The organism is Lysinibacillus sp. ACHW1.5, from assembly GCF_022014815.1.
GTDB classification, from domain to species: Bacteria; Bacillota; Bacilli; order Bacillales_A; family Planococcaceae; genus Lysinibacillus; species Lysinibacillus capsici.
The window spans coordinates 4,208,798-4,265,633 of record NZ_CP091777.1; the positions used below are offsets into that span (position 1 = coordinate 4,208,798).

Here is a 56,836-nt window from a genome sequence, read left to right on the forward strand (position 1 = left end):
ATCTGATTAGGACGAGTATACCCGTGTTACCACCTATATTTACAAATAGCTCACACTATTTGCCTCTATCAGTACGTCTTCACTCAAAAAAGAGATACTGCTGCTGTTGTAACGAGTGCCCATCTCGTCGTAATCTACTGGCTAAAAAGCTTTCGGTACGAAGCTCAAAGGTCATTTTCAAAAGGGTTCATTTACCTCATTTCCACCAACAGAGGCTCTCTATAAAATGCTAATCCAATTTACTTTTCCTTCTCAATGCTTTTTCTATAGGATTGGCATTATTTTACGCCTTCTTGTGAAGAATTGCAATGACTGTTATAAAAGCGTCTTTTTTTTAATTCATTTTCTTGAGTTAATCGAATGTAACCTTTAGCAAATCAGTTAAATCATCAATTACTATATCTGCTTTTTCTAACTCCTTATCTTGTGCAAAGTCAAAGCGAACACCTATTGATAGTAATTGATTGTCATGTGCAGCTTGGATATCCGAAGAACGATCTCCTACCACTGCTCCATAATCAATTTTATTTTCATCTACAACTCTTTTTACCAGATCTGATTTATGCCCACTTGCAATTGCTTGAATGCTATAAATTCCTTTTATAAAACGCTCCAACTGATAGGTTTCGACGATTGCCTGTAAATAGTCAACCTGTCCATTACTCGCTATGTATAACGGATAATTCTCTGACAATGTTGCAAGGGTTTGTTCAGCGTTTGGATACAAAGCACCTTTATGTCCACGTATTTGCTCAATCAGCTTTACATGGAATAATACATTGCTCTCTTCTCGTATCTCTAAAGCATGCATAGGACATAATGTTTCCCACACAACAGGTAAAGGAACCCCCATTATTTCTCTATATTTTTCTATAGGTGTTTCTCCCTGCCACAAGCCGTTTGTCCGCAGCACATCAAATGTTGCATCGAGCGCAGGCTCTAAAATAAGATTGGTTTGAAATAATGTTCCGTCCATATCAAAAATAAACGCTTTATTCATAAAATCTCTCCTTCATTAGTTATCAAAAAACAACATATGCTGCTTTTCTTGCTTATAAAAACTCAAACGATCCTGCAAAGTTCCTGTATGAAATTCAAATTTATGACCATCAGGATCTGTAAAGTAAATCGATTTTTTATCCTTTTCATCTCTTTGCCGACCTGCTAAAATATTGACCTTTAGCTGCACCAATCTGTCATACATATTATCAAAGTCATCCTCAGCGATTGTGAAGGCAATGTGTGTATAGGAATGATGGATGTCATTACGGGGTATATCCTTTTCTACATTAAGAGCTAGCCACAGCCCATTTACATCAAAATAGGCTGTGCTGTTCCCCTTTACTAGCAACTTGGCATCAAATACTCTTTCATAAAAAGTGATGGATTCCTCTAAATTAGAAACTGAAAACAATAAATGATTGATGTTTTGAATTGTCATGGTTGTGCTCCTATTGATTATTTCTTCCCCTTTTTCATTCCCTTGGCTATTTGCTTCCACTTGCGCTGCTCCTCAAGTTTTGCTTGCGTATTTGTTTTGCGCTCCATATAAGCCAATTCTCTTTGCAGCTTAAAATAGCTTTGTAGACGATATTGGTCCAAGTCTCCATCTACTATAGCTTGCTGGACAGCACAATAAGGCTCTTTTTGATGTGTACAATCACGATAACGACAAGCTGTTGCTAGTTCCTCAATATCTTGAAAGCTAGAAGCTAAACTATCCCCTTGATCCCACAATTGAAGCTCACGCATTCCTGGCGTATCAATTAGACAGCCACCAGCAGGCAATACTACTAGCTCTCGATGGGTTGTTGTATGTCGTCCCTTGGCATCATCCTCACGTATACCCGCTACCTTCATTAGTATCTCACCACATAAAGCATTTGTTAATGTGGATTTCCCTGCTCCAGAAGACCCCAATAGTGCCCCCGTGACCCCCTCTGTGAATAACGTCTGAATTTCCTTTAGACCTTCTCCCGATAGAGCACTCGTTACAAAGATATCCACACCAAAGGCTACAGACTCCACTTCTTGTACTAAGCTCGAAACATCCTCGCATAAATCAGCTTTTGTCAGGACAATAATGGGCTTTGCCCCTGAATCCCAAGCAGCCACTAAATATCTCTCCAAACGTCGAATATTAAAATCTGCGTTCAAGCTCATAACAAGTAACACAATATCGACATTTGATGCGACAATCTGTTCTTGAATTTCCGTTCCTGCAACTTTACGTGAAAATACGGATTTTCGTTGGAATAGCTGATGAATAATTGCTCGTTCCTCTCCGGGCATTTTCTCCACTAGCACCCAATCACCAACTGCTGGATAGTCCTCCCTCGCTAAAGATGTATACGCATAATGACCAGCAATTGTCGCAAGCCATTCTCCCTCTTCAGCTAACACCCGATAAGAATGCTTATGCTCTAAAGTAACCCTTGCAGGCACACAATTTTTTAATTTAGCCTGTTTTTTCATTTCTATCATTTGCTCTTCAAAATATGTTGTAAAACCTAATGTTGTTAAATTCAATTTATTTTCCTCCTAAACGTATGATGCCTCAGCGAAAATAGTTGTCATCCGCAAGAGGCCCTATCGCAATTCACCTTTTGGAACTACAATAAAAAACCTTGTAGCTGCAATTCGGCAGTTACAAGGTTTCACAGGCACGTTTAAAAGATACACAAATACCCCAAGTTATGGCACGGCGTCACTTTGTATATTTTAGGCGTGTGAAATTGAACAAACCGGATTGCAGTTCGCTAATTACAGATCTATTCATCATGTCACATCACCTACTTTCCATTTAGTTGTTATCAATATAGCTAAATTTTCAGAAATTGTCAATTACAATATTATAAGCATTTATTCCAATCTTCCACGCATACAATGAACAAAACCATTAAATGCGAGGAGATGTTGGATTGCCTAAAATCATTTCAATTAGCACATATCAACCACCTTACACATTACAGCAAGATAACGCAGAGGAACTAACGAAAGAGCTTTTTTATGCAAAAATTCCAAAACTAGAGCGCTACTTAAAGGTTTTTGAAAATGGTGGCATCGACACACGCCATTTTTGTGTGCCAGCTGAATGGCATCGTACGAATCACTCCTTTGAAGAACGTAATAATTTATATATTGAGTTAGCTACACAATACAGTGTAAGTGTCATTCAAGCATGTTTAGCTAATTCAGCTTTTTTATCCTCATCTATTCCTACTGAGGACATCGATGCCATCATTTTTGTTAGCAGTACAGGAATTTCAACACCTAGCATTGACGCACGTGTTATGAACAAGCTTCCCTTTTCAGATCGACTTAAACGCATTCCTCTATGGGGTCTTGGTTGTGCAGGAGGAGCCGCTGGTATAAGCAGAGCCTATGATTTTTGTAAAGCCCATCCACATGCAAAGGTACTTGTCGTTTGTGTCGAGTTATGTAGCCTCACTTTTCAGCCAAATGATTTTTCTAAAAGTAATTTAATTGGTGCTTCCCTTTTTGCCGATGGTGCAGCATGCATACTTGTTTGTGGGGATGAAGTAGCTATCGCAACAAAAAGGCCAACCCCTAATATTCTAGCTACAGGTTCTAAATGGATGCCAGATTCGGAAAATGTAATGGGTTGGGATGTGAAAAACAACGGGCTTCATGTCGTTTTCCAAAAAAGTATTCCTTCTATTATTACCAATTGGCTCGGACCTTTCATTGAGCAATTTTTAATGGAACAAGGACTGTATAGCGAACAATTGACTCATTTTATTGCGCACCCTGGGGGAAAAAAGGTATTAAAAGCTTACGAAGATACACTTTATCTATCTCCCCAAAAAACCGACATTTCTCGGGAAATATTGAGACGACATGGTAATATGTCATCACCGACAGTGTTATACGTATTAGAGCAGTTTATGTTAAATGAAGGACAAGTGGAGGATACAGGCTTGCTCGTAGCTCTTGGCCCTGGTTTTTGTGCAGAAGCTGTATTATTAAACTGGAGGGAGTAACATGATCTTCTATTTTATTTTTATCCTTGTCGTTCTACAAAGATTGACAGAGGTTGTTATTGCCAAGCGCAATGAGAAGTGGATGCTTTCTCAAGGAGCCTATGAAGTAGGTGCTTCACACTACCCCTATATGGTAGCCATGCATATTAGCTTTTTTCTGTTTTTAATAGTGGAAATCGTCACAAACAACAATGGTATCTCGCCCTTATTTCCGTTATTTTTTATATTATTTTTAGCTGTGCAGGCTTTAAGAATCTGGTGTATTCGCTCTTTAGGCACTTTTTGGAATACAAAGATCCTCATTTTACCTGACGCACATGTTGTTCGTAAAGGGCCATATGAATATATGCGCCATCCCAATTATGCGGTAGTTTGTTTAGAAATCCTTTTGCTACCACTCATGTTTCAGGCATACTTTACAGCATTTTGTTTTACATTACTCAATATTACAATGCTTTCTGTCCGAATACCTATAGAAGAAAAAGCATTACGAGATGCTACTAATTATAATCGTGTATTTCAAAAGAAGATTTCGGAGTCTTAGCCGAAATCTTCTTTTCTTCTTTATTGCCATTCCCAGTTAAAGGGATCTTGTAGACGTTCCCAAGGGTTCTGAAACTCTTCATTTGTTAACAAACAGTTGTCCAACTGTTTAGTGATGTCTTCTCGATCTAGATCAATGCCAATAATCACAAGTTGTGTCATTCGATCTCCGAACTCTTCATCCCAATCTTCCAATACTTCAGGGCTTTGCTGGAATACATCCTGCTGCTGGGCTTGAGAGAGTGCCGCTACCCAATAAGAGACTGGTTCAATTTTTGCAGATGACCCCGCTTGCGATAATAATAGCGCAACTTCCTGATGTCTTGCACTCCAAATAATACCCTTTGCTCGTACTATTGAATCTGGCATGTGATCACACCACTCAACAAAGCGCATCGGATGAAACGGTCTTTTGCGTTTATAGGTAAAAGAAGAGATCCCGTACTCCTCAGTCTCTGGTGTATGGTTTTCATGACCAAGCTCCAACTCCTTTAACCAACCAGCCGATTCAGAGACACGTTCAAAGTCAAAGCGCCCCGTATTTAAAATTTCAACTGGATCAATAACACCATTTGTTGTACGTATAATTTTTGCCTCATGCTGGAATGCACGTAAAATACGTTCTAATCGCTCAAGCTCCTCTGCGGATACTAAATCGCACTTATTTAAAATAAGGACATCACAAAATTCAATTTGATCAATAAGAAGGTCTGCAACATCACGCTCATCTAATTCACCAACAGCTTCCTTCCGCTCCAATAAGCTTTCCCCAGACTGAAAATCATGCCAAAAACGATGGGCATCTACGACAGTAACCATTGTATCTAATCGACAAAACTTCGTTAAATCAATGCCAAGCTCCTCGTCTAAATAACTAAATGTTTGTGCAACTGGAATCGGCTCACTAATCCCTGTCGATTCAATCAAAATGTAATCAATATTGCCTAGCTTCGAAAGACGTTCCACCTCCTGCAATAGATCCTCTCGTAATGTACAGCAAATACAACCATTCGATAGCTCCACAAATTTCTCTTCTGTACGTGATATACCGCTACCATTTGCGATAAGCTCCGCATCAATATTAATTTCACTCATATCATTCACAATAACAGCGACACGTAAATCCTTTTTGTTTTGCAATACATGATTCATCATTGTTGTCTTACCAGAACCTAAATATCCACTCAATACTGTAACAGGAATTTTCTTTGTCATTCTTACAACTCCTCAAATCGTAATCATTACTATTTACATTTTGTAATTAAATCATATTATTTTGGAAAATGCAAAGCTTTTTATTACTAGTGAAATTAAACTTGACAATATCCAGTGAGAAATATATTGTTTAAATCGTAATAATTACTATTTAAAAGGAGGTCCTTCAATGCGTGTACAAGTAACATTAGCCTGTACTGAAACAGGTGATAAAAACTATATTACTACTAAAAATAAACGCAATAATCCCGAAAGATTGGAGCTTAAAAAGTACTCCCCTCGCCTGAAACGCGTAACCCTGCATAGAGAAACAAAGTAATATTGGAATAGGGGGTCAAGATGAGATGCTTTGGAGCACCCTCCTCTTCTTTGTGAGGGGTTGAACCTTCTTAAAAGCTTCTTATTCGAATCAAAAAAATGACTGTTTCAAGGGTACACTTTGAAACAGTCATGATGAAATTTTATAGCTAAAGCTGCTCACTATTGATTTCTAACGCTAATTCATTCAATTTCTCATCTAATTCATCGAGCATGCGTAATCTAAAATCTATTTGTTCATCAATATTAACTCCTTGTTTCATTGATGTGCTACCATCCTTAGATTGTTTCTTTAATGCAACTATTTCATTGGATAATCTCTCAATATCTAGATTTTTCGTCTCTAACTCACTTAGTAAATGTCGATGAAGGCTGTCCGATTCTACTTTCTCTCTATGGTATTTTTCTAGTGTCTCTAAAATATTCTCCATTTGTTTACTTGCTATGGTTGTATAGTCACTTAACTTTTTATCTATGCCTTCCACAATAGACCTTTCATTTGAATCGATCGAAGCCTCCTTCGATGCTTGAAATTTGTCCATCAATGACTTTTTTTCAGCCCCCAATTCTGCCAATTCCTTTAATAATGCCTCAATGGATGCAATTTGCTTTTTTCTTTGTGCTTCTCTCTTCTGAATTTCTTCATCGTAAGCTTGCAATTCTTTATCAAAGTCTCTTTTCAACTTTAGGAGCTCCATCGAAAGTTCTTTTTTATGCCTTGTTAATTGAACATTTTCTCGTTCAAGTCGAAGAACCAAAGCATAATAATCACTATCTCTAAGTCTTTTTACTTCATTTTTGTACTTGGCTAACTCGGCCCTTAAAAAAATAATCATTTGTTGGAGCTGTATTGGATCATTGTTTTTCACAATATCATTGTCCATCATCACACCCCCTAGCCTGAATATCTTTTTAGTAAATCGACCACCTCTTCAAGCTGCTCTCTACTTTCCTCTAGTAAATCATCCAGCTGCTTCATCCATTTTTCTTCTAACTTTGAATTCTCTATTTGTTCAACATGACTCTTTTCGCCTGAAACAAGATAAGCCATTAATAGCTGTAATGTACTTTTTTCAAGAAAGGCAAAGCTATTATCTTGTTCATTACGACGACTTAGCTGTTCCTTTACTAATTGTTGAATTACACTACCGAACTCTTGTTTTTCGTTGTCACCCATTGTCTTCCTCCTGTGTTTGGCCCATTCCATTTAGATTAATTGGATTTAAAACAACAACACCTTCTGTGAGCTGATCGCAATATGTAAAACCCATAATCGTGCCTGAATATGATAAATTATGGGACCATTTTATTTGAAAATTGGTAAATGAAATGGTTTCATTCGGTTCGATTGTTGATTTACCAACTGGTCTCAGCCAATACTCCTCTTTGCTTGATTTGTCATTAAAACGCTCCCACTGACTCTGCCCCTGAGTTTTAAAATTCGGAGTGAAATTTTCATGAACATATCTCCCTGAAAAGTAAAACGGTGACTCCTTGGGTATTGTTATACACAAAGATGGGTTCGTGACGGCTGCACTACCAATATTACGAATATGATAGGAGCCTAAACATAAACTCTCTTGCTCAGGATCATAAGAAATATTAAGTGCAGTTGTAAAATAACTAATGAGGTTAATCCTATTCGGAATTGCTAATTCCTCAACCAATCTTTTAATATCATGAACATAGGCATTTGTTTGTTCTTTTAGTGCCTGTATCTTGTCTTCAATACGATCTGCCACTTTAAACCTCCTTGTTATTTCCATTAAAAAAAGAGAGGATTACCCTCTCTTCATAGTATGACTTTCTTCTTTTTGTTATCACAATTAACCAACAGTTGGGAAAATAACTGGGCATTGTTGTGGACGAACCGCAGTTGGACATGAGAATGGTAAGTCTGCTCTTGGTTCGCAGAAAGTTGCTAAAAATTCCACAGTAACTGGGAATGTAGATTGAATACTTTGACAAACAGCAACAGTAATTGTCAACGCAGAGAACGTGATTGTACCTGCTGCAGCACCTGTTCCAACACTAAGTGTTCCAGTTGTACAAACGAAGCAATCTAAATCTGTGTATAAAATTTCAACGTCTGTTCCCTTAGGTGCACATAATGTCACTTGCTCACAGCGAGAAACTGGAATATTATTGCTTGTGAAAACAGTACCATTAGGTAAAGTAACGACAATTGTTAGAATGAAGTTCTTTTGAACATTTAGATGTTGCAGACAAACAGTTGATCCATCAATAGAGAATTGGCGATTCTCACGGTTCAGAATCACAATTGGATTTGTAGTTGCTGGAATTACTCGACAAGTAACAATAGCACCTGTTAAGTCAGTAGTTGCTGTAACACCTGGGAATGTAATTGGTCCAGTAGGTGAAATATCAAACGACATTTCTTTTACAATCCAGTCGTATACCTTATCAACATTTATACAGATTAGTTCCTGCGCCTGGGATGGCATATGCTCTTGCATCCTTTTGACACCTCCATAAAATTTTTATCTTTCGTTTGTAGCATATGTTTTTCAGCTATAAGTGCATGGGCTAACAAATAGTTACATTGGATATTTATTAAAATCAATCAAGATTTGTTTTCATACACTTCCCTCATTAACGATACGAATCAAAATGTTGAAAGAACCGTTATATTTGTAACAGAAAGTCAATATTTTTAATAAACTAATAATGGACTGAAAGGGGTGAACTACAATGGAAGAGTCAAAATTGTATACCACTCAAGAAATTGAAAATTTAAAGGAAAAAATTGAATCTTATAGAGAATCGTTAACCTCGTTAAAAATGGGGAAGTCAATTGAAGATTTCCTTTATATGAAGCAGGAGTTTGATGGACTAAAAACACAGATGGCCCATTTAGAAGGGATTACAGAGACATTGGATACTAAACAAAATTCATATATAAAAGGATACGACGATCAAATTAGGGTTCTTTCAACACAGCTTGAGTCTTTGAATCAAACCATTGAAGGAATGAACCAAGAGATTTTATCAATTTTAAATAAACTGTTGCCAGTTAAAGGAAATGATACAAAAACCATAATGCCCTCCATTGACATGCCTGCTCAAACCTATTCTAATCTTTTACCTAGACAACCTAGAATGACACAGACAGCAGATCAAACTACAATTACATCAGCACAACCTTCTTATAGACTACTACAAAGTGTGGCAGGTAAAGCCAAAAACCACCAACCAAATGTAAATATCGGGGGTCCCTCTCCTCAGAATGGTCTACCGGAAACTAAACCTGAAGAACGGCATTTTAATCAGCAATATTTCCAATCAATCAATACGCACCCCAGCCAAATATACAATGGTTTATACAGAAACACGACAGTTGAATCCACCTTCCATTTTAAAAATGCCATGGATGCAAAGGAAGTTCCAGTAAGTGTATATGATCCATCTGCCGTACAGCCTGCTTCAAGAGAAGAAAACATCGAGAATGATACTTTACAATCTTCTATAGTTAATGAATCAGATAGCACTAAAACTGAAACATTAAATAATCCTATGGAGGTTGTGAAAATTGAGAATGAACATAACAATCTTGAGAATCCCATTGTAACGAATGAATCGATAGAACAAGTTATCTTTGAGCAACTTAGCGAACCTGTTAGTCAAGACATTGAAGCAATAGCTAGTGAGCCTCTCAACCAAATCATTGCAGAAACAGTAGCAGAACCTGCAGCTATAGATCATTCTCCTTCATTAGAAACAGAAGAATATGTTGAAGTGTATCATGCTGATGCAACCTATGAGGTTCATCCGTCCTTTGAAGAAGAGATCATGCAACTTGAATCTGTAAACAAGCCGATTGAGGAAGAACATAAAAAGGGAAAAAACTCATTTTTCGATTTCTTTAAAAGATGGAGTTAACATTATCTTAAACATCCACTATGTCAAAACATACATAGTGGATGTCTTTATGTGTTAAATAAAAGCAGTCATAAAGAAATCATTGAATTTATAGGTGAAATAGATAATTGCCCTTAACCCCTAATCTGAAATGAATAGAATAATGAAGAAAGGGGGTGTAAAAATGTGTTTGAATAACTCAATGTGTGGCTGTTCAGGTAACGGTCATGGTAACGGGGAGTGTACTGCACTGGGGCCTTTTATCGGCGTTGATGCTGCATGTATTACTCCACCAGTAGCTACAGGCTCGATCATCCCATTCTCTTCAGGACCAACTCCTGTTATCTTAGTATCAGGTCTTGGTGGCTTGATCGGTACAGTTAGTCTTGTAGGATTCGGTACAAATATTACAGGGATCAGTCTTACTGGTACAATTATAGATTTATCAGCTGTTACTGGCACGGAAGCCTTTTCAGTTCCACGTGCTGGTACTATTACATCTATTTCTGCAACCTTGAAGTCCACAGTTACTTTAGCTCTTACACAACCAGCAACAGTCAGAGCACAAATTTACCGCGCGGTTGCGGGAAGTAGTATTTTCAGTCCTACAACAGCATTTGTCGATTTAGCACCAGCTCTCACAACGTTAGCAGTAGGTACTCTTACATTTGGAACTGCAAACGTTACACCAGTGCCAGTGGCTGCTGGTGATCGTTTATTAATGGTGTTCTCCGCTACTACTTCATCACTTGTGGAAACTATTACTGGATCCGTAAGTGCAGGAATTAATATTATATAAAAATTTACATTCACAAGTTAGATTATAGCTACTTTACAGCATCCTTGTGTAAATTACTTGAAATCAAAAGTAATAAGTAAAGTAGGCGATTTCCTTCAAATTAGGAAATCGCCTGTTTTCACTCTGAAATCTTTATTTAACCAATGCATTTTGAATATGTGCCAAATGATGCTTACCATGCCATGCATAAAGGCCAATTGCATGCTCAAGAGTCGTTAGGCCTGAATCAGGATGATTAAAGGCTCTTTGTAATTGTTCATCCGATAAGCTTGACAGTAAATAAACCCAACGTTCATGTAAGCTTTCAATTAAATTAAAAGAAATTGCTACTGGCATTTCAGAATCTGGTAGCTGTGCCCATTCTGCCTCATTGTATGGCTTAATGGTTGGTACATCCTCTGTTAACGCTAGCTTAAAACGAATATAGCTATTCATATGACTATCAGCAATATGATGGACTAGCTGTGTCACAGTCCAGCCATTTTCACGGTAAGATTTTACTAAGTCTTGCTCGCTTGCACCACTTAATGCCTCTGCAAGTTGTTTTGGTAACAAACGAATTTCATTAATCCACTCTAGTACTTGCTGTGAATTCATTTCTTTGGGAAATTGGAATTGTCCAATGGGATAACGTAAATCTTTCATACTGCTGACCTCCATTTTATTTTTTATATTACCAATTTAATATTTTTCTTGCTACAACCATGCACTGTAATTATCTATGTTCAATAGCTTTTCGCATTTAAATTTCTGAATGGCGTCTTCAGCATCTTGTGCATTTCAGAAATATGAAAGCAATACACAATGCAAGCTTACATGCGCACACCATACACCTTCTTTCCCAATACATATTCTAACAATCAAAAACCCTTATTTTATAAGTATAAATAATTACAATATAAGGGTTTACTATTATTCCTGGATATCGTATATCAACGTATCAAAGTATTTTTCATTTGTATACAGTAGAATAGCCCATTCACCAGGCTTAGGAACTTTCACATGAGAAGGTGTATGAGCATCTGCTCCATTAACAGGTCCTCCGAGTCCTATGCTCCAACCATTCGCTAAAATCGGTTGTATGACTTTAGAGTCTCTATGGTATCCAATAACTGTTAATTCTGTATCTCGTACTTCATCTATTCCCCATAGATGCCACATCCATTTTTGTGTGCTTAGACTAGGCATATTCGCACCAATGACACCCGACTTATCAGCATTACCAATAATGCCTCTATCACCAAATTCCACTGCCTTTTGATTCCAATCAACTGATTCAATATCACTTTCTTTCACAAAATCAGGTAGATCCTCTGGCATTGTAACATTTGCTTTGTCTGTACAACCCACTAAAAATAATAGCAATATACATCCAAATACAACTCGTTTCATAAAATCCCCCTTTCTTATGAAACGTTTGTTTTAACCAGATTGTTACAGATAATTCTGTAAATTATGAAACTATCATTTATCGTACTCTTTACAATATCAACTAATGACTTTAATGGATGGAGAATTGTAATCGCCGTGTGATCTTCAAATCGTTGTGCTGCATCCACCATCGATAGCTGGGCAACTGATATGGATTTTTCTTCAGCTGACAAATTATGTAAAGCCCTTAAAATAGCATCATCATAGGCTTCCTTTTTCCCCTGCATAATGAGATTAAATGTATGCTCAATAATTTTTCCCTCTACATCTACTGATACTCCTTGATGCTTAGCATATTGGTGAAGTCTTGCCATCGTTCCTTCGACAGTTGCAGGATTTGTAAAAAGAATAAATTGAGGCTGTTGCTTACATATACTTTCAAAATAGGGCTCATCTATCTTGATGATAGGGATCGAGGGATCGAACAAAGTTTCATCCTCTAATAAAGCAATATAATTTGTACACGTTATTAAAATGGCATCCACATCACAGCTAATCATCCATTCAATTTGCTCCTTAACTTTACGTGCTAAACCATCACTACCTTTAGACACGTGCTGTATCACGCCAGGGTCTACAAAATGGAGTATCTCTATGTCTTCAGCGCTTTGAAAAGCCTGCTCAATGTATTGTATATTGGAATAATGAGCATGCAAGCAGGCGACCTTTTTTCTCAATTAAACTCCTCCTCATTGGAAAGTCTCTTTTCCATTGTTGCTATTACTAGAGAGTTACCATTACGATTCTTCACCATTTCCTCTTTCGTTACAACATAACCTAAAGAACGATATAACTCAATATTACGTGGAACACTCATACGTACTTTGCACTGACTAATTGTAATCCCCTTCGATAGTGTATATTGTTCAAGCCAAGAAATTAGTGTTTTAGCTAAACCTTGTCCCTGTCTTTCTGGGATAACTGAAAGTCTAAAAAAATAAATTCCCTTTGTACTGAGGGTAAACCTTACCATGGCAACTGGCTGTTTTTCGATATAGCCAATAAACGCTTGTTCACTTTGCTGCATTGCCTGCTCAATAGAATCCACCGTTTCACTTAGTGCACTGGATGGTGGAGTAGCTTTTTCATATTCTTGAAACGCCTGTACCATCACCTGATGTATAACTGGGGCATCCTTGCTCTGTGCTAAAACAATTTCCATCCTAAACCACCTCTTATCGTTTTTTATTCATAATAGTGCATATTAAAACAAAAAGAAACCGTATTATTTCGAATACGGCCTACTACTTAGTATGTTTGTCTTTCACTTTTGCTTCCTTTTCAATATGCTTTCTCGCTATTTTCAAACGTTGGATATCCTTTTTCTTAAGAGGAATAATCTCTTCCTTCATCATCTTAATATAAGAAATCATTAATAAAAGTAACACCACTGTAAAGGGTAATGCAGCAATTAACGAGGCCGTTTGTAATGCTTCAAGACCTCCTGTATACAATAAAACACCTGAAATAGCTGCCATCAAAACACCCCATACAAACTTTGATAAAATGGTGGGATTTAAAGATCCTTTTGTCGTCATACTTGCCATAATAAAGGTGGCGGAATCAGCAGAGGTAATTAAAAATATTATGATTAAAAGTATTCCAATTGTGGATGCAATCATTGAAAGTGGTAAGTGTTCAAAAAGCTGGAAAAGAGCAACCGTTACATCATTATGAACAGATTGAGCGATTTGTGCATCTTGATGTAAATCAAACCACATCGCAGTTCCTCCAAAGGTCGCGATCCAAAAGCAGGCAATGAGGGGCGGAATAATTAATACACCTATAATAAATTCTCGTATAGTCCTGCCTTTGGATACACGAGCTATAAAGGAGCCTACAAATGGTGACCAAGCAATCGCCCATGCCCAGTAAAAGATTGTCCAATCCTTCACCCAAGTTCCACCAACATATGGCTGCATCCTTAAACTATATTGAATAAAATTTGAAATATAATCACCAATAGCTAATGTAAAGGTTTCAAGTATAAAGATTGTTGGGCCTGTAATAAAAACAAATAAGAGTAAGACAATTGCTAAAGTCATATTGACATTACTCAGAATCTTCATCCCTTTTTGTAGACCTGTTGTGGCTGATAACATATAGCCAATAAACATGATAAGAATAATGGCCACTTGCAAGATAAATGTATCTGGCAAACCAAAAACAAATGTCAAACCTCCATTTGTTTGTAATACGCCTAGCCCTATAGACGTTGCTACTCCCATGACGGTAGCAATTACTGCGAGAATATCGATCGTTCCTTTAACGACTCGATTTGTTCCAGTGACAGGCTCTAAAGCAGTGGAGATGAGCATATTTCTTTTTTTATTGAATTGTACAAAGGCCATAACAAGGCCCAATATGGCATAAACAGACCACTGGCTTAATCCCCAATGAAAGAATGAATATCCCATCGCAAGTCGGGCTGCATCCGTTGATAGAGGCTTTGTGTCACTGAATGGAGGTGAAAAATAATGACTCATCGGCTCAGCTACACCCCAAAAGACCAGACCGACACCAAGTCCAGCTGAAAAGAGCATGGAAATCCATGTTAGAAAACTAAATTCAGGACGACCATCTTCTGACCCTAAACGAATAGTGCCATATTTGCTAATTGCCAGTCCGAATAAAAAAAGAACGATAATAAAGACTGACATTAAATAAAACCAGCCGAAATAATCCGTTGTCATATGAAATACGCTGTTTGCTACGTTCTTAAATTTTTCTGGTATCGTTGCTCCAATAATGACCAAAAGAAAAATTGCTCCACTTGAAATAAGAAATACTGGGTTTCTTAAAATTTTATTTTGCATACAGCGCCTCCATTTATCCCAGACAGATGACCAAATTTCCTTTATTATGCGTATCATTCGTTAATTTTATTAATAAATAAAAAAGAAACCGCATTATCAAAAGACAATGCGGTCTACTATTAATGTGATTTATGCATAAAACGTATGGCTCTACTCATAACAGTTGGTACGATCGAAGCATGATTTTCGTTTAAAGCCTCATAAAATTCAACATTCATTATTTTTTCTAATACTGTCGCCATTTGGCGCGCATCATCCACCATAAAGGTTTCAAGTTCACCAGCGCTCAAAAACAAAGTTTCGTTCATGTCTTGATGCTCGTTCAGAAATACTGAAGCACACTGCACTAATTCATGCTCATTCCACCAAATGGATGGGCTAATAGCTAGATAGCGCTGGAAGCTGGATTGGTGGTGAAATAGTTGCCACAGTGCAAAGTAACCTCCTAGAGAATGACCAAATAAAGCTTGCTGTGCTTGATTTACTGGATATTGTGCCTCAATCGTCGGCTTTAGCTCTTCTTCTATAAAGCGACTAAAATCCACTGCTCCTCCAAGCTTCTCATGACCTTTTCCTTTAAATCTTGCTGGATAAATATAAGACTCCGCAGGTGCTGTAAAATCATAAAATCTTCTTTCACGCATATCGTCGCCATGACCAATTCCAATAACAATAGCTGGAAGGATACCTGTTTTTGGTGCATTACGACTTTGTAGACGCACCGCTTCCTTTACAAGGTTAAAATAGGATGAGCCATCAAGTACATACAAAACTGGAAAGCCATCTTGTGGCGCTTCCTCCTCTGGCACATAGATATTAATCGTGTACAAATAATTTGTCAATTTTGAAGTCATTTGTTGTGTAATGTAGTCTACTTTAGTTGTATTCATTAGATATCCTCCTTCAAAATTTCATAGCCATAACATACAGGTGTATTGGTTACAGGATCTTCCATAATACGTGCATCAATATTAAATACTTTACGCATTACCTCAGCACTTAAAATTTCCTGTGGCGTGCCAGTTTGCATAATAATACCCTTACGCATTGCAATAAGATGATCTGAATATCTGGCCGCGTGGTTAATATCATGTAGAACCATCACTACTGTACAGCTGTGGTGCTCATTTAAACTTTTAACAATGTCCAATACCTCTAGCTGATGCGCCATATCTAAATAAGTAGTAGGTTCATCCAATAGCAAGATATTTGTTTCTTGTGCTAAGGCCATAGCTAGCCAAACACGCTGACGCTGACCTCCTGAAAGCTGGGCAAGCTCCCTATTTCGATATTCCATCGTATTAGTAACTGTTAAAGCCCATTCAATCATTTCCTCATCCTTATTCGTTAAACGATTGACATTGTTGCGATGTGGATAGCGACCATACGCAATTAACTCCTCCACTTTCAATTGACCAGGAGCTATCGGTGTTTGAGATAATATTGCTAGTTTCTTGGCAATATCTTTGGTCGATAAATTTTGCATATTTTGCTCCTGCAAATATACCGTACCTTGTTGTTTTTTTAAAATACGTCCTATCGTTTTAAGGAGTGTAGATTTACCACAACCATTTGGACCGATGATTGTAGTCACTTTGCCCTCTTCTATCGTTAAATTTAACCCTTCAAAGACACGTACCTGCTCATAACCTGAAGCCAAATTTTCCATTCTAAATGCAGTTTGCACGCCATTTCCTCCTATGCCTTAGATTTCACCAGTAAATACAAGAAATATGGAATCCCAATAATTGAAACGACAATACCTACAGCCAGTTCCGATGGTGCAAAAACGGTTTTACCAATAAAATCAGCGAGGATTAACAGACCTGCACCAATTAAAGCACTCACTGGCATAACATAACGGTGCTGAATACCAACAAGCTGCTTGGCAATGTGTGGGGCCATTAAACCTATGAAGCCAATACTCCCTGATACAGACACACAAGCACTGACAAGACCTACACTGGCTAGTAACAGCTTCATTTTCTCCTTTTCAACAGCTATTCCTAAACTTGTGATGCTATCCTCTTCAAGCTGAAAATAATCGAGTAAATATGATTTTCTATGCACATATATTCCTAAAATCAAAAGCCAAGGTAGCATCGTAAGCGCAAAGATCCAATTCGCATTATAAATTGAACCTGCCATCCAAATAGCCGCTGACTCAAAATCTTGTGCACTCATTTTTAAGGATAGGAACAAGGACAAAGCTCCAAATCCACTATTGATAGCTATACCAGTTAAGATTAATCGCTGCATATCGAGATGACCATTTTTTAAAGCAAATGAAAAAATCAGGATAGCTGCAATTGTTCCACCGATAAAACCGAATAGTGGCATCATTAAAATTGACATCCAGCTGTTCATATCTGCACTCACTAGCTTTACTTGAAAGAAGTACATGAATAGTACGACTGCTGCACCAGCTCCAGCATTAATCCCTAATATTCCTGGATCTGCTAGTCCATTGCGTGTAATCCCCTGTAATACAACTCCTGCCATACCTAAGCCAATACCGACAAGTCCAGCAATGACAATCCGAGGTAAACGGAACTCAAATATAACAAGATCAAACTTTGAATTTGACTCGATCCGTAGCAATGTTTTGATGACATCCATTACAGACATATCAAAAACACCATTTGTAATATGTAAATAGCTCGCAACTAAAATCATTAAAACAAGCATCAGCATGGTTAAAAAGAATACACTTGAGGTTTTTTTATGCACGTTTTTCACCTCCGTGCTTACGAACTAAATATAAGAAGAATGGTACACCGACCAATGCGGTTAAGACACCAATTGGCGTTTCAAATGGATAATTGACAACGCGGCTCAGGACATCACAAAGCGCTAAGAAAAAGGCTCCAATGACAGCTGCACAAGGAATAATATAGCGATAATCAACACCAACAAGGAAGCGTGTAATATGTGGTATGACTAACCCTACAAAGGCGATTTTCCCTACAAGTGCAACCGCTGTCCCTGTCAAACATACGACAGCTAGCATGCTAATAATACGTACTGCTTTTGTTTTCTGTCCTAGCCCCATGGCAATATCTTCACCTAATGAAGTAATGGTAATCGCTTTTGCCGATAATAAAGCCAAGATCAACCCAGTTAAACCAAATGGAATAGAAAGAATCAGCATATCCATATTTACCATATGTACCTTTGTGTTATACCAAGCACTTACTGTTTGTGATACTTGGAAATACATCGCAATAGCAGTAGCAATACTACTTAAAAATGTGCCAATGACCGTTCCAATTATGGCTAGCCTTACTGGAGATAAGCCATTGCGGATTAACGAGCCAAAACCAAAGACAATACCAGCTCCCAATGCAGAACCAAGCATCGATAATAAAATCATTTGATAGTTTGGTAGCCCTGGAAAAAAAACAATGGCTAATGTAATGACAAATGCAGAGCCATCATTGACACCCATTAATGAAGGCGAGGCTAAATAGTTTCGTGTAATCCCCTGCATAACTGCACCGGCAACTGCTAAAAATGCTCCAACTAGTAATACCGCGGCAACTCTTGGAATACGGCCTGTTCTTATAATTTGATGATCGACATCCGATGGATCAAATGCTGTCATCGACTGCCATACTGTAATGGCACTAATATCTTTTGTCCCATACATAACAGAAATAAGTGCCACAAGGGCAATAAGGAAAGGAGATATCGCTAATATTGAAAACGACACTATGTTTGTTTTTTTCAACTTTCACACCTTTTTCTTTATCCATTTTGCGGTACACAATATCAATCACTTAAGTGTATACCCGTAACAACTGCCTGCAATGAAAAATGCCACATCTTACAAAAGGCTGGTAATAGCCCGGTGATACCACCAAATCTACTACCAGCCTGTTTATACTATTTAAATAATTTTTCAGCTGCAGCATCTAAGAATTTCACCTTAGACCAAGCAGTACCACCTTGTGCTAATGGCTCAATTGTGTTGACGAAAACTTGATTATTTTGTGTTGCCTTTAAGCTAGTGAAAATTGGATTCTTTTGTAGCTCCTCTAAAGCTTTTGGCGTATCCTTATTCTCGGAATCCTCGAATTGCAGGAAAATCACATCTGGATTTACTTGTGCTAATGTTTCAAGTGATAGTTCCGCTTGCGCCTTAGCTGTTGTAACAACTTCTGGTACAGGTGCTCCTAAATCTTCATATAGAACAGGGTTTAAATAAACGCCTGCTGGATAGATGTACATCACTCCACCACGAACACGGATGATTAATACTTGCTTATCTGCTAATTGCTCCTTGGATTTTACTTGGGCATCAGCAACTTTGGCTTCATAGTCAGAGATGATTTTCTTTGCATCCTCTTCCTTCCCAGCTAATTGTGCAAGCAATGTTAAATTTTCTTTCCAATTTGTTGAAATATGTGAGTATGGAATCATTGTTTGAATTTTGTTGAGCTTTTCAGCCGTTTCTTCAGGGAATTTCGAAGTACCCACAATTACATCAGGATCCAGATTAAGAATGGCTTCTGCATTTGGCTCCATTTTATTTCCTACAAGTGTAGCTCCTTCAAAATCTGTTGCTAGATAGGCAGGAACTTTTCCACCTACTTCTAGAACACCTACTGGCTTAATACCAAGCATTGCCGCATCTTCCATTGATTCAAGACTGGCAGCGACAATGTTCTTTACTTCGGCTGGTAGCTCATATTGCTCGCCTAAGTACGTGATGGTCTGCGTTGATTTAGCTTGCTCTGTCTGTGATTCTGTTGCACTTGTTTCTGCTGTATTAGCTGTTGATGTTGATTCCTCTGCTTTGTCTGTTCCACATGCGGCCAGTGATAATGCTAATAGTGCTGGTGCACACATTTTAAAATATTTATTCATAGATATTCTCCCCTAACGAGCTCATATTGATAATGATAATCGTTTTCATATATAAGTCAATATATAATTGATACTCATTATCATTTACGGATACTATCCTAACAAAGTGAAAAAAGATTGTGAATGGACGATTTCGAAAATGACATGGATTTTTGCCGATTTAAGCAATAAAAAAACTGCTTCTTTTTTATAAGAAACAGTCAATTATACATATCTGGCTTCCTCTATTTTTAACTTGCGATAGGCTGAGGGAGATAAACCCGTACACTTTTTAAATACTCTGCTAAAATAAAAACAATCTACATATCCAACACATTCTGCAATTTCAGCTACAGGTATTCCACCATATTCTAGTAAGTCTTTCGCACGTCGTATACGGTATTCTGTTATATATGTACTTGGATTCATACCTGTATGCTGCTCAAATAAATAAGCAAAACGACGACGCTCAATGCCCAGTTCCATCGAGATATTTGATACTGAGATTTGCTGTGAAAAATTTTCATGTATATACTGTAATGCCTGTTCCATTAATTCGCTGGCACTATCTAAAACCTGCATTTTTGCCGCTACAAGGATATCTTCCAACAAATTCATAAATAATGTCTTAGACTTGAATACAGCCATATTACCAGGAAAGGAATAGCTTTCTACTAATTGCTGAACATGGCTAATAATTTGTGTGTTAAAGCCTGTATTGATTAGAAAATGTTGCTCGGCTAGCGGATATAGATTTATTTCTTCTGTAGGTAGGCTGTAATGAACAACTGCATACTCCCAACCTTTATGGCCAGTCGCTCTCACTTCTATCGGCATCTGGGGGCCAGCATGGGCAATCATTCCTGGCTCCATCATATAGGGGGTTCCATTAAAGCTAAAGATCGCACTCCCTGCAAGTGGCACTACTATACCACACTTTTCTGGAGCTGTTGTTCTACCAGTATCTACTTCACCTGGCTCCATTTTTTTAGTAAAAACATCTGTAAATTTTACAGAAGCATGTGCAAAGTAATCAATTAAATACTTGATATCCATATGCTAACTCCTATACATGTATAACATTCTGAATCTGTGAAAAATGATGTAAATCATGATTGATTAATCCTACAAAATAGTCGATTATAGTCATTTCTGACTGTCCAATTTTAAATGACTGTTGCCATTGCTCATCTGTCCATTGCTGAATGTCCTGCAATAATTGACGCCTTGTGGAAATAAAATCATTCAATGTTTCCTCCATTGTTTGTTCACGGCTTTTCTTAGCTGCCATCGTATTCAAATGTGCTACATCTGGCCCTTTCGGCAGACGCTCATCTGTAAAGAGAAAAGGAATTCGGTAATTTTGCACAAACTTGTCCCATGGAGGAAGATGCCCAATTACCTCTGCAACCGACCATTTCCCAGGTTCAATGGGCATACGCCATTGTGCCTCAGATAACCCTCGTAAATTATCTATCCAATCTAAAGATTTTATATAGTGTTTAATGACATAGGTTTTATCTTGTTGCAATTGTTCCCCCTCTTTCTTTTTTTATTGAAGATGAATTTTCAATTCTGGCCAACATAAATGCCATTGTTTTTGCTGAATTCTTTGACGATAAATCGCATAGGCATACTTATTTTCTAGGTAAAACGATGTTGGCTCTACTATGCCTGCTCCTAAAAGATGAATACCGTACGGTGCTGCAATCTCTAGTACCCCATCTGATAATTTTACTCCAATTGCCGTTGGGATTTCTGGGAAATGAGAGATTCCATCAACAGCAGATTGATATGGTTTACTACCATTTAGGACATGCATTCGTGCTTGATTTTTCACGGACCAAGGCTCGTTTGGAGATAACTTTCTCAGTTCTTGCTCATACTGCTTCTCTACTTCTTCTGCTAAATTTTCTTTATCAAAATATATCACATCAATATCAGCAATTGGTGTTCTTTCCTCCTTATTGTGAAGGTAATCCCATACCTTTGAGCGAATAATTCCTGCGCATATCCACCAATCTGGTAGTTGCAAGTTTTCTACTGTGGATAAAATGCTCATCATCCAGTCATCAGATGCAATTAAGTTCTTCAGCTCTTCCTCCGATTGAAGCAACCTCATTCTGTCAGCCTCCAATTAAACTTTACACGAAAAATTTAATCTTTCCGCCACTATTTCAGGGACATCTCGAAAGATATCGTGTCCTGCTCCTTCAATAGATTCAACATCTAAATGTTCTATTTTTACTTGTAATTTCTGAATACAATTTTTTCTTTTCGTTCCTAGCTCTGCAGGTACCGTTGCATGCAATAATAGTGTAGGACATTTTATCATACCCACTACTTGGTCAACTGGCTCCACATTCATACCTTTTATCATTGCTTGTGCCGTGAAGGGAGATAGAGTTAGTCTAATCTCGCCATTTTGTTCCTTTACTTGTGCTTTTGAAGCTACTTCTAACTCTTCTGACCATCGAGCAAGCTCTTCTTTCTCAGATTTAAAAAATTCTTCCCATGATGGGAAGCGGACATTTTCGCAAAAGCTTGCTACGTCCTTTAATTCCTTTTCTAAAGTGATACCTAAATCTTTCCCTGACATATATCCCCCATCTAGCAATACCATGCCTTTAAGTTGCTGCGGGTATTTAGATCCGAAATGGATAGCCAGATCTGCTCCAAAAGAATGCCCTATCAAATAAAAAGGCTTACTCTTTAAATTTGTACCTATTATTTCTTCTATTAGTTTAATTAAATTGGAAGGGAGATAACCCTCCTCTTCTTCTAACGCGGTTCTATAACCATGTCCAGGTAGGTCAAAGGAAATAACATGGTACTCCGATAAATACGCTGCTAGCTCCCCAAATGCTAAACCTGAGCTTCCAAGTCCATGTAAAAAAACTAAAGATGGATTATGAGGATTTCCCCATTGATATATTTGGTGATTCATTTAATCCCCCTATTTATATAAATTTATTTTATGAATTTTCAAAAATAATATATTAGATTTATACATTAACACCATTTACCCTAAAGCTAATAAAAGAAAGGGAGAAGCTTATGAATAAAATGATCATGCTGTTATTATTTGTACTACTTACCTTAGTTGGACTTTTCTATACAAACATTTCTTTAACACTCATATGTATCGGAATGGTGTCTGCTTTTATTGGTACACTTGCGGGAGGTGGTGGACTAATTACACTTCCTGCCATGATGCTTGTCGGTATCCCTATTCAAACAAGTATTGCCACAAACAAATTTTCGACAGGCATTTCGGCTTTAACCAGTATTTTCTATCTTCTCTACCAGAAGGAGCTACATCCCATATCTATCATCAAATATATAGCTCTTGCTATTGTTGGGGGAATTTGTGGCGCACTTCTAGCCGTTTCGCTGTCTGAGCAAACTATGAACTACTCTGCCTGTGTACTACTTCTTTTGGCTTTAGTCGTTACTTTGAAGAATAAGGCGTGGACTGAGATTCCTGATTCGCTAGAACATCAAGCACCTCGTTTTTGGCAACCATTTTTCATCGCCATGTATGATGGTGGTTTCGGCCCTGGCTCTTCGACATTTAGCATTTTGCATTATCTACGTTCTCACCACACTTACATAAAGGCTGTACAGCTCACTCGAGTACTCCTTTTTGGGAGCTGTACAGGAGCATTTGTTGTGTTTTATCACACTGGCTTTATTCAATGGCACTATGCGATTGCTATGGCACTTGGCTCCATTATAGGTTCCCAATTAGGTCTTATAGTGCTCCCCTACATTCCATTAAAAATAGCCAAAACACTACTAACATTGATTATTATATTGTTGCTTGTCCAGGTTACATTGAAAATAATTTAATGACCATTACTCAAATGCTCATGAATGATCTTCCATTCATCATTAACTAACGTAAAAATATTTGTCGCTCTACCGCTACCTGATACAAACTTTTCGTTATGATAGCCTTCATAGTGATATGTATAAAGACAGGTAGCCGTCTTTTCATCAACGGTTAACCATTTTACTTCAGTAGCTGAATAAACCTCTTCTTTAATGACATTCCATGCATGCTTGAAATAAGCCTCAATCTCATCTGTAGTTGTGCAAGTTTTATCGGAGAACCAATAAACCGCTTGTGGATGCAAAATAGCCTTAACTTCATTAAAATCATGTGTATTTGTAGCTTGTATATAACGTTCTAATGCTTGTTGATGTGTCATCTTCACTCCCCCTGTTTAACAATATTATCCTAAGATTGACTTCTTAGAAATAATAATTGTTGAATGACCTTCTGCTTGGACAGCTAATGAAGAACACCTATAATGAAGTCAAAACAATAAAGATGGAGGATGTCTATGTTAGCTACTATTGAAAAACAATCCAATCGTCATGTTGCAACATTCAAACGACCACTGACACATTCAGTAGATGCCGTTTGGGCAGTGCTTACTAACAATGAAAGCCTACAAAAGTGGATGAGTAATCTAGAAATCATTGATCTTCGTAAGAACGGGAAAATACATTTTAATATGAATGATGGAACAGGTACCTTTGAGGAAATAACCATCACAGATTATGCTGAGAAAGAAGTACTAGAATTTGATTGGGGAACAGATACGGTGAGATTTGAACTATCTTCTACTGACGATGGTTCATTATTGGTAGTAGTGGAGACACTTCAAGAGCTGACAGAGCATACACCGAAGGATTTAGCAGGGTGGCATATATGCCTAAACCAACTAACAGACTTTTTAAGCGGAACTATACATGAAGAGTTTCCGATGAAAGAATGGCAAAAATGTTTTACAAACTATAAGCAACTTGTGATTAAGACTGAAAAAATCTAAATCTATAATGTATAAAACTCCTTTAGCAAAATGCTTCAGGAGTTATATTTTTAATCAAAATCTTATCATATAGGTATCTCTCATGATACTTACAAAATCTACCTTTTACTTATCGGGTTGTTTTGAGTTGTGTGTTTTTCTTGGAAATATATAAAAATAAAATACTCCACTAATGATTAATCCAGCAAATAAAGAAGACATCAAAGTGTAACTGCTTATATTTTTAAGTAATCTATCAAAATTAATCTGTAACATATCAATGTCGCCATTAGTTATCGCAATTACAACTGTCCAACTAGTTATGATCACTAGAAAACTAATTAAACCATATGTAATACTTAACTTTAAATCTCTATTCTTTTTTCTTTTCTCATTAGAATATGGGTTCTTCTTGTTATTTTTCAGCTTTCTTTACCTCCTAATCGCTTCAGTAAATATTTTAGATACTTACTATCCGTTAGCAGAATAAATCGTTATTTTTTTAATTCTTCAGGTAATGAAGGCTCATAGATCCCTAAAAGACAACAGTTATTTATAGCCATCTCTCCAATACTTATAGCAAGTATAGCAAAAAACAAACACAATTTTTCCTTTGTTACTTTGATAGCATTTAGTTCAAACATTAGTCATATCTCCTTTTTTTATAGGTATTGTAAGAAGTATTGATAAAAAAATCCCCATAAATGAAATAAGCCTTAATTGTTCATCATTTAACATTAGTATTCCACAAATTATAAGGAAGTTAATAATCAACGCTTTCTTTCTTTTCTCTTTTGAGTCACCAACTCTGCTGTTATTCGTATAAGCTGGAACTTTATAATAAATAATAATTTCAAAAATAATTCCGAGTAATATTACTAACTCTCGAGTAATACTAAACGAGTAATTTAGTACAATAAAAGGACCAATCGAAAAGTACAATACTCCGATTATCGAACAGACAATACTTGACTTAGCATGTAGCCCATAACAATATCTTCTCATTATGCAAAAAACCAAATGACAAACTAAGGTTTCACTTACAACACCTAACATAATAGATACGCTATAAATTAAGCTCACCTTTATTAGGTTGATCAAAAGAGTGGCTATGCCATAATTTATCTTTGCTAATTCCATTTTACTTAATTGAATATTTTTATTGATAATATCTGTTAAATAGCATGATAGTTTTTCTTCCATCGATAGATTCCTCATTAGCCTCCCCCTTCTCTTTAAACTGATTCTACATCGTATTATTTAATGATGATTAAATTTTCTTAAAACATATATTTAAAGTAAAAAGTGTTATCTAAACAAATAAAAAAGTGCACTTTTGAAAATTTAAGTGCACTTTTTATTATTCTTTTATAGAAGATTCAAACTTTCTAAGTAATTCTTTTAAATATCGAGTGGAAACATAGCACGTTTCTCCGTCTTTCATCGTTATTGTTCTATTTTTTTTATTTATCTCTTGAATACTATTAATATTTACAACATAAGATTGATGACATCTGTAAAACTTGGGGCTTAAATTTTCAGCTTCTTTTATCTTTCCATAATACTCTATTGTCCTATTGTTCAGATGAACAACTAGCTTGTGTGGAACAGAGGAAGACTCAATAAAATAAATTTCATTTACATTTAATCTTATACTCGTTTCACCAGCTTTAACTACAATATTATCATCAATCAAAGCCCCTGAATTTAAGTATCTCTCCATTACAACATCTATACATTCAATAATTTTATTTTGCATAATTTTTTGATTATCTTTTGGTATATAATCCATTGCTTCTACTTTGTAGAGGAAAGTTAAATATGTTAATTCTGTATGAGTTGTTATAAAAACTATTTTTGCAGAAGGATCTAACTTCCTAATTGCTACCCCCAAAGAAATTCCATTCATTTCTGAGTTTAACTCAACATCTAGAAAATATAAGCCATTGTTTAGTTTATTACGCTCCAAATAGGATATGATGTCATTAGGATTTTCTGTTGAAAGTTCAAACTTCATATCATAATCCTGCATTATTAAATAATTTTGAATTATATTAGATATAATATTTCTTTGTTTTTCATTATCCTCACACACAAATACTTTTATCATACTCTCACCTCCCCATTAATAGTAAGGATTTGAGTAAATACATCTCTTTCAATTTTAGTTTCAAGAATTATGTTTTTAGCTTTACTCAATAACTGATCTAGGTTACCTAAACCCAAACCACGATTCTCTCCTTTTGTAGAAAAACCTTCTTTTTTCAATAAAAAAAGTTTAGGTATGTCCTTATGACAAGAATTTGCTACTATTATTTTTATAACTTGATTATCTTTTACTATAGCAACTCTGATATTTCCATTATTTATTTCCTCAGCAGCTTCAATGGCATTATCTAGGATAATCCCTAAGGAACGTACTAAAACAACGGAGTCAACCGGTATATTTTTTATTTTTTCTCTCATTTCGATTTCGGTATCTATACCTTTTTCTTGCGATACCATTAATTTATTGGCCAATAAACTTTTCAATTCTTTTACTTGTAAATTACTTAATTGGGACAATTTAAATGAGTTTCGATCAAAGTTTTGTGATGTCCATTTTATTTCATTATAATAATACTTTTTTAACCCTTGAATATCATTAGATTCTAAGAAGCTTTCAATTGAAATCAAGATATTCATATAATCATGTTTGAATTTTCTCATTTCATTATAATTACTCTCTATCTGATCTAAGTATTCTAAGAGATATGTCAACTCTTTTTGTTTTTCTCTTGCTACATACATTTTATTCTTTGCGTAAATGATCGCTAAACAAACTAAACCTGAAACAAGGGCATACGCAACAATGAACACTGAATTTGTCTTTTCCATAGAGATCCCGCTTTCTATAGCTCTCTCTATAGAAATTATCACCAAATAAATTATCACCGTTAATGAAGAAGCGACAGCGGAAATCATCAAAGGGAAACTAGTACTTTTAAAATAATATGTATATTTATCTATGATCTTTTTTAATAAATAAATAATACCTAGATAGAGAAATGTCCCAACTATGAAACGAAAAACAAGATTTGTCATTAATTCAAAAGAACTTAATAGGTAAACAATTATGTAATCCGATAAAATATATAATAGAATGGACATTGATGATGCAAAAAAGGAAAAATCAATTTTTCTAGAATATCTTATTAAAATTAATGATAGTACTCCCCATAGAACTCCAGTAGCAAGTACATTTAGCTTAAAATAAACCATACTTATAAAAAATACAGATATAAAGGTAATTAATATGTATATTTTTTTGTTCGCTACTCTTATTAAATAACCACCACATAAAAAAATAAAAAAATATTGTAAAAACAGTCCTACAAACTCAACCGAAAAAATAGTGTTCACTTTCTCACTCACCTTTAACCAGAAGAATCCAAATCAAAAACAATGTAAGGAATATATTTTTATGGAAACTATTCTCATTTTTCCGTTTATTATAGTCTGTATTTGATGAAAAGTAAACACTTCAACATAATGGTGATAAGTATAAAGTGTGATTATTTACAATGAGTAATTATAACTTTTCGATTATTTTACTTCATATTTAATAACTTCTTTTGACAAAAAGAAAAACACTAGCCTAAATTTTGAGCTAGTGTTTTTGATAGTTTATTTATGATGAACAACATGAGCTAGAGCCACATGTTGAGCAGCCATTACTTATCATTGATCCGCTTGTTGCCGCTGTTTCTGGTAGTGCTGTTGCTTCATTGATTTCTACAAAGTCCATGTCCTCAATATCTGAGAATAATTCTTCCATAAGTGTTTCTTTTTTCATAAGTCTTTCCTCCACTTTTTTTATTTATGATGAACAACACGAGCTAGAACCACATGTTGAGCAGCCATTACTTATCATTGATCCGCTTGTTGCCGCTGTTTCTGGTAGTGCTGTTGCTTCATTGATTTCTACAAAGTCCATGTCCTCAATATCTGAGAATAATTCTTCCATTAATGTTTCTTTTTTCATAAGTCTTTCCTCCACTTTTTTTATTTATGATGAACAACATGAGCTAGAGCCACATGTTGAGCAGCCATTACTTATCATTGATCCGCTTGTTGCCGCTGTTTCTGGTAGTGCTGTTGCTTCATTGATTTCTACAAAGTCCATGTCCTCAATATCTGAGAATAATTCTTCCATAAGTGTTTCTTTTTTCATAAGTTTTTCCTCTACTTTTTTTATTTATGATGAACAACACGAGCTAGAGCCACATGTTGAGCAGCCATTACTTATCATTGATCCGCTTGTTGCCGCTGTTTCTGGTAGTGCTGTTGCTTCATTGATTTCTACAAAGTCCATGTCCTCAATATCTGAGAATAATTCTTCCATAAGTGTTTCTTTTTTCATAAGTCTTTCCTCCACTTTTTTTATTTATGATGAACAACATGAGCTAGAGCTATATGTTGAGCAGCCATTAACATTAATAACAGTTTCTAGTAGCACTCTTGCTTTTTACATTCACTAAATTCATGTCATATATTTATCAATAACAACAATACGAAGTTTGATTGAAGTCCTATTATTCCTGACTTATTCACCTTGAAATATTAACAATTTATTACTTTTATACGTTATTTTCTTCCTATAATTTACAATCATTCCGGAAGTAATAAAGAATATTGCCCATCCAATTAGTACAGATATTTCTTTAAGATTGTCCAAGATTGATCCATCTAGCAACCAAAAACTTCGCATCATTTCTAACCCATAAATAATTGGATTAAAAATATAAACAGCTTCCTTTAAAAAAGATGGGAACATCTCTGGAGGAAAAGTAAGACCTCCTAAGAAAATTTGGAAATAAAAAATTATTAATGATAAGCTCTGATAAGTAGTGCTCTTATTAATAAAAGATGTAACAAAATACACAATAGCAAATTCAAAAAAATTAATAATCACAAAGGCTAACAAAATTTTCAGTATACTCTCAAAAGGAAATTCTACATTTTTAGTTAAATACGCAAATATAATTAGAGTTATCGCTGCTAATACTTGGAAAATAAATGTGGCAATATATATGCTGGTAGCTACAGTAATTTCGCTAATTCCTAGAAGCCTATATTTCAAGAGATTACCCTGTTCTTTATAAACTAGAAAATTCTGTCCGAAAATGACCAATACTCCGTTAATAATAATAATAGGTATATACGCTGGAACTAAGGCATTATTTAATGGCATGCCATCGTAAATAGAATATTCTGATAATAAATTACCGAATATAAAAAACATTATAATGGGTAGAGAAAATCCCAAGATCAATCCTTTATAATTTCGAAAAAGTAATTTGATTTGAAACTGTGAAAGATTTAATAAATTAGTCATTTAGTATCTCTCCTCCATTCACCAATTTATAACCTAACATTTGCAAAAAGGCATCTTCGAATGAAAAGTTTTTCATAACAATATTAGTTCCAGCTATCTTCTTCACTTTTTTATAAATATCTTCTTCCTCGTTACTTCTATACGTAAAAGAAACTTTATTATTAGAAACTTTTACTTTCCGTTCAAAAATGATTTCCAGATTTTCTAGAAACACAGTTTCAAATTCCATTTTTTTAGTATCCTTAAATTGGACATTCACTATATCAAAAACAGTTCCAATTTGTTCTATTTTCCCCTGATTCATAATTACAACTCTATCTGCTAAATACTCAACTTCGTCAAGAAAATGGCTTGTTAGAATAATCGTAGTACCACTGTACTTATTAATTTTCTTAATAGTATCCCAAATATTTCTTCGTTTAAGTGAATCTAAACCTGTTGTTAATTCATCAAAAATGAGCACCTCTGGTTCACCTATTAATGTGAGCAAAATTGAGAGTGATTGTTTTTGACCACCAGATAGATTTTTAATATAAGAATGCTGAAATTTATCTAAATCAAATTCTCGTAATAATTCTTGTATATCGATTTTGCTTTGAAGGACTTGTTTATAGAGAAGACACACTTCCAGAACTTTAGCCTCGTCTTCATATGATGAAGTCTGCATCTGATATGCTATTTTTTTATATAACTCCTTTTCGTTAAAGGAATATTCAATAGCCCCCGAATGTCTAACTAATTTCATAACTGTATTAACTAATGTAGTTTTACCTGCACCATTATGTCCTAAAATTGCTATTATTTCTCCCTTTTTTATATCTAGGTTGATATCTTTCAGTATTTTTCTACCTTCTATTTCTCTTGAAACATTCTTAATCTCTATTACATTCATTTTTTACCTCCTAATCTTGCGAGAAAGCCCTCAATCCCATGTCGGGTAGACTAAATTTGAATTTTCTATTAATAGGTAAACCCGCATCGATGTATAATTCCTGATGAACATTATTTATTAAGTACAAAACAGTATTTATTATTAGTGAGTACATGGATGTTAAGTTAGCTTGAGATGGAATTCTATTTGTTTCACTATCCTCAATTAAAAGATTATAATCATCAAGATTCTGATCATTCTTAAATAGACAGGGACCAATCGACATGTCGACAACAGAATATGGAAGTATACAATTGTAATCTTTGAAAAGACTTTTTACTGGTGCTACTATTGAGCTTCTCTCTACAATCAATATTTTGTTATAACCAACGATTCTAGATTTATTAACCAAGAATCCATTATCTTTCAAATAACTAGATAGACTACCACTACTATCTCCGATAATATCAATGCCAGTGTTGCTCATAGTGTTTTTAAAATCTAAAAGTTTTTCACGGGAGGTCCCTACCTCGTCACAGATCATATAAAGACTTCTACAATTAAGTTCGCGATTGATATCTTTTATTTCTGATGATAATAAGAAGATATGATTTTCTTTTTTTAACAAATAAATGATTAATTGATCTTCTTTCTTTTTTGAGTTACTCAAAAAGTTTAAATTTGTACCAAAATACAATGTTCTTTTAAAATAATCTAAATTAATTTTTTCTTTAAGGGATAATTCAATGATTTTCTTATTAAATATATGTTCAATATAAATTTTATTAAAATCATTGAATAAACGATATTCAGAATCTAATACCATATACATATTTAGCCCACCACCATTGCATATAATAGGTCGTATTCAGGAATATATCTTTTAAACTCTTCTTCATAAAATCCACCAATACAGGTAGTATTTAACCCTACAAATTCTGAATATAACGAAATATTTTGTGCGATATGTCCTATTTCTTGATTTAATAAACGATATGATAATTCCCCATACTTCTCTTCTAAGAGCTGATAATCACTTGTAAAGAAAATCTTTACAGGAAATTTCTTTAGATTGGTGTCAATGATAATTGAATCGGCACTTCTTATTGATGCGTCAGCATATTCTTCTAATTGGTGTTTATATGGGTTATATCTATAAATTTTTTCTTTGAAACCAGCTAAATTAATACTAAGAAAAAGAGTACATGGATATAAAGCACCCGGAGAGGGATAGGAAAAGTATTTGTTTTTCTCATCAGTTATCCCAGCAGCAAATTGTAATATCTCAGAGATATCTTGTATATTTATTTCTCTATTTGATGGATATCTCCGTGTTCTTCTATTTACCAATAGCTTTTCAATATCGTTTTGAGGAGCTCTCTTATGAAGAAAAATCCCTGGTTTCGTCTCCCATTTTTTTTTTGTTTTGACCTTCTTTATTTGTACTGAGGTGTAATCTTTTCTAGATATTGTTTTTGAATGAAATGTTCTTCTTAATAAAGATCTGTCAACCTCTGTATCCCATAAAACTGTCGAATTCATATTATTTCTCATCATTTTTAACTCCTTAAGCTAATTGGATGCTTTTAGCAATGCAATACTCTAATTCTGGGTAAACACCAATTCGATTATTTGTCATATGAATGTGAGAAAACATTATTTTAGTCGGATTATTCTTCAATAAGTCGATATATTCTTCATATATTTTAAATGCTTTATCTCGGTTTTCTTTGAGATATGAAACTCTTCTGGAAGTTAAGGAGGTAATCATTTTTAGGCTCGATTCATTTTTATGATATATCTCCCATAGATCACAATATTTTTGTGCCATTTCAGTTTTATCTTTTACTTCAAATGAGAAATATAGGAGATCGATTGCTGCAAATAACCTTTTGGAAAAACTCATCTTATTTAATTTTTGTGCAAGTTTAGAGCTTTGTACAAATAGCTTTTCAGCGTAATATATCCCTCTTTCACCACCATATCGTGGAATTTCTGGTTTATACTCATCCAATTCCACAGTACCGTGTCGTTTCCAGAATACCTCTGTGATCCCCTCTCCTTTTAGCATTTCAGGTGTATAAAATTTTTCTCTATCAATTAGTACTGGCGTTTTATAGGACAAAAAATTATCCACCGATTTTTTTAATATTTTTAAAAAGATCTTTGCATCAAAGTCTACATTTTCTTTGATTCTCAATCTGATATGAGGACCACCTAACCAATATCTAATAAAAAAATAGTCAATATCACTTTGCAAATTATTACAGATAAGATGTTCAAATTCACTTTGTAAATATTCATCTAATAATTTGTAATCATGAATATATACATGGAATGAATGCCACATGATTTTCACCTCTCCCATCATATTGTGTTATTAAGATCGATCTACCCTAAGTAGTCATTTTTATTTGTTGAATAGGTGAGCTACAAAGCACTCCAATATAATTAATCTCTGAATCATCATTTAACTCTAATAACTTTTTTAAATATGAGTCATGATGATTCTTCATTGGTCGAAAAGCATTACCTGTTTCTGCAGCGTATAGACAAAAGCCTTGCATCAATTCTCCAGCTGAGAGAAGAATCGGTAATAGACCTTTCCGAACTATATTTTTATCTTCTGTGTAAAAGACAACAACTTTATTAAATGTATTAAGATCAAAAAATTGATGATCATTATAAAGAACCTTAGAAAATTCGACTTCCTTGTCCCAAACGACTCCATTTTGGAAAGTTATTTGATGGTGTTCCAAAATACAATAATTGATCTTGTTCATGCTAATTAGATTCCTGAATTTATTTAATCTAGAAAGACAAGTAGCTACTTCAAATTTGTTTAAAATCACATCTGAATTTAAATTGAAATTACCTACCATATTATGAGCAGAATTCCTGTTAACTGAAGAATGGAAGTTGCAATCAATTGGATAGTACTGCTTACATTGAAAGTCAGTCGCCCCATTGTTTATACTGCTAATAATTTCTGTAATATGCTTTGAGCATTTGATTTCATTGAAAAACTTTGTTTCCGCTATCCGTTTTCTCTCAATACCTCTTTCAAAGTGACCCAAATTTAATTCACCATTTGGCCTCTCTAATTCAATGACAAAGGATCCATATACGCAATCATCTATATTAAGAATCTTATTAAAAACAACTGAGTAATTGAAAGACAAGTGTTGTTGCCAAGATAATTTATTAAAGCTTAAAAAATTTTTTATGTTTCCTAAAACATGCCCTGCATCTAACATACTTAAATAGAGAGAGAATTCTCCATAATATCTTGAGATATTTAAGATATCTGAAAATCCGATAATATAAATTTTACTTTTTAAAAAGGTACTTTGACTCTCTGAACTAAGCAAAATGAATTTATCCTCGTACATATCATAGAAAAATATTTTACTATCAATAATAAATATTAATTGGCAAGAGTGCATGTTCCTCGTTGAAGGAGAATTATTATGGTCTTGATACCTTGAAAGAATTTCATATCGATTAATTTTTAAACTTGCTTCTGCTATCCCTGAAACTAATTTGTACAAAGATGAATCTTCAATCTTTAGAAATTCCCCTTTTAAAGAATATTGTTTCTTCACATAAGGAGTAGCGTGAGTAAAATGCACTAAATCATATCTTAATGCAGAATATCTTTTATAATAATCGTATTCAATATTATTCATAATCTACCTCCAACGTTATGGAAAAGGATGTGGTGCTTGATAAATATCATCTAAGTTTCCATCCAGATTATTCAATTTTATAGCGTTCATTAACCTCTCAAGATTGACATTTTGATATTGACTACCAAACCCGATATTTTGGTATTCTGGAATATGAACTTTAACACATGATAAGCCGATATCAGTTAAAAACTTTGTACTTAAATCCGTGATATAAATGTCATTTTCATCCTCTGTAATGCGGCTTACTATATCATGTAATAATTTAGATTGTGAAATTTCCTTATCATCAGGAAGTCTTTTCATCATATTACTTTTAAGTTCTTCATTCTTTCCCGTTTTAAGTGCAAAATCCAAATACTGTTTCATTGTTTCTGAAGAGTACAAATACAAATGATCTTCTAACTTTTTCACTTCATTAAAATCCCTTTTTAGTTTTTCCATTTCTTCAATAGAATACTTTTTATACATATACTCTTTGAAAACTTTAATTGAAGTTGTTGCCTCTACAAACGCTGATTTAATAGCAGAGTATGGATTTAAATTTGATCCGGCAGCTGTATAGAAACTAAGAGCATCGGGATCATCCCCTTTATATTCTAGTAAAAGCCAATAAGTGGGAACGTTTGATTCAAGTGTTATATCAAATAAATGAGGTTCATAGTCCATCATATTGATATAACCCAGAATCATTTTGATCTCTTTATCCTGACATTCCATCAAATTAGTTACTTTAATTGGGGATGATTTCGTATACCAATAGACTAAAAAGCTATCTCTCTCAATCAATTCAAATATGCCAGCAATAGCCGCTTCGGTCCAACAACTTCCTACCGCTGTACCATTAGATGTTTCAGAAATATACTTCTCTTCATCTGTCTCAATTAATACTTGTTCAGATGAAAAATAAGCTATTTGTTCTGGAATTAGAATTTCCCTTTCTTCTTTTACGGAATACGTATTAATCCACCTAATTGGTTTTTCTGGTGAGTAAATTCCAAGTTCAAAATGTCTGGAACGGTAATGTTCCCATGTATAATGACAGAACTTTTGGAACGGCACAAAAGCTTTACCTGAATCTATTAATTCCTTTTCACTAGCAATTATTGCTTGAGTATGGATAGAACCAACAGAATGAAATCGCTCTAATCCCTCTAGTAAACCTGTAAAATATGCTTTCTTATAAGTATTTGCTCGACCATATGCATCAAAGCTTCTAGTGCCAAGTTTTGCATCGAAGGCGATTAAAGGCATTGAATCCGCAATACCTCTATAATGCCCTTTGAATATCCCTACAAGTGGGTCAACTAAAGAACTATGATTGGCTTTTAGATCTTTCGCAATTTCATTAAACTCTTTTGTCCTAAATTCGAATTTTGAAACTTTGTTCAACTCACCAAACTTATCAACATCATTTGTAACAAGCGATAAATCCAACACTTTTCTCTTAGAAAATATTTTTGAATTCAAGTTGAAAGTATAATAAGAGCCCTCTGCCAACTCAGTATCCAGTAACTCAGTAAATAATTTATCTAAATAATTTTTTGGGAGATAATTCTCTTCAATTTCAAAATTAGTGTTGTTAATAATTTGACTCTTAATAAATTTTTCCCAATCATTTTCTTTTGAAATTAAAATAATTTCGTTAACCCTATTTTTCATGACAGCTCTACCCTCCGTACGATCCAACATCAATTCTCCGAGCGCAGAGATTTAAACTTTGCAATTCAAATTCTCTATCCCATGCAAATTCTTCATATCGAATATCATTTTCTTTGAAAAGTTTGAGCGCATTTTCTATAAATAATCGAGAAGATACATATGGGATTTCTCGCAGATTTTCACAATCATTTTGGCTAGTTGTATTTTTATCATAGAACGAGTAAGGCGTTTTCACTTTGCTACCTAAATCATTGTGATAATGTAGCAAATAATTCAAAATAGTTTCTTCTATTTTTTTAGACAAATCAATACACTTTTTTGAGTCACCAAACATTTTTCCATCATTATCTTTCAAATAAACTTTATAGGAATTTGATTTTTCGAATTTTTCTATATAAATTTCTATATTATCTAAAAATGCACCATACGACCTAAATACTTTCAAATTGTTCATAATAGCACCACTAAGCTTTGTAAAAATACCTTTTTCAGGAAGACTATTAACTAACAGAAGTATTTTATCTAAGAAATAATTTTCATTTTCGGTAATTAGCCACTTGCCACCTGAGACATTTTCAAAATGTAATCTAACTGCATATTTAATTGCTTCAACAGCGGATTTTTCGAAATTTAACCCTGCAATAACGTACTCTTTATTAAGGAATTCATCAATAATGGCATAAGTAGATAAACCACTTTGGAATAAATCGGAATATTCAGTATATTGATTCGCTATTTTCATCTTTAAAGATTTATTTTGTATAAGCATTTCAAATTTTTCAATTCTCTCAATATCTTTTTGTTGTTCTTGTAGAACAAGTGGGGATTGAGAAGTACTCACAACATTCACTATGTGATGCTGTACATCATTTTCAGTAAACTTACCTACTTCATTCATATAAAATGTATTAGACCCGAAACCTGCTAATTTTTTTATAGTATAAATTAAAATATATAAAGGACTAAATATTTTAATCATTCTAGATAAGTCATTATCCAATGGTTCATAATACAAATCTTTAAGAACTGTACCTGAAATACCTTGATTGAATTTTTGAATTAATATCCCACAATCTTGATTTGGATCAAGCTCATTATCTGTCAAAACGCACAATTTATTATTATTCGAAAATTTTTGATCTGTTAAAACTAAAGACATATCGAACTCTGAAAAAATTTCCTTAATTTTTGGTATTTTATCGTTCAAAGAATTTCTTAAAACGATTGTAGTATTCATTATTTCTTTACACACTATCTCTAAATCAAAATCAGGCGGGAGATATTGGGACAAAATTTGAAACCACTTTAAAGACTTACATTTATCTACTATTCCTCCCTTTCTATAGACAAGTAAAACTCCATTTTTACTCAACATTTTAATTAGTTTTTTATCTTCATCATTCACCATTTCTAACGGGATACCAATAATAGAATCATTTAGAAGATCTAATAACTTTAAATGCTTGTCATCCGACATACTAAATTTAAAGCTTTTATAGCTCGTTTTAAGAACTGTTTCACTCTCTTTTCTATAAACCATCACATTTTGTCTATTTAAAACACAAATGTTCTCATTCATTAAATTTTTCCACCTACTTTGTAAAGTTCTAGATCATATTCAATAGCAAAATTTCCTTCATTACCTAGATTCTCCTCTATATAAAGACCTTCAAAATCTTCATCTTGATATTTCTTTATAATTTCCTTAACAAAGATTTTCAAAGATACAGGGTTAGTTATATCAACATAAAATGGTTTAAAATCTACAAATCTAAATTGTTTATCAGAGAGATCTCTTTTTGCAACCACAAAGAAATTTGTTGGTAAATCATTTTTCCAGAAAAAGGTGTTTATCTTCTTATGGTATTCTGCTGCTTCTAAATCCTTAGCTAAAAATAGATTCTTATATTTACTTAAGCTCTCCTTCTTTCTGCTCAAAACTATATTTCCTATTGTTAGTTTTGGAATCGACTCATGACATAAAAGATCAGAGAACTTAAAGGTCATTCTTCCTGATGAAAAAAGCTGTAGTAATGTAGAAATATAACCAGGCATAGCAGTTGGAATTAAGGATCCTCTGTACAAAACTTTAACTTCCTTTTTTGTTGATCGTTCAAAAAAAGTAATAAAATTACAAATCGGATCAACCTTAATCCCTAACTCCTCTATTTCTAAATAGTTCTTTGCAATAGTGGAAAATCTCTTTCTTCCAGTCCCTACTGTTGTTACCCTATTTGGTAAAAATATTGATTTAACATTCCCATTAAAACCAAAATTCTCAGTATATTCGTGGTAACCCTGATCCATATAATATTCTTCTTCAAACTTTTTATATTCTGCATCTTGCTCAAGGAACTCTTTAAAGTAATCCATGAACCTCGCCTTATATTTTTCTTGACCATCATAAATATTGTTAATAATCAATTTTTCACCATTCTTTTGAACAAAAAAACTGGAAGATAGATCAGCTCTTAAAATTAACTGCTTAGGTATTTTTTCTACATATTCATTGATGAGATTAGTAATATCAATAGTTTGATTAGAAACCGAGGTTAACTCTCTTAAATCATTAATAAATCTAATTTTTAATGAATCCAATTTTTTTATCCAACTAGATTTGATATTGCTCCCTATGTAAAGAGGATCTGACCAGTAAGAAAGTATGTCTTTAGAGGTTTCAAATAATATTGTAAAGAAATCGCTATTTAACGATTGAACACCACTAAGAAAAACTCTTTCCCCGAGTTCCAACCTCATTCGCAGGCTAACATCAAATAACAACGTAATTTTTTGTATATTACTAAGAATATTGATATCAGATTGGGTGCAGAGATTGTTCACTGGAAACTCATTAGTAAGAACACCATCTTCATAATAAATATGATTTACAGACATACTAATGTTTTTTGTTTCTTCAATGCTATCCAAAAATTCTTCCAACTCTCTGTAAATACAATCTCTATCCTCAATCGTCTCAACAAATTGTAGTTTTTCTTTCGTTAAAATTAGCTGATTAATGATGTCATTAAGTCTATTAAAGCTATCTTTGTTCAGAAATTTTTTCCCGATCTCATTCATTTCCAAAAAGAAATCATTATCATCTAATTGTGAAAATCCAATTGTAGGAACTAATAATCCAATCTCAACATATTTCTTGGCAAGTTCAATTAGCTCTAAATTACTCAATTTATTGTCTAACACTAATGAGATATCATTTAAATTGAAATTCTTCTTAACACTATTATCTTTTAAAAAAGCGGCTAACTTTGTAGGGATTTTAAGCTTTTTTAAAATCTCGCTTGTTTCAAAGATTTTTACGCTTTTTTTGTCGTCTTGTGTGGATACAAAATTTACAATATTAGCATTATCTTGTATTTCAATTGACAATGGTGGTGTTCGATAATTAGTAATAAAATAGAAGCTGTCTTCTTTTAAGAGAAACTCGAAAATCAATCGATTTAAGAAAGTATAATTAATCTTAACTTCATTCGAGAAATTTATATTTGCGCTTACCTCTTCTAATTTCTCTTTTTTTGAACTTGCTCTTTCTACCAATCCAACTCTTGTCATATTCGCAAATGGACTTGTTTTTAAGGAAGCTCTAGCTAACACTTTATATAATGTATCATCAAGCTTTCTTTCCTTATTCTTATGATCTTTTGCATTCATTTCTTTATATGACTGTAGCTTTTTATAAATATTGGGTTGAATCATTAATAGATAATCTTGAATAATCTTACTATTTGATGCCTCGTGCAAAATCTCTCGACTCTCTACACTTAGATTTTCAAATAATTGATTATAGTTTTGATTTAATAGGTGTTTATTTTCCCAATACTTATGAAGTTCTTTAAGAGCTTGCTCCATCTCTGGATTTAAACTAACTTTAATCTTATTCAAAATGTTAATAAATTTGTTATATTGCTCGTTATATATAACACGTTTCAAATTCAGTAGATTATTGTCAAAAGAATAAGCAATTTGATTTTCAAGTAGTTCAATTGTATTTTCTTTATTTTTTAGAAAAAGAGAATTATTTTTCTCTATTTTATTTAATAGTAAAGTTATACTTCCTTCTCTTTTCAATTCGATTGAAGCTTTGGGTAGTGAATTTTTTCTTACTAAAATAAATGGATTTAATTTCCCCATTTTATTCCTCCATTACATATCTAAATACGAATTAATAAATCCTCATAATCTTTTTGAACATCCTTTATCACACAATATCCATAAAAGTGTTTTTTTAGCATATTTTGCTCGAATAAAGGCAGGGTTACGTAAAATAGGTTTACTACATTTCGATAATGAAGCATCTGATCAGAGAGTATAAATTCTTTTAAGTTATCTTTTCTTAAGAGAAGATTATGGAATGGGCTATTTAATTCACTAATGTTATTAATAAAATGTTCATATTGATCCTCTAGGTTTAAATATTTAGTATCACTTTCTTTATAAAAAGGAATATCCATTATCATCTGAAGATTGACCTCAGCCCAACGTTTTTTCCATTCCTCTAAAACTAAACTCTCCTCTAAAGTAAAAATAAGAGTCTCTTTATAGAGATTTGAATAGAGCGAATCAAAATACCCTTTTAGATCATAATTTTTATTTTCTAGCTTTAGTCGAGAAAAAAAGCCAATTACGTGTGAGACATAGGAAATATATCCATCCTTTATTTCACCATTAAAAAATAAAGAAATATATTTAAATTGTTCAATGAAAAAGTGCATTATTTTTTTTTCATCCATTGTTGGTAATAGTTTTTGAATTTTACTGTGAATAGGCTGTAACTGGTATCTGTATTCTAAAAATCTATTTTCATGAAATGGAGAGTTGTATATTCCTGATTTCGTTTTATTTTCTATGAGTACTGTGCCATCCTCTTTCATTTCCACTTCTTTAGTATTTCTTAACTCTAAATCCGTAAGTCTTTTTTGTTCTTTTTCATATTTTTTCATTTTTCTTAGGATTTCTGTATTTGATAATGGATTGTTTCGCTTATACTCACTGACGATCTCCTGTATTTTCTTAAAAATATCCATTTCACTTTCTATACTTCGAAAATTAATAACAATACTAGGACCGTTCAGCCAATCTGTATCAAAATAATAATCAAGTATATTCTGTTCCAAAATCAACTTATCTATTTTGTTCATTAATTGTAATTTGCTAGACGAGTAATCAAATATTTTAATTGACATTTTTCCTCCCCATTTCAATATGCTTAAATAGTTTTGACTTACCTTGTAAATTAATAATAGTTTATTTTCATTCAAGAGTATTTTTTTTCCTAATTAAATAATTTAACTATAAAAGTGCACTATTTTTTATAATCAAAAGCACTTTTGATATTATTTTTTTTATTTAGGATTAACTTTTCAGCATTAATGCTTTCAATAATTACAAATAAAAATAAGACATCCATTAATTCAGGATGTCTTATTTTAAGTCGTGTTAGGATTTGACTTTCAGCTCATTAATAAGCTTCGTCAGCTCATTAAACTTCTGGTCAAGCAGTGCGTAGTCCTTATCTTTTACTGTTAGAAAGCTCAGTTTGCCTAAAATCTCTTGCCTTTCCGTTTCAAGCTTTAAACGAAGTGCCGCTGTATCATCCACTTTATTTGGTGTGGCTTCTGTCCACTTTTTCTTGATGTGCTGACCGTGAAGCTCCCAAACACTGTTCGTGACTTTTTCTAGAAAGTATCGATCATGTGAAACGACAAGCAATGTTCCATTATATTGAGTAAGAGTATGCTCTAACTGCTCACGAGAAGGTAGATCAAGATGATTTGTCGGCTCATCTAAAATAAGAACATTTTTATCCTCTAAAAAATAGGCCATCAGCTTACACTTTACGCGCTCTCCCATACTCATTTTGCCTATGGCGGATGTCCAATGCGCCTGTGTAAATCCTAGATTCTTCATCAAGTTGCGGACTTTTCCACGCTCTTCAAATGTGTCTTGATAAAAATATTGCTCTGGTGTCTGATCAAGTGGTAAATCAAATACTTCCTGTGTCAGATAACCAATGTTTGCAGCTGGTGATACCCATACTTCACCCTCAGCTTCTAGCTTGCCTAAAAGAACTTTTAAAAAGCTTGTTTTCCCACTTCCATTCTTTCCTGTGATAGCTATCTTATCTCCAAATTGAGCCGTAATATTCACATCGTTAAATAGTATACGTTCACCAAATTTTAAAGATAAATGCTTGATTTCCAGTAAGCGCTTGCCAACTCGGTGATTCGTGCCTAAAGAAAAACGAATCTCTGCTTCTGGCTCCACGGCTTCCACTCTTGTCTTCGCAAGTTCAGCCTCTAATCGCTTTTTCTTAGATTTCACCTGAGAATCTAAACGCTTTGCTTTCACACGATGGTACTCCTTAAAACCTTCCAGTTTTGTTGACTGGGCGTGGCCCTTTTGTGACCAAGACGTCAGTTCCGACATTTGAGCCTCAATTCGTTCAATGTTTTTTTGCTGCTTCTCGTAGGCACGTTGTTGTGTTAATCGTCGGTGTTCCCTATCAGCCATGTAGCTTGTATAATTGCCATCATGTTCAATCAGGCTTTTTTCCTCAATAGACCAGATTTTTGTGGCAACCTTATCTAAAAAATAGCGATCATGTGATACCACGATGATTGTCCCCTTATAGTTTTGTACTTGTCTGATGAGGAATGCGGTACTTCGTTCATCTAAATGATTCGTTGGTTCATCAAGTAATAAAATTTGAGCATTCTGGGAAAAACCTTCTGCAAGACGCATTTTCAGCTTTTCACCCCCACTTAACGCTGCAAATGACACATTAGGTACCTGCCACTTAGCCAGCAGATCAGCCTCTCTTGCGGATATTTCTAGTTTGTCAAAATGAGCTAGCTCCTGTTCAACAAATGAAATTTTTAAAGCCTGTGCTCCCTGAATTACTCCCATAGTTGGTGATAATGTACCTTGAATCAATTGTAATAATGTCGATTTCCCAGCACCATTCCTCCCTATAATGCCGATGACCTCACCTTGTTTTACTGTGCCTGTCACATGCTCAAATAGTAATGTATCCTTTATTTCATAACGTATATCCTGTAATTTTAAAAGTTCCTTCATATTATCCATCCTCTCCAGTTGGAGGGACAAAAAAATCCCTCCAATTCATTTGGAAGGATTAGTCGCTACAATATCATACACAAATAAGCTCCAAAATTATTGTGAAAACAATCTTTGGAGTAGCTAAATATCAGCAGTTGTTTGCGAATATAAAGCAATTATTATGAAAAATGGGCAGACTAATCCTATTTTTGTTGTTCGTGAAATATAAAATTTCCTATACAAAAATTAAGATTAGTTATTCATTAGCCACCCATCTTCCCTTCATTTATCGTTACCGTCATTGTAACATCATTTTTTTTAAAATTAAACTCCCTAGTCTATCTAAAACATTCATAGGAGCGAATTTGATTTCTTGAAATGGTACGGAAATACCAGCCATATCTTCGACTCCATCGGAAGCCAGCAATGATTTCCCTTCCTACAGCTGTTGGGAAAAACCAAAAACTTCTACCACTATTCATCCAAATATACGTATTTCTAAACAAACAGGAACGTATACCACTTGATCCTACTCGCCAAGCTGGAATAGGTGGCGAAAAACCTGGCGGTGTGCTCATTGGCATTTGTCCTGCTGGAGGGGGTCCGAAATGACTTGGCCCAAATGACGTTGTTTCAAAATCATTATAATCTCCCCAACCAGGTCTTCTAAAATTATCTTCTCTAAATGGATTATTATACACACAAACCCTCCTTTTACATTATTCAATATATGTAAAAGGGCGATTCACCGTTGAGCCATTGCCCATTTATCGAAGGTAATCCATTTCCTATTACTGTATAATGGAAGGGATATTTTTCAAAAAGGAGTACTTATGAAAAAATTATTATTACCCTTACTAGCCATGCTTATCGCAGGGGGGATGTGGATGTTGCTTGCTAAAAATCCAGTATCTCCTTCCACTAGTATCCAAGCTAAACTTACTGATGTAAAAGATTACAAATACTACTTAGATAAAGGCAATGATGCCATTGGCAAGAGCATGATGAAGTTAGATTTAGTGATTGTAGAACCAATTGAAATGCAACAGAAGTATATCATCAATGCTCAAAAAAGCGGTACTTTAGTGTACGGCTATATAAATGCTATGGAGGCAGACAAATGGAATACAGCACTTTATCATCAATTGAAAGAAGAAGACTTTTATCGAGACAAACAGGGTGAAAAAATGTATTTTGCCGAATGGGATTCTTATTTAATGGATATGACTTCTACGCACTATCAAGACATTTTACTAGCAGAAGTCAAGAAGCAAATTGTTCAGAAAGGCTTAGACGGCGTGTTTTTAGATACGGTCGGTAATATCAATTCTTATTTACCTGAAGATGAACAAAAGTGGCAAAATGAAGCCATGTTATCTTTTATCCAACAAATCAAAAAACGACATCCAAATATATCTGTTGCTCAAAATTGGGGATTTCAAACACTCGCCGATTATACAGCACCATATGTTGATTTTATTATGTGGGAGGATTTTTCGTATCCTGTGGTAGGAAAAGATAAATGGTCACTCGATATGATGCAACAGCTTGTCCACATACGCAATAAATTTGGTACACAGGTGATGGCAATTGGTTTTGAAGAAGAAGCAAAAAGCCGTGCATTAGCTGAGAAGCATCATTTCAAATTCTTTTACAGTCCTGCTGGTTCTTACTATAATAGCTGGCAATCATCCTTACTTCCCTCTGACAAACGACTGTTTTGAGGGATATTTGTTTAAGAGCTCATCTCAGGGGTAGACTAAAAGAAAATCAGCTTGAGGTGATAGGATTGGATATGACGAATATGTATGAAGAACAAAAACATAAGCATGAAAATCGCTTTCAATATAAGCAGCGTAACATGTGGACTGGGATTTTATTTGGGCTTGGGGTGGTGGCATTCATAGATGAGGTGATTTTTCACCAATTATTACACTGGCATCATTTCTATGATAAGTCTACAGCAGCTATTGGACTAGTTTCGGATGGTTTATTTCATGCATTCAGCTTTTTTGCTACGATTGGATCTGCTTTTTTATTGGCTGATCTACATAGAAAACATGGGTTTTGGCTAAAAAGATGGCTAGGCGGTATTTTTCTTGGAGCAGGCTCATTTCAGCTTTACGATGGAATTATACAACATAAATTCATGAAACTTCACCAAATTCGTTACAATGTTGAAATACTTCCCTATGATATCGTTTGGAACATATTGGCGGCGCTATTAATAATTATCGGTATTGTCTTACTGCTCCAAACAAATCAAAAAGATCGATAGGAGGTGGCGCATCTTGCATTCTCACGATGTTCATGCTCAAAACTTTCCTATTATAGTTCAGCTTCTACTGGCCTTGCCATTTGTTCTAGCTCTTATAGGCTATATCCTCGCTGTTATTATTTCGAATCAATATAAAAAACAATGGCCTCATTTCCGTACTATCTGTTGGATTGTTGGAAATGTCTGTGCTCTGATTACATTAATCGGCCCATTGGCTGCTCTTAGTCATATTCATTTTGACGCACATATGATAGGACATTTATTGCTTGGCATGCTGGCACCATTACTTATGGCTTTAGCAGCACCCATGACTCTGCTGTTAAGAACCTTATCAGTAAACAAGGCACGTTTTCTCTCTCGGACACTAAAAAATCCGTATGTTCGTTTTATACGTCATCCAATTATTGCATCTATTCTAAATGTAGGAGGTCTATGGTTACTCTATACAACCTCACTTTTCAATTTGATGCATGAACATATACTACTGTATGTATTCATTCATCTCCATATTTTTCTAGCGGGTTATTTGTTTACTATTGCCTTTATTTATATTGATCCTACTCCACATTCATACTCTTATGTTTTTCGATCCCTTACATTAGTAGTAGCATTGGCCGCTCATGCCATATTGGCAAAATTTATTTTTGCAAATCCGCCTCGTCATGTACCCTCCACAGAGGCAGAACTAGGTGCTAAGATCATGTACTACGGTGGAGATGCTATTGAAATCCTTCTTGTGTATATTCTCTTTTATCAATGGTTTAAAAGCACAAGGAATAGTATTCACCCCAAAGCAGCGACTTCATCACGCTAATCTCGCCCTGTTGATTAAGTTAAATAGGATTGGATAATCCGCCAGTCCTCTAGCTTTTCAGTGAACGTTTTAATATTTTTCCCTGGTATTGGACTTGTTGATGGCATTTTTTTATAGGCTCGTCCTTCTAGAAGCCCTAAGCCAATATGCTTTTTAAAAACCTCAAATGCCTTCGCTCCATTAAAAAGCACTAATTGGATATTAGGGTATTGTTTAAAAAGGGTTTGAAAATCATTGGGCTGTTCATTGCGTATCGCTGCATCTAAACTTCCTTCGCGTTCACAAGTTGCAATCGTGTCCCAAAGACCGATTGCATTGTTTTTTAATAAGGCTATTCTCTCTGTATAATCATTTGGAATCGCTATCTCTAATAACTCACCCATAATAGGCCAAAAGTGATTGCGTGGATTGCCATAGTACTGCTGTTTCTCTAACGATTGTTTTCCTGGCATGGATCCAACAATGAGCACCCTTGTTGATGGGTCTACAATTGGTAATAATATATTTTTTAATTCATTGGACACAACAATCACTCCTTTTCTCTATTGTAACGGAAAATTCGAACCAGCAAGTAAATCTTGGCTTGAAATGAACAAGGGATGTTGACATGAATGGTTCATTTTATATGACTGCACAATTTTGTAGCCTATACAGTAGCCGATCCAAGATGGAAGGGCCCCCCCGTATAGAAATGGATGATGTTGTTCGATTCCTTGGAGTTGTAAATTCGGTAAAAAATGATGCTCCCATAAAGCTAAAAGTTCTTTATCTGAGTAGAATTGCAACCAAGGAGAAATCCACTTTTCCCCATATAAATCTTTCACCGCATCTTCTGCTAAGCCTTCTAAAATGAGAGTATCCAATAAAGTCATATCGTCTAAACTTTTTTTTAATATGTGTATACGACAAACATGGTTATATTCATGAGCAAATAATGCTTGAAGCTCCTGCTTATCTAAATCACCCACAAATAAAAAAAGCGAATGAGGATAAGCGACACCATTTTTATTGGTTATCGTTTGCTGCTGAGTTATTGGGAAAATATAAATTGGTATTGATGGGCCATTCCATTTCCTCTGTAGGTATAGGAACTCCTGCTGTACACTGGCCCATACTTTTTGCCTCTTTAATTTTTCAACATCGACTTCCTCATGAGGTAAAAAAAGACCCTGTTGCTGTAATGTATAGTGAATTTCTTCTGGAAGCCCATCTTGAAATAGTTTGACCAATCGATCACAAAGAATGGAGCATTGTAAGCTTGTTCGCTCATCCTTTCTAGTTGATTTTCTAGCACTTACAAATTCATTTAACCACTTATCCGTTGACACAACTGCCATATTATCACCTCTTCACAGCATATGCCTTGAATAGACAATCGGCTAGTGATAAATCCATCAAATCGCATATATTAGCTTGTAATGACATTGAAAGGAGGGATATGTGTGAATCCAGCTGATGCTTATAGTCTTTGCTGTAAATATCATGGTAAACGTGTTCGAATCTCAGATTCATCTGGTAAAGTACATGTTGGAGAAATCACAAGGGTAGATAGAAGACAGGTATGGATTCTACCTGATAGAAGATATAGTGGTTATGGTTTAGGGTTTTGGGGATTTGGAGGGTATGGAGGAGAAGGTTTTGGCTATGGAATTGCTCTAGGAACAATTTTAGGTATTGCACTAGCTCCAATTATTTTCTTCTAATTCAAACCTTTTATTTAAGTGAAAAAGAAGCCATTTCAAACTTTGTTGAGATGGCTCATTTTTCATTATTGAACTTGCTCTTGTTGCTGTTTGATTTCAATCAGCTCGGATATTGTAACAAATGTGTAGCCTTGCTTTTTTAATGCAGGTAGTATTTCTTCTAGTGCTTGAATTGTTTGTGTACGGTTCCCGCCACCATCATGAAATAAAATAACATCTCCAGGCCTTGTTCCCTTCATTACCTTTTGCACAATTTTCCTTACACCAGGCTCTTTCCAATCTTGCGTATCCTGATGCCAGGACCACATTACTACCTTATAGCCGTCCTTCACAGCCGCATTAATCATAGCATCCGTATAATTTCCACCAACGGGACGGAATAAAACTGGGGAAAAACCAGTAATACTATAAATCGTGTCATTTGTCTGTTGAAGCTCCTCTTGCAATTTTTTGATGGAAACTTTAAATGGATGTGTATACGTATGATTTGCTAATTCATGGCCTTCTGTATAAGAACGTAAAACAAGCTCTGGATATTTTTCTGCATTTTTTCCAATAATAAAAAAGGTGGCTTTTGCATCATATTTTGCTAATAAATCTAGCACAGCCGCTGTGTATTTAGGATGTGGACCATCATCAAAGGTGAGTGCAACAATTTTATCCTTTGTTTTGATATCCCAAACAACTTCCCCTGTCTCCTCATAATAGGGACGACCTTTATCTGCGTAGCCTTCCTGCACTAAAAATCCCGAGATGATTAAAAAGAAAACCATAAAAATGAATACGTAAATACGTGTCATAGCATCACCTCCCAAGTCCGAAATCACAGAACTCCGTCAACTTACTATTTACGAATTGCCATGAAATATACTTGTGAAGGATTGTCTGTTTTCTCCTTTTAATTATTTCAGGAAAATTTTAAACGTTATTTTTAATTTTGAACAATATGTGAAAATCTTTGAATAGTACTTTATTTTTTTATTTATTGGTGTAAAATTAAATCAAATCTGATATATAACAGTTATTATAAATATATAAATGTTATGCAACACAACAAAGGGGATGACATATATGTGGATTATTACAGTATTTGAAGAAAACACTTATCGTATGTTTGAGTATAGTTCTAAACGTGAGGCAACAAATGCACTACATAAATTTAAACAAACCGCTTTGCTTTCTTATACAAGATAATAAAGGATAAAAGGAATCTATTCATTTGAGTAGATTCCTTTTTGTTATAAAGTCCCTCCTAATTCCTTTCATCCTTATACATCTAACAACATATTTAGTTAGTTGCCATGATTTTTTTCCTGAAAATGTCGAACACCTTGCTAGCCTTCACCATATGTATATAGAGAAAAGGAGTGATTTCAATGGTGACAATTGAACCTATTATGATTAAAGGGCATTTCTTCACTGCAGTAGTTGTTCAATTACCTAAAACAACATTACTAACTATTTCTAATGATACAGGCTACATTATGTGTGGTGCTTTAGATGTCGGCCTATTAAATAGTCGCTTAGTTGATCGAAAAATTATTGCTGGTCGTGCAGTAGGCGTGAAAACAATTGACGAGCTATTAACAGCTCCATTAGAATCTGTAACTTATGAAGCAGAACAGCTTGGTATAACAGAAGGAATGACTGGTGTAGAAGCACTTTTAAAAATGATCTAATTGGCTAAAAAAAGCGTCAACTAGACGCTTTTCTTTTTTGTTTGTTAACCTAATTTGAATAAGCAATTTCCCCATTCCCCATACTGTGGGACAAAGGGAGTTGTTAGTATGAATAGTAGGCAACATGTTAAAATACACGCCACCTTACTTATTATTGTTTTAATTGTTTTCATCTGGTCTGTTATAAAGCCGTCCTCCTATTTAGATTGGCTAGCTGAAGTTAGTCCTGGAATTGTGGCAATAACAGTCGCTGTTTGCATTTATCGTAAATTCCGCTTCACCACATTTTCTTATTTTATTATTGCTCTCTTGTCGATCCTGACATTTATAGGTGGGCATTATACCTATTCGGAAGTCCCTCTTTTTAATTGGATAAAAGATGAGTTTCATTTACAACGTAATCACTATGATCGCTTTGGCCACTTTTTAAAAGGTTTATTAGCCATCGTAATAAGGGAAATACTAATTAGGAAAACACCACTTACAAAAGGAGCTTGGCTTACAGGTATTACGATCAGTATTCTACTCGCAATTGCCGCTTTTTATGAAATCATTGAATGGTTAAGTACAAGAATCTCGAAGGGAAGTAAAGGAGCAAAGGATTTTTTAGGCATGCAGGGAGATAAATGGGATGCACAATGGGACATGTTTTTAGCCTTGCTGGGAGCTATTTTAGCTTTACTTCTATTCACAAAGCTCCATGATAAATTTTTAAAAAGAATAAACAAATCGTAAATATTTTTGCATAGCATGATTATATAACCAATGAAAGGTGGTATTAGATGTACTATGCACAGGTCAATCAACAAACACATCATCCATCACGTACTATGATTGTAATCGGCTATGGACAGGTAATGGCTACACCTAGCTCTGTACAATTACAAATTGAAGTCCAAACACAGGGCAACCATGTACAAGGTCCTCAACAGGAAAATGCGGCAATCATGAATGAAGTTATGCAATCACTTCTCGCACTTGGTATTCCAAGAGAACAAATTCAAACGGCTAGTTATACCATCACACCACTATATAATTTCGAAGATGGCAAACAAATTTTTAATGGCTATGAAGTAGTCAACGCCATTTCGGTCAACGTTTCGGATACCAATGATTTGGGCTTAATCATTGATACGGCTATAGAAAATGGGGCAAATCGAATAACCAATATTCAGTTCAAAATGGACCATACCGATGCTTACTATCAGCAAGCATTAAGTTTAGCGCTACAGAATGCTCAATTGAAGGCGAAAACAATAGCAGAAACTATGCACCTGCCTTTGCAGCCACTCCCTGTAGAGATTGTGGAAGAGCAGGCTAACACACCTATCCTTTATCGCTCTATGGCTGTATCCTCGGGAATCACGCCTATAGAACAGGGACAAATTGCTATTGATGCTACTGTTCGTGTAAAATTTCAATACTAAAGTTAGAGCCTTCCGCTAGTCAAAGTGCAGAAGGCCCTCATTTATTTTACAAGTGTATTTTTTTCAATAAGGATTTCATCATCCTGAGTTTTAATAACCATATCAAAATGCTGGCAATGTGGATGCATAAATAATTCATATTGAATACGTCGCTCATCATGTGATTGTTTTAAATAATTTATATCTGTCCCTCTTTCCAGCACATCACGATCTGATCTTCTCTTAAGCTCTGTAGCCCCATCCGTATAAAAATAAATCTTTAAATCGAGTAACTGCGGATCTATAAATGCTACACACATTCCTTCTACTATCGTGATCTGTTTTTTCGAAGAAATTAATGTACTTTTCATATAATTTGTATCGATTGTCATAAAATCAAGCCCTGCTCTTATCATCTGAACATCTCGCTCCAATGATGGCAGATGATGAGCAGCGGGATGACAAGCCGTCATTTTAAAACGATGATGCTCATTTTGATATGTATAATTAAGTATTGTTTGCTTGCGAATATCCGAATTCACAATATACGGATCAGTATTCAAATAATTCACTTCATCTTGATCTAAAGCATGTATAAGTTTTTTGGCAAATGTCGTTTTTCCAGCAGCACCATGACCAGAAATGCCGATTATGATTCTTTTATCAGCCTGTTTAACCCATTTTAAAATTTCTTTTAATATCGTCTCCATCTTACTCTCCTTCACTATAAAAGGTATGGCAAGAAACAATTCCTACCATACCACTTAATATTAGCCTTCACTTTACTATGCTCCCCATATTCGCTCTATCATTACTTCATTATGCTGAGGGCTTAGTAGAAAAACATCTGGGTTGCTTAAATTTTTCCAACAGTGAAAATCAACATCCTTATCATAATACTTCAGTAGCAAAGAGATGATATTGCCATGACTCACGATTAATGTATTATCAACATCCTGTGCAAATGCATCTTTTACAAGGTCTACAATTCGATGCATCGCTTCATTACTGGATTCTCCACCATCATATTTTAAATCCATATCCACAAATGTCGCCTGTAATTTTTCGTACCAATCTGGTAAATCTCTAGTACTTAAAATGCGCTCCGAAAGACGTTCATCAATTTCAATCGTCATACTTTCTCTACTACTTAATGGTTTAATGGATTGGATTGCTCGTAAGAAAGGGCTAGATACAATTCGATCAATTTTTAGATCCTTGAAAAACTCAGCTAAACTATCTGCTTGCTCTATTCCCTTCTGTGTTAAGGGTGCATCTAGTGATTGTCCTTGTGCGAGACAATGTCTAATGACATAAATTTTCCCCATACATACCTCCTCGTTTAGAAAGTCATTTTTAAACGATTATTATACCCCGTTTACTAAATAGCTACGATTTAAATGTTCCTATTCATTATCTCACTTGTTCTACATTTTTCCGCCCAAAATAATTCGTCCCTATCACACCAATAATAATCATGACGCCACCAATAAGATGATATAGATGGAAATCTTCCTGTAAAAATAAGACCCCTGCCAAAATCAATCCTCTAAGGAAATCTGTATGCATAGCCATATCATTCTATCGAGACAGGTGAATACTTCTAAGATTATTGATCATTTGGCATAACAAAATATTTTGTTAGATCCTATTAAACGTAATTATTTAGATGCATTTTATCGGGAACGTATTATCAAACTAAATGTATCGAATATAGACGAATCCAAGATTGATGTTGGCATAAGGGAAATCGCGCTAGCCCTTCATAACACGAGCAATTATTTCTAAAGCACATTATTCATGAAACCTTATTGTAGCTCATATAATTAGACATCATAAATTGGTTCAATAAGGAGGATTCAATGCAATCTGAGAAATTGCGACTAAGGAAGATTCAACGTCTTGCATATGAAATTATGGATGAGATGCACAAAGAAAAGCATCGCACAGAAATGCACAAATTAATTCCGATTATTGATAACTTGTCGCGGGCAATTGGGGATTTAACAGATTCTGTTGGTAAATACTCACTGGATTATGTAGAGGAAAAAGTGAAAAATGCCCATGCTCTTTTATTTAACAAAGAAAAGGTAGATATTTATTAATCAAGACCAGGAAAAAGGGTAACCATAATACATGGCTACCCTTTTGACATTAATGCGTTTCAGGTTCGAATGTTTTACAGTCTGTTTCCTCGCTGTTGGAAGCATGTTGTCCCTTTTGGCTGACAACATAAATTTTTTCAGCTGTGCATTTGTTACCAGAATCCCAAAATGTGCAGTTATTGACTTCACAAAGAATTTCTTGTGCCATCGTCTCACACCTCCTCTTTGTTATCTTTAACAAATTAGAGGTAATCAATACGTTATTCAAAAAAGTCACTTCGCAATTATTGTAAGAGCTGTCTGATTCACTCCATACTGAAGTCTAGATTAGTAGGATGATTTGATAAATGTTCCTGCGTAAGCATATTTGTTGAGGGTACCTTGTTGTCAACTTCTTCAAAACGGAAGCCATCTGCCCAGACTTTACCCGAACCAATTAGTAACACACCAAAATAAATGGAATTACCTTCTTCAGGTACGTCTAAGACAATCGAATAATGATTCCATTCAGTAGAACCTGTCACAGGGCGTTGATCCATATTATCAAATTGAATCGTATCACCTGTACCATTGTCAATACGCATCCATGCACCACACTTTGTAGCATCTGCCGTCTTTAAGTAGCATGACATTTTCAAGCGTTTCCCTTTATAGTCAGCTGCCAGAAAACCCTGCATCATTGTAGCAAATTGACCATGATTTGCTGAGGCAGTTGTGGAATACAATACTCCTGAACGCTTCCCTGAATGAAATACCTTGTCATCTGTATGAAATTTATACAATTCTGGATTAGCACCACTCAACACCCAACCTTTAACCTGTTCAACTGTTTCCATGTAATGTTCCTCCTCCATCATATTTAATGATTGCATTACTTTTCGATACTTCCCTGGTGGTAAAGCATAAACTTCTTTAAAGGCTCTTGTAAAAGCCTCTTGTGATTGAAACTGAAGTGTAACAGCAATCGTTAATATCGATACATTAGAGTACATCAAATAACTCGCTGCCATAGCTAGCCGACGTATACGAATATATTCACCAATCGTAAATCCCGTTTCTTGCTTAAAAATTCGGCTTAGATGGTACTTCGAATAGCCAGCAGTATTAGGAAGACATTCAAAGGAAATTTCTTCCATCAATTGCTCCTCGATATAGGCAATAGTTCTTTGCGTCGCTTGACTATACTCCATGTTACTCACCTCATCTTTATCATAATGGAGAAGGAAACAGATTTTTTGATGGAGGTTGCTAAATTTAGCTTAATCAATTATTTTTGTTGGTGTTGCTTCTTGCACAACGATGAGACCATCATAAGCTTCCTCAGGTGTCATTTTAATGGTGTACAGCATTTGTGTCAGCTTATACCACGGACGAAAATCATCGCCGATATTGCCCATTCTTTGCTTTTTGGCAAGAATATTCGCCAGCTCCTTCGATTGTTTGGCAGCTTCAAAATTCACATAAAAGATGTTATTATCAATGTCACTAAAGGCATCCACTAAAGCATTGTGATGCTCAATCGAATATTCCTTTCGTGCACCAGACCCATTTTGTGCCTGGAATGTATTTTTCACAAAGTCTGTGCCAATCGCAAAATATTGATCTTTATATATCTCACTTAAATAATGCCCCATCGATTGATAGCCTGCCATCGTAGCAGAAGTTTTCTCAATATGACCATTATGAGCAGACATTAATACCTTATCATGACCTTGCGTTGCTTCATATTCAACAATCCATTGTAAATTTTCAGCTAAATATTCGTCCCGCAAATTCATATAATTACCATCATTTAAAAATAATTGCGTACGCTGCTTCATAATTTGCGCATATTGAACAGCAAATGCAAATTCATCCTTTGAAGATTGTTTCTCATACATCGCCTTGTTTGCTTGTAAATCGTTGATTATTGTATCAATCGTTTTATCAAGCTCAAGTAGCTGACTATCCGATAAATCTCTCATCGTTTTGTTGGAAACATGCTCTAGCTTAGTCGTGAATTTTCGTGCATTGTCAGCATGTACCTTGGCGTAAAAATCAAGTAACCCCTTTTTGCTATAATCATAGCGCTGCATATCATTGCCATAAAAATAAATTTTCTCTTGATCATCAACTGTCTGGTTATAGTCATGCATCCACTGCACAAACTCTACCATTTGTTCGGTTTTGTAGATACCATAGTCTAACGCTTTTATAGCTTCCTCCGCCGTTCCGACACCGTTTTCGATAAATTGGTTTATCTGCTGGGCTCCACCAAAATCTCCTTCTAAAACGAAAACATGGACATTTTCATTTTTTATCATCGCTTCAAATACATCTTTTTTTAATGTTTGAAATTCGATATTGCCATGTGTTGCTTCCCCAAAACCAATAATTTTTACATCATCAGGAATGTTGATATCTTTAATTTCATTCGTATATCGTGTGCCATCTTTTACAATCTCTCTCTGTCCACATCCTACTAAAGCTACTAATAGCATCGATACTGTTAAAAAACGTAAGCTACGTTTCATCATTCTCATGTCAATTCTCCTTTTAGGTTAAATGGATTTTCGCTGGAAATAGTAATATCCTCCGAGGAAAAATACGATGAATCCGCCACCTACTACGGTTAACAATTGCTCCCACGGTACAAAGAATACATCGTCTGTATTGCCACCTATATACATCATCGAAAAGGGTTGTGCCCAAGGATAATACGGACCAATTCTTTCAGAATTCACTGCTAAAATTGATGGTAAAGTAAATATGACATTAACAGCAAATGGAGCAGCAAAGCTTTTAAACATAATGGACATCCACAATTGCAAGGCTACTAATGGCAATGTCGCTACCCAGCCTCCCACTATGCTTTTCCAAACAATCTCCATAGGAAAAGAATCTGTATAGCCTTTTACCATCCCAACAGCAAAGACCGAACCTAAATACAATATCTGCATTGCTAAAACAAGCAGCATAATCAATATGTATTTAGCTACAAATACCTTCCCTCTTGTTACAGGTAATGCTAAAAGCTGCTTCCATCCACCAGACTGATGTTCATACCTACAAATAAGACTGGTAAAAACACCAGAAATAAGTGGTAAAAATAATAGAGCATATGTTAAATTCATCGAAAATAACGATACATACCACTCATTGATCTCAATCCCCTGCATGTTGTCCTCTAAATTAGCGGATAGGCCTATAAAAAGTCCAATCATGGGTCCTGCTAAAATAATCGGTACCATTTTTGATTTACGTAACTTAAACCACTCAGCTTGAAGTAAAGCAATCATTATTTCACGTCCCTTCTTGCAAAATCAACCATGCCGATAATATAGAGTAAGATACCAATTCCTACGCCTAATAAGACATTGATCATCGGCTCATTCCATTGGTTCATCAATGATGGCCATCTCCATATCATCCAATCTGGAAGAACATAGGAAGAATAGGCAAAAATCACCCCAAAAATGCCTACAGTTATCGGAATCCCTTGATTATGACTTACACTCGCTAT

At 34.8% G+C, this 56,836-nt stretch carries 69 protein-coding genes, 1 pseudogene and 1 other annotated feature (1 of these 71 only partly in view); of the genes and pseudogenes, 16 read left to right on the forward strand and 54 right to left on the reverse strand.

Annotated elements, in window-relative coordinates:
• Positions 1-4: 4 nt before the first annotated feature.
• Positions 5-265: a binding site (T-box leader), on the reverse strand.
• Positions 266-352: 87 nt separating this feature from the next.
• The 3 genes from L6W14_RS21090 to rsgA are packed head-to-tail and all read right to left on the reverse strand — an operon-like array spanning position 353 to position 2,529.
• Positions 353-1,000, reverse strand: coding sequence for an HAD hydrolase-like protein (locus L6W14_RS21090; protein WP_131520929.1), 648 nt, complete (start codon positions 998-1,000; stop codon positions 353-355).
• A 15-nt stretch (positions 1,001-1,015) separates the two neighbouring features.
• Positions 1,016-1,441, reverse strand: a complete 426-nt coding sequence (fosM, locus tag L6W14_RS21095) for a FosM family fosfomycin resistance protein (protein ID WP_131520930.1) — start codon at positions 1,439-1,441, stop codon at positions 1,016-1,018.
• A gap of 17 nt (positions 1,442-1,458) precedes the next feature.
• A complete protein-coding gene (gene rsgA / locus L6W14_RS21100; protein WP_004231826.1) occupies positions 1,459-2,529 on the reverse strand; it encodes a ribosome small subunit-dependent GTPase A in 1,071 nt (356 codons plus the stop codon).
• A 392-nt stretch (positions 2,530-2,921) separates the two neighbouring features.
• On the opposite strand from rsgA, the gene L6W14_RS21105 reads away from it, so the two are divergent.
• Together L6W14_RS21105 and L6W14_RS21110 are read left to right on the forward strand one after the other, a co-directional pair.
• On the forward strand, positions 2,922-4,004 hold the full coding sequence (locus L6W14_RS21105) for a type III polyketide synthase (protein ID WP_237898824.1): 1,083 nt from the start codon (positions 2,922-2,924) through the stop codon (positions 4,002-4,004).
• A gap of 1 nt (position 4,005) precedes the next feature.
• Entirely contained in the window at positions 4,006-4,548 is a 543-nt protein-coding gene (locus L6W14_RS21110; protein WP_112116796.1) for an isoprenylcysteine carboxyl methyltransferase family protein, read from the forward strand.
• 20 nt (positions 4,549-4,568) lie between these two features.
• Here the strand turns inward: L6W14_RS21110 and L6W14_RS21115 are convergent, their stop codons facing one another.
• Positions 4,569-5,762: a GTP-binding protein gene (locus L6W14_RS21115; RefSeq protein ID WP_237898826.1), complete on the reverse strand. Its 1,194-nt coding sequence runs from the start codon at positions 5,760-5,762 to the stop codon at positions 4,569-4,571.
• A 169-nt stretch (positions 5,763-5,931) separates the two neighbouring features.
• Between L6W14_RS21115 and rpmG the strand changes: the two genes are divergently transcribed.
• Positions 5,932-6,081, forward strand: a complete 150-nt coding sequence (gene rpmG, locus L6W14_RS21120; protein WP_004231780.1) for a 50S ribosomal protein L33 — start codon at positions 5,932-5,934, stop codon at positions 6,079-6,081.
• Positions 6,082-6,229: 148 nt separating this feature from the next.
• Here rpmG and L6W14_RS21125 read toward each other — a convergent pair whose 3' ends face one another.
• From L6W14_RS21125 to L6W14_RS21140, 4 genes are all read right to left on the reverse strand, one after another.
• Complete coding sequence (locus L6W14_RS21125; protein ID WP_237898827.1) at positions 6,230-6,964, reverse strand: hypothetical protein; 735 nt, start codon at positions 6,962-6,964, stop codon at positions 6,230-6,232.
• 11 nt (positions 6,965-6,975) lie between these two features.
• Positions 6,976-7,257 (reverse strand): hypothetical protein, encoded by a 282-nt coding sequence (locus tag L6W14_RS21130; protein ID WP_112116799.1) that lies wholly within the window; start codon positions 7,255-7,257, stop codon positions 6,976-6,978.
• Positions 7,250-7,822: a hypothetical protein gene (locus L6W14_RS21135; RefSeq protein ID WP_048394104.1), complete on the reverse strand. Its 573-nt coding sequence runs from the start codon at positions 7,820-7,822 to the stop codon at positions 7,250-7,252. Before L6W14_RS21135 ends, L6W14_RS21130 begins: the two co-directional genes overlap by 8 nt.
• A gap of 84 nt (positions 7,823-7,906) precedes the next feature.
• Complete coding sequence (locus L6W14_RS21140) at positions 7,907-8,557, reverse strand: BMQ_0737 family morphogenetic spore coat protein (RefSeq protein WP_004231775.1); 651 nt, start codon at positions 8,555-8,557, stop codon at positions 7,907-7,909.
• A gap of 235 nt (positions 8,558-8,792) precedes the next feature.
• Here L6W14_RS21140 and L6W14_RS21145 point away from each other — a divergent pair, with 235 nt between their 5' ends.
• On the forward strand, positions 8,793-9,980 hold the full coding sequence (locus L6W14_RS21145) for a hypothetical protein (RefSeq protein WP_131520933.1): 1,188 nt from the start codon (positions 8,793-8,795) through the stop codon (positions 9,978-9,980).
• 163 nt (positions 9,981-10,143) lie between these two features.
• Positions 10,144-10,758: an exosporium glycoprotein BclB-related protein gene (locus L6W14_RS21150; protein WP_009370618.1), complete on the forward strand. Its 615-nt coding sequence runs from the start codon at positions 10,144-10,146 to the stop codon at positions 10,756-10,758.
• A gap of 132 nt (positions 10,759-10,890) precedes the next feature.
• Here L6W14_RS21150 and L6W14_RS21155 read toward each other — a convergent pair whose 3' ends face one another.
• The 14 genes from L6W14_RS21155 to L6W14_RS21220 all read right to left on the reverse strand — a co-directional run bounded on the left by L6W14_RS21155 (position 10,891) and on the right by L6W14_RS21220 (position 22,800).
• The gene (locus L6W14_RS21155) at positions 10,891-11,403 is read right to left on the reverse strand and encodes a YfiT family bacillithiol transferase (RefSeq protein WP_048394098.1); all 513 of its coding nucleotides are present in this window, start codon (positions 11,401-11,403) and stop codon (positions 10,891-10,893) included.
• A 267-nt stretch (positions 11,404-11,670) separates the two neighbouring features.
• Positions 11,671-12,150: a DUF4871 domain-containing protein gene (locus L6W14_RS21160; protein WP_131520934.1), complete on the reverse strand. Its 480-nt coding sequence runs from the start codon at positions 12,148-12,150 to the stop codon at positions 11,671-11,673.
• Between the two features lie 14 nt (positions 12,151-12,164).
• Complete coding sequence (locus tag L6W14_RS21165; RefSeq protein WP_237898828.1) at positions 12,165-12,866, reverse strand: aspartate/glutamate racemase family protein; 702 nt, start codon at positions 12,864-12,866, stop codon at positions 12,165-12,167.
• Positions 12,863-13,351 (reverse strand): GNAT family N-acetyltransferase, encoded by a 489-nt coding sequence (locus L6W14_RS21170; protein ID WP_131520936.1) that lies wholly within the window; start codon positions 13,349-13,351, stop codon positions 12,863-12,865. The genes L6W14_RS21165 and L6W14_RS21170 overlap by 4 nt, the downstream gene beginning before the upstream one ends.
• 82 nt (positions 13,352-13,433) lie before the next feature.
• Positions 13,434-15,005, reverse strand: a complete 1,572-nt coding sequence (locus L6W14_RS21175; protein ID WP_066037974.1) for a BCCT family transporter — start codon at positions 15,003-15,005, stop codon at positions 13,434-13,436.
• 119 nt (positions 15,006-15,124) lie between these two features.
• Positions 15,125-15,895 (reverse strand): alpha/beta hydrolase, encoded by a 771-nt coding sequence (locus tag L6W14_RS21180; RefSeq protein ID WP_131520937.1) that lies wholly within the window; start codon positions 15,893-15,895, stop codon positions 15,125-15,127.
• Positions 15,895-16,674: an ABC transporter ATP-binding protein gene (locus tag L6W14_RS21185; protein ID WP_048394302.1), complete on the reverse strand. Its 780-nt coding sequence runs from the start codon at positions 16,672-16,674 to the stop codon at positions 15,895-15,897. The genes L6W14_RS21180 and L6W14_RS21185 overlap by 1 nt, the downstream gene beginning before the upstream one ends.
• Positions 16,675-16,703: 29 nt before the next feature.
• Entirely contained in the window at positions 16,704-17,699 is a 996-nt protein-coding gene (locus L6W14_RS21190; protein WP_016993066.1) for a FecCD family ABC transporter permease, read from the reverse strand.
• A gap of 28 nt (positions 17,700-17,727) precedes the next feature.
• Positions 17,728-18,735 (reverse strand): FecCD family ABC transporter permease, encoded by a 1,008-nt coding sequence (locus tag L6W14_RS21195; protein ID WP_009370610.1) that lies wholly within the window; start codon positions 18,733-18,735, stop codon positions 17,728-17,730.
• Between the two features lie 155 nt (positions 18,736-18,890).
• Positions 18,891-19,874 carry an ABC transporter substrate-binding protein gene (locus L6W14_RS21200; protein ID WP_048394087.1) on the reverse strand — a complete coding sequence of 328 codons (984 nt, stop codon included), beginning with the start codon at positions 19,872-19,874 and terminating at the stop codon, positions 18,891-18,893.
• 204 nt (positions 19,875-20,078) lie between these two features.
• Complete coding sequence (locus L6W14_RS21205; RefSeq protein WP_131520938.1) at positions 20,079-20,909, reverse strand: helix-turn-helix domain-containing protein; 831 nt, start codon at positions 20,907-20,909, stop codon at positions 20,079-20,081.
• Positions 20,910-20,919: 10 nt separating this feature from the next.
• Entirely contained in the window at positions 20,920-21,384 is a 465-nt protein-coding gene (locus L6W14_RS21210; protein ID WP_103118936.1) for a DinB family protein, read from the reverse strand.
• A 21-nt stretch (positions 21,385-21,405) separates the two neighbouring features.
• Positions 21,406-21,975, reverse strand: a complete 570-nt coding sequence (locus L6W14_RS21215; RefSeq protein ID WP_048394081.1) for a nucleotidyltransferase family protein — start codon at positions 21,973-21,975, stop codon at positions 21,406-21,408.
• Positions 21,976-21,990: 15 nt separating this feature from the next.
• Positions 21,991-22,800 carry an alpha/beta fold hydrolase gene (locus tag L6W14_RS21220; protein WP_237898829.1) on the reverse strand — a complete coding sequence of 270 codons (810 nt, stop codon included), beginning with the start codon at positions 22,798-22,800 and terminating at the stop codon, positions 21,991-21,993.
• Between the two features lie 110 nt (positions 22,801-22,910).
• Between L6W14_RS21220 and L6W14_RS21225 the strand changes: the two genes are divergently transcribed.
• Complete coding sequence (locus tag L6W14_RS21225) at positions 22,911-23,705, forward strand: sulfite exporter TauE/SafE family protein (RefSeq protein WP_131520940.1); 795 nt, start codon at positions 22,911-22,913, stop codon at positions 23,703-23,705.
• Here L6W14_RS21225 and L6W14_RS21230 read toward each other — a convergent pair.
• Entirely contained in the window at positions 23,702-24,067 is a 366-nt protein-coding gene (locus L6W14_RS21230) for a YybH family protein (RefSeq protein WP_131520941.1), read from the reverse strand. The two genes, L6W14_RS21225 and L6W14_RS21230, sit on opposite strands and share 4 nt — an antisense overlap.
• Before the next feature lie 135 nt (positions 24,068-24,202).
• Here L6W14_RS21230 and L6W14_RS21235 point away from each other — a divergent pair, with 135 nt between their 5' ends.
• On the forward strand, positions 24,203-24,694 hold the full coding sequence (locus L6W14_RS21235; protein ID WP_131520942.1) for an SRPBCC family protein: 492 nt from the start codon (positions 24,203-24,205) through the stop codon (positions 24,692-24,694).
• Between the two features lie 473 nt (positions 24,695-25,167).
• Here L6W14_RS21235 and L6W14_RS21240 read toward each other — a convergent pair whose 3' ends face one another.
• The 20 genes from L6W14_RS21240 to L6W14_RS21335 all read right to left on the reverse strand — a co-directional run bounded on the left by L6W14_RS21240 (position 25,168) and on the right by L6W14_RS21335 (position 44,050).
• Entirely contained in the window at positions 25,168-25,317 is a 150-nt protein-coding gene (locus L6W14_RS21240; protein ID WP_131520943.1) for a cyclic lactone autoinducer peptide, read from the reverse strand.
• A complete protein-coding gene (locus L6W14_RS21245) occupies positions 25,310-25,876 on the reverse strand; it encodes an accessory gene regulator B family protein (protein WP_193767360.1) in 567 nt (188 codons plus the stop codon). The genes L6W14_RS21240 and L6W14_RS21245 overlap by 8 nt, the downstream gene beginning before the upstream one ends.
• Positions 25,877-26,033: 157 nt before the next feature.
• On the reverse strand, positions 26,034-26,783 hold the full coding sequence (locus L6W14_RS21250) for a LytR/AlgR family response regulator transcription factor (RefSeq protein WP_131520945.1): 750 nt from the start codon (positions 26,781-26,783) through the stop codon (positions 26,034-26,036).
• Positions 26,780-28,075, reverse strand: coding sequence for a sensor histidine kinase (locus tag L6W14_RS21255; protein WP_131520946.1), 1,296 nt, complete (start codon positions 28,073-28,075; stop codon positions 26,780-26,782). The genes L6W14_RS21250 and L6W14_RS21255 overlap by 4 nt, the downstream gene beginning before the upstream one ends.
• A gap of 268 nt (positions 28,076-28,343) precedes the next feature.
• Positions 28,344-28,508, reverse strand: coding sequence for a thiazolylpeptide-type bacteriocin (locus tag L6W14_RS21260; protein WP_131520947.1), 165 nt, complete (start codon positions 28,506-28,508; stop codon positions 28,344-28,346).
• Positions 28,509-28,532: 24 nt separating this feature from the next.
• Entirely contained in the window at positions 28,533-28,697 is a 165-nt protein-coding gene (locus L6W14_RS21265) for a thiazolylpeptide-type bacteriocin (RefSeq protein ID WP_131520947.1), read from the reverse strand.
• A gap of 24 nt (positions 28,698-28,721) precedes the next feature.
• On the reverse strand, positions 28,722-28,886 hold the full coding sequence (locus L6W14_RS21270; protein ID WP_131520947.1) for a thiazolylpeptide-type bacteriocin: 165 nt from the start codon (positions 28,884-28,886) through the stop codon (positions 28,722-28,724).
• Between the two features lie 24 nt (positions 28,887-28,910).
• Positions 28,911-29,075 (reverse strand): thiazolylpeptide-type bacteriocin, encoded by a 165-nt coding sequence (locus L6W14_RS21275; RefSeq protein WP_131520947.1) that lies wholly within the window; start codon positions 29,073-29,075, stop codon positions 28,911-28,913.
• A 183-nt stretch (positions 29,076-29,258) separates the two neighbouring features.
• Positions 29,259-30,050 carry an ABC transporter permease gene (locus L6W14_RS21280; RefSeq protein WP_131520948.1) on the reverse strand — a complete coding sequence of 264 codons (792 nt, stop codon included), beginning with the start codon at positions 30,048-30,050 and terminating at the stop codon, positions 29,259-29,261.
• Complete coding sequence (locus L6W14_RS21285; protein ID WP_131520949.1) at positions 30,043-30,942, reverse strand: ABC transporter ATP-binding protein; 900 nt, start codon at positions 30,940-30,942, stop codon at positions 30,043-30,045. The genes L6W14_RS21280 and L6W14_RS21285 overlap by 8 nt, the downstream gene beginning before the upstream one ends.
• A 10-nt stretch (positions 30,943-30,952) precedes the next feature.
• On the reverse strand, positions 30,953-31,753 hold the full coding sequence (locus L6W14_RS21290; RefSeq protein WP_237898830.1) for a hypothetical protein: 801 nt from the start codon (positions 31,751-31,753) through the stop codon (positions 30,953-30,955).
• A 2-nt stretch (positions 31,754-31,755) separates the two neighbouring features.
• Positions 31,756-32,478, reverse strand: coding sequence for a SagB family peptide dehydrogenase (locus tag L6W14_RS21295; protein ID WP_131520951.1), 723 nt, complete (start codon positions 32,476-32,478; stop codon positions 31,756-31,758).
• Between the two features lie 10 nt (positions 32,479-32,488).
• Positions 32,489-33,271 (reverse strand): thiopeptide-type bacteriocin biosynthesis protein, encoded by a 783-nt coding sequence (locus L6W14_RS21300; RefSeq protein ID WP_193767362.1) that lies wholly within the window; start codon positions 33,269-33,271, stop codon positions 32,489-32,491.
• A 46-nt stretch (positions 33,272-33,317) separates the two neighbouring features.
• The gene (locus L6W14_RS21305; protein ID WP_131520953.1) at positions 33,318-34,610 is read right to left on the reverse strand and encodes a hypothetical protein; all 1,293 of its coding nucleotides are present in this window, start codon (positions 34,608-34,610) and stop codon (positions 33,318-33,320) included.
• Between the two features lie 15 nt (positions 34,611-34,625).
• The gene (locus L6W14_RS21310; RefSeq protein WP_193767363.1) at positions 34,626-36,299 is read right to left on the reverse strand and encodes a YcaO-like family protein; all 1,674 of its coding nucleotides are present in this window, start codon (positions 36,297-36,299) and stop codon (positions 34,626-34,628) included.
• Positions 36,280-37,851 (reverse strand): hypothetical protein, encoded by a 1,572-nt coding sequence (locus L6W14_RS21315; protein ID WP_237898831.1) that lies wholly within the window; start codon positions 37,849-37,851, stop codon positions 36,280-36,282. Before L6W14_RS21315 ends, L6W14_RS21310 begins: the two co-directional genes overlap by 20 nt.
• Positions 37,851-40,421 (reverse strand): hypothetical protein, encoded by a 2,571-nt coding sequence (locus tag L6W14_RS21320; RefSeq protein WP_237898832.1) that lies wholly within the window; start codon positions 40,419-40,421, stop codon positions 37,851-37,853. The genes L6W14_RS21315 and L6W14_RS21320 overlap by 1 nt, the downstream gene beginning before the upstream one ends.
• A gap of 20 nt (positions 40,422-40,441) precedes the next feature.
• A complete protein-coding gene (locus tag L6W14_RS21325) occupies positions 40,442-41,473 on the reverse strand; it encodes a hypothetical protein (protein ID WP_131520957.1) in 1,032 nt (343 codons plus the stop codon).
• Between the two features lie 253 nt (positions 41,474-41,726).
• On the reverse strand, positions 41,727-43,367 hold the full coding sequence (gene abc-f / locus L6W14_RS21330) for a ribosomal protection-like ABC-F family protein (protein ID WP_237898834.1): 1,641 nt from the start codon (positions 43,365-43,367) through the stop codon (positions 41,727-41,729).
• A gap of 320 nt (positions 43,368-43,687) precedes the next feature.
• The gene (locus tag L6W14_RS21335; protein WP_131520959.1) at positions 43,688-44,050 is read right to left on the reverse strand and encodes a hypothetical protein; all 363 of its coding nucleotides are present in this window, start codon (positions 44,048-44,050) and stop codon (positions 43,688-43,690) included.
• Positions 44,051-44,182: 132 nt separating this feature from the next.
• Here L6W14_RS21335 and L6W14_RS21340 point away from each other — a divergent pair, with 132 nt between their 5' ends.
• The 3 genes from L6W14_RS21340 (at position 44,183) to L6W14_RS21350 (ending at position 46,441) form a co-directional block, all read left to right on the forward strand.
• On the forward strand, positions 44,183-45,073 hold the full coding sequence (locus L6W14_RS21340) for an endo alpha-1,4 polygalactosaminidase (RefSeq protein ID WP_237898835.1): 891 nt from the start codon (positions 44,183-44,185) through the stop codon (positions 45,071-45,073).
• Between the two features lie 71 nt (positions 45,074-45,144).
• Positions 45,145-45,627, forward strand: coding sequence for a DUF2243 domain-containing protein (locus L6W14_RS21345; protein WP_237898836.1), 483 nt, complete (start codon positions 45,145-45,147; stop codon positions 45,625-45,627).
• A 13-nt stretch (positions 45,628-45,640) separates the two neighbouring features.
• Positions 45,641-46,441 (forward strand): cytochrome c oxidase assembly protein, encoded by an 801-nt coding sequence (locus L6W14_RS21350; protein ID WP_237898837.1) that lies wholly within the window; start codon positions 45,641-45,643, stop codon positions 46,439-46,441.
• Positions 46,442-46,455: 14 nt separating this feature from the next.
• Here the strand turns inward: L6W14_RS21350 and L6W14_RS21355 are convergent, their stop codons facing one another.
• Positions 46,456-46,965, reverse strand: a complete 510-nt coding sequence (locus tag L6W14_RS21355; RefSeq protein ID WP_237898840.1) for a DNA-deoxyinosine glycosylase — start codon at positions 46,963-46,965, stop codon at positions 46,456-46,458.
• 18 nt (positions 46,966-46,983) lie between these two features.
• Positions 46,984-47,778, reverse strand: a complete 795-nt coding sequence (locus tag L6W14_RS21360; protein ID WP_131520964.1) for a DUF2268 domain-containing putative Zn-dependent protease — start codon at positions 47,776-47,778, stop codon at positions 46,984-46,986.
• 105 nt (positions 47,779-47,883) lie between these two features.
• Here L6W14_RS21360 and L6W14_RS21365 point away from each other — a divergent pair, with 105 nt between their 5' ends.
• A complete protein-coding gene (locus L6W14_RS21365; RefSeq protein WP_004231722.1) occupies positions 47,884-48,144 on the forward strand; it encodes a hypothetical protein in 261 nt (86 codons plus the stop codon).
• Positions 48,145-48,209: 65 nt separating this feature from the next.
• Here L6W14_RS21365 and L6W14_RS21370 read toward each other — a convergent pair whose 3' ends face one another.
• Positions 48,210-48,944, reverse strand: coding sequence for a polysaccharide deacetylase family protein (locus L6W14_RS21370; protein WP_131520966.1), 735 nt, complete (start codon positions 48,942-48,944; stop codon positions 48,210-48,212).
• A 271-nt stretch (positions 48,945-49,215) separates the two neighbouring features.
• Between L6W14_RS21370 and L6W14_RS23125 the strand changes: the two genes are divergently transcribed.
• The 4 genes from L6W14_RS23125 (at position 49,216) to L6W14_RS21385 (ending at position 51,250) form a co-directional block, all read left to right on the forward strand.
• Positions 49,216-49,338, forward strand: coding sequence for a hypothetical protein (locus L6W14_RS23125; protein WP_255501615.1), 123 nt, complete (start codon positions 49,216-49,218; stop codon positions 49,336-49,338).
• 182 nt (positions 49,339-49,520) lie between these two features.
• A complete protein-coding gene (locus tag L6W14_RS21375) occupies positions 49,521-49,823 on the forward strand; it encodes a YunC family protein (protein WP_004231716.1) in 303 nt (100 codons plus the stop codon).
• A 108-nt stretch (positions 49,824-49,931) separates the two neighbouring features.
• Entirely contained in the window at positions 49,932-50,558 is a 627-nt protein-coding gene (locus tag L6W14_RS21380; RefSeq protein WP_131520967.1) for a DUF2238 domain-containing protein, read from the forward strand.
• Positions 50,559-50,605: 47 nt separating this feature from the next.
• On the forward strand, positions 50,606-51,250 hold the full coding sequence (locus L6W14_RS21385; protein WP_237898842.1) for an SIMPL domain-containing protein: 645 nt from the start codon (positions 50,606-50,608) through the stop codon (positions 51,248-51,250).
• A gap of 41 nt (positions 51,251-51,291) precedes the next feature.
• Here the strand turns inward: L6W14_RS21385 and L6W14_RS21390 are convergent, their stop codons facing one another.
• The 3 genes and pseudogenes from L6W14_RS21390 to L6W14_RS23130 form a co-directional block, all read right to left on the reverse strand.
• Positions 51,292-51,939, reverse strand: a complete 648-nt coding sequence (locus L6W14_RS21390; protein ID WP_237898843.1) for a uridine kinase family protein — start codon at positions 51,937-51,939, stop codon at positions 51,292-51,294.
• A gap of 75 nt (positions 51,940-52,014) precedes the next feature.
• Positions 52,015-52,557, reverse strand: coding sequence for a histidine phosphatase family protein (locus L6W14_RS21395; protein WP_131520970.1), 543 nt, complete (start codon positions 52,555-52,557; stop codon positions 52,015-52,017).
• An 85-nt stretch (positions 52,558-52,642) separates the two neighbouring features.
• A pseudogene (locus L6W14_RS23130) lies at positions 52,643-52,771 on the reverse strand (EamA family transporter); the annotation flags it as partial.
• Between the two features lie 320 nt (positions 52,772-53,091).
• Between L6W14_RS23130 and L6W14_RS21400 the strand changes: the two are divergent.
• On the forward strand, positions 53,092-53,334 hold the full coding sequence (locus tag L6W14_RS21400) for a hypothetical protein (protein ID WP_004231701.1): 243 nt from the start codon (positions 53,092-53,094) through the stop codon (positions 53,332-53,334).
• Positions 53,335-53,383: 49 nt separating this feature from the next.
• Here L6W14_RS21400 and L6W14_RS21405 read toward each other — a convergent pair whose 3' ends face one another.
• The 5 genes from L6W14_RS21405 to L6W14_RS21425 all read right to left on the reverse strand — a co-directional run.
• Entirely contained in the window at positions 53,384-53,542 is a 159-nt protein-coding gene (locus tag L6W14_RS21405) for a DUF1540 domain-containing protein (RefSeq protein WP_004231699.1), read from the reverse strand.
• Positions 53,543-53,639: 97 nt separating this feature from the next.
• The gene (locus L6W14_RS21410; RefSeq protein WP_131520971.1) at positions 53,640-54,524 is read right to left on the reverse strand and encodes a helix-turn-helix transcriptional regulator; all 885 of its coding nucleotides are present in this window, start codon (positions 54,522-54,524) and stop codon (positions 53,640-53,642) included.
• 69 nt (positions 54,525-54,593) lie between these two features.
• Positions 54,594-55,850 (reverse strand): erythromycin esterase family protein, encoded by a 1,257-nt coding sequence (locus L6W14_RS21415; protein WP_131521046.1) that lies wholly within the window; start codon positions 55,848-55,850, stop codon positions 54,594-54,596.
• A 24-nt stretch (positions 55,851-55,874) separates the two neighbouring features.
• The gene (locus L6W14_RS21420) at positions 55,875-56,612 is read right to left on the reverse strand and encodes an ABC transporter permease (protein ID WP_131520972.1); all 738 of its coding nucleotides are present in this window, start codon (positions 56,610-56,612) and stop codon (positions 55,875-55,877) included.
• Positions 56,612-56,836: the final stretch of an ABC transporter permease gene (locus L6W14_RS21425; RefSeq protein WP_237898846.1), read on the reverse strand. The gene runs 483 nt beyond the window's last position; only the last 225 of its 708 coding nucleotides appear in the window; its start codon lies off the right edge, out of view; its stop codon occupies positions 56,612-56,614. Before L6W14_RS21425 ends, L6W14_RS21420 begins: the two co-directional genes overlap by 1 nt.

Coding starts and splice junctions, on each gene's coding strand:
- L6W14_RS21385 (WP_237898842.1), top strand. CDS start 50,606: ATGTACTATGCACAGGTCAATCAACAAACACATCATCCATCACGTACT.
- L6W14_RS21280 (WP_131520948.1), bottom strand. CDS start 30,050: ATGACTAATTTATTAAATCTTTCACAGTTTCAAATCAAATTACTTTTT.
- L6W14_RS21410 (WP_131520971.1), bottom strand. CDS start 54,524: ATGGAGTATAGTCAAGCGACGCAAAGAACTATTGCCTATATCGAGGAG.
- L6W14_RS21230 (WP_131520941.1), bottom strand. CDS start 24,067: ATGACACATCAACAAGCATTAGAACGTTATATACAAGCTACAAATACA.
- abc-f (WP_237898834.1), bottom strand. CDS start 43,367: ATGAAGGAACTTTTAAAATTACAGGATATACGTTATGAAATAAAGGAT.
- L6W14_RS21415 (WP_131521046.1), bottom strand. CDS start 55,850: ATGATGAAACGTAGCTTACGTTTTTTAACAGTATCGATGCTATTAGTA.
- L6W14_RS21300 (WP_193767362.1), bottom strand. CDS start 33,271: ATGTGGCATTCATTCCATGTATATATTCATGATTACAAATTATTAGAT.
- L6W14_RS21345 (WP_237898836.1), top strand. CDS start 45,145: ATGACGAATATGTATGAAGAACAAAAACATAAGCATGAAAATCGCTTT.
- L6W14_RS21275 (WP_131520947.1), bottom strand. CDS start 29,075: ATGAAAAAAGAAACACTTATGGAAGAATTATTCTCAGATATTGAGGAC.
- L6W14_RS21140 (WP_004231775.1), bottom strand. CDS start 8,557: ATGCAAGAGCATATGCCATCCCAGGCGCAGGAACTAATCTGTATAAAT.
- L6W14_RS21395 (WP_131520970.1), bottom strand. CDS start 52,557: ATGGGGAAAATTTATGTCATTAGACATTGTCTCGCACAAGGACAATCA.
- L6W14_RS21420 (WP_131520972.1), bottom strand. CDS start 56,612: ATGATTGCTTTACTTCAAGCTGAGTGGTTTAAGTTACGTAAATCAAAA.
- L6W14_RS21405 (WP_004231699.1), bottom strand. CDS start 53,542: ATGGCACAAGAAATTCTTTGTGAAGTCAATAACTGCACATTTTGGGAT.
- L6W14_RS21400 (WP_004231701.1), top strand. CDS start 53,092: ATGCAATCTGAGAAATTGCGACTAAGGAAGATTCAACGTCTTGCATAT.
- L6W14_RS21090 (WP_131520929.1), bottom strand. CDS start 1,000: ATGAATAAAGCGTTTATTTTTGATATGGACGGAACATTATTTCAAACC.
- L6W14_RS21380 (WP_131520967.1), top strand. CDS start 49,932: ATGAATAGTAGGCAACATGTTAAAATACACGCCACCTTACTTATTATT.
- L6W14_RS21125 (WP_237898827.1), bottom strand. CDS start 6,964: ATGGACAATGATATTGTGAAAAACAATGATCCAATACAGCTCCAACAA.
- L6W14_RS21305 (WP_131520953.1), bottom strand. CDS start 34,610: ATGAATAATATTGAATACGATTATTATAAAAGATATTCTGCATTAAGA.
- L6W14_RS21270 (WP_131520947.1), bottom strand. CDS start 28,886: ATGAAAAAAGAAACACTTATGGAAGAATTATTCTCAGATATTGAGGAC.
- L6W14_RS21185 (WP_048394302.1), bottom strand. CDS start 16,674: ATGGAAAATTTGGCTTCAGGTTATGAGCAGGTACGTGTCTTTGAAGGG.
- L6W14_RS21295 (WP_131520951.1), bottom strand. CDS start 32,478: ATGATGAGAAATAATATGAATTCGACAGTTTTATGGGATACAGAGGTT.
- L6W14_RS21170 (WP_131520936.1), bottom strand. CDS start 13,351: ATGGAAATTGTTTTAGCACAGAGCAAGGATGCCCCAGTTATACATCAG.
- L6W14_RS21250 (WP_131520945.1), bottom strand. CDS start 26,783: ATGATAAAAGTATTTGTGTGTGAGGATAATGAAAAACAAAGAAATATT.
- L6W14_RS21190 (WP_016993066.1), bottom strand. CDS start 17,699: ATGCTGATGCTTGTTTTAATGATTTTAGTTGCGAGCTATTTACATATT.
- L6W14_RS21325 (WP_131520957.1), bottom strand. CDS start 41,473: ATGTCAATTAAAATATTTGATTACTCGTCTAGCAAATTACAATTAATG.
- L6W14_RS21155 (WP_048394098.1), bottom strand. CDS start 11,403: ATGAAAGATTTACGTTATCCCATTGGACAATTCCAATTTCCCAAAGAA.
- L6W14_RS21160 (WP_131520934.1), bottom strand. CDS start 12,150: ATGAAACGAGTTGTATTTGGATGTATATTGCTATTATTTTTAGTGGGT.
- L6W14_RS21360 (WP_131520964.1), bottom strand. CDS start 47,778: ATGGCAGTTGTGTCAACGGATAAGTGGTTAAATGAATTTGTAAGTGCT.
- L6W14_RS21150 (WP_009370618.1), top strand. CDS start 10,144: ATGTGTTTGAATAACTCAATGTGTGGCTGTTCAGGTAACGGTCATGGT.
- fosM (WP_131520930.1), bottom strand. CDS start 1,441: ATGACAATTCAAAACATCAATCATTTATTGTTTTCAGTTTCTAATTTA.
- L6W14_RS21290 (WP_237898830.1), bottom strand. CDS start 31,753: ATGTATATGGTATTAGATTCTGAATATCGTTTATTCAATGATTTTAAT.
- L6W14_RS21375 (WP_004231716.1), top strand. CDS start 49,521: ATGGTGACAATTGAACCTATTATGATTAAAGGGCATTTCTTCACTGCA.
- L6W14_RS21340 (WP_237898835.1), top strand. CDS start 44,183: ATGAAAAAATTATTATTACCCTTACTAGCCATGCTTATCGCAGGGGGG.
- L6W14_RS21240 (WP_131520943.1), bottom strand. CDS start 25,317: ATGTTTGAACTAAATGCTATCAAAGTAACAAAGGAAAAATTGTGTTTG.
- L6W14_RS21110 (WP_112116796.1), top strand. CDS start 4,006: ATGATCTTCTATTTTATTTTTATCCTTGTCGTTCTACAAAGATTGACA.
- rpmG (WP_004231780.1), top strand. CDS start 5,932: ATGCGTGTACAAGTAACATTAGCCTGTACTGAAACAGGTGATAAAAAC.
- L6W14_RS21285 (WP_131520949.1), bottom strand. CDS start 30,942: ATGAATGTAATAGAGATTAAGAATGTTTCAAGAGAAATAGAAGGTAGA.
- L6W14_RS23125 (WP_255501615.1), top strand. CDS start 49,216: ATGTGGATTATTACAGTATTTGAAGAAAACACTTATCGTATGTTTGAG.
- L6W14_RS21370 (WP_131520966.1), bottom strand. CDS start 48,944: ATGACACGTATTTACGTATTCATTTTTATGGTTTTCTTTTTAATCATC.
- L6W14_RS21245 (WP_193767360.1), bottom strand. CDS start 25,876: ATGGAAGAAAAACTATCATGCTATTTAACAGATATTATCAATAAAAAT.
- L6W14_RS21130 (WP_112116799.1), bottom strand. CDS start 7,257: ATGGGTGACAACGAAAAACAAGAGTTCGGTAGTGTAATTCAACAATTA.
- L6W14_RS21390 (WP_237898843.1), bottom strand. CDS start 51,939: ATGGAGACGATATTAAAAGAAATTTTAAAATGGGTTAAACAGGCTGAT.
- L6W14_RS21235 (WP_131520942.1), top strand. CDS start 24,203: ATGTTAGCTACTATTGAAAAACAATCCAATCGTCATGTTGCAACATTC.
- L6W14_RS21200 (WP_048394087.1), bottom strand. CDS start 19,874: ATGAATAAATATTTTAAAATGTGTGCACCAGCACTATTAGCATTATCA.
- L6W14_RS21315 (WP_237898831.1), bottom strand. CDS start 37,851: ATGAATGAGAACATTTGTGTTTTAAATAGACAAAATGTGATGGTTTAT.
- L6W14_RS21180 (WP_131520937.1), bottom strand. CDS start 15,895: ATGAATACAACTAAAGTAGACTACATTACACAACAAATGACTTCAAAA.
- L6W14_RS21260 (WP_131520947.1), bottom strand. CDS start 28,508: ATGAAAAAAGAAACACTTATGGAAGAATTATTCTCAGATATTGAGGAC.
- L6W14_RS21320 (WP_237898832.1), bottom strand. CDS start 40,421: ATGGGGAAATTAAATCCATTTATTTTAGTAAGAAAAAATTCACTACCC.
- L6W14_RS21175 (WP_066037974.1), bottom strand. CDS start 15,005: ATGCAAAATAAAATTTTAAGAAACCCAGTATTTCTTATTTCAAGTGGA.
- L6W14_RS21205 (WP_131520938.1), bottom strand. CDS start 20,909: ATGGATATCAAGTATTTAATTGATTACTTTGCACATGCTTCTGTAAAA.
- L6W14_RS21145 (WP_131520933.1), top strand. CDS start 8,793: ATGGAAGAGTCAAAATTGTATACCACTCAAGAAATTGAAAATTTAAAG.
- L6W14_RS21265 (WP_131520947.1), bottom strand. CDS start 28,697: ATGAAAAAAGAAACATTAATGGAAGAATTATTCTCAGATATTGAGGAC.
- L6W14_RS21220 (WP_237898829.1), bottom strand. CDS start 22,800: ATGAATCACCAAATATATCAATGGGGAAATCCTCATAATCCATCTTTA.
- L6W14_RS21225 (WP_131520940.1), top strand. CDS start 22,911: ATGAATAAAATGATCATGCTGTTATTATTTGTACTACTTACCTTAGTT.
- L6W14_RS21215 (WP_048394081.1), bottom strand. CDS start 21,975: ATGAGGTTGCTTCAATCGGAGGAAGAGCTGAAGAACTTAATTGCATCT.
- L6W14_RS21115 (WP_237898826.1), bottom strand. CDS start 5,762: ATGACAAAGAAAATTCCTGTTACAGTATTGAGTGGATATTTAGGTTCT.